33 protein-coding genes and 4 tRNA genes are annotated in these 48579 nt (G+C 42.9%); 16 read left to right on the forward strand and 21 right to left on the reverse strand.

All coding sequences use genetic code 11. The features are described from left to right. The 7 genes from IEY48_RS16125 to IEY48_RS16155 form a co-directional block, all read left to right on the forward strand. The coding region (locus IEY48_RS16125) for a beta strand repeat-containing protein (protein ID WP_188922158.1) at positions 1-5491 on the forward strand (5491 nt) is incomplete at its 5' end. Between the two features lie 85 nt (positions 5492-5576). After that, on the forward strand, positions 5577-7754 hold the full coding sequence (locus IEY48_RS16130) for a type I secretion system permease/ATPase (protein ID WP_188922160.1): 2178 nt from the start codon (positions 5577-5579) through the stop codon (positions 7752-7754). After that, positions 7751-9133, forward strand: coding sequence for an HlyD family type I secretion periplasmic adaptor subunit (locus IEY48_RS16135; protein ID WP_188922162.1), 1383 nt, complete (start codon positions 7751-7753; stop codon positions 9131-9133). Before IEY48_RS16130 ends, IEY48_RS16135 begins: the two co-directional genes overlap by 4 nt. Positions 9134-9211: 78 nt before the next feature. Next, positions 9212-10564, forward strand: coding sequence for a TolC family outer membrane protein (locus IEY48_RS16140; protein WP_373293746.1), 1353 nt, complete (start codon positions 9212-9214; stop codon positions 10562-10564). Continuing rightward, positions 10564-11169 (forward strand): OmpA family protein, encoded by a 606-nt coding sequence (locus tag IEY48_RS16145; RefSeq protein WP_188922166.1) that lies wholly within the window; start codon positions 10564-10566, stop codon positions 11167-11169. The genes IEY48_RS16140 and IEY48_RS16145 overlap by 1 nt, the downstream gene beginning before the upstream one ends. Before the next feature lie 46 nt (positions 11170-11215). Next, positions 11216-11905 carry a transglutaminase-like cysteine peptidase gene (locus IEY48_RS16150; protein WP_229786528.1) on the forward strand — a complete coding sequence of 230 codons (690 nt, stop codon included), beginning with the start codon at positions 11216-11218 and terminating at the stop codon, positions 11903-11905. Between the two features lie 7 nt (positions 11906-11912). Then, on the forward strand, positions 11913-13835 hold the full coding sequence (locus IEY48_RS16155; RefSeq protein ID WP_188922167.1) for a bifunctional diguanylate cyclase/phosphodiesterase: 1923 nt from the start codon (positions 11913-11915) through the stop codon (positions 13833-13835). 219 nt (positions 13836-14054) lie between these two features. On the opposite strand, the gene IEY48_RS16160 is transcribed toward IEY48_RS16155, so the two are convergent. The 4 genes from IEY48_RS16160 to IEY48_RS16175 all read right to left on the reverse strand — a co-directional run bounded on the left by IEY48_RS16160 (position 14055) and on the right by IEY48_RS16175 (position 14491). Continuing rightward, positions 14055-14131: transfer RNA gene (locus tag IEY48_RS16160), tRNA-Pro, on the reverse strand. Between the two features lie 58 nt (positions 14132-14189). Further along, positions 14190-14266: transfer RNA gene (locus IEY48_RS16165), tRNA-Pro, on the reverse strand. Positions 14267-14287: 21 nt separating this feature from the next. Then, a tRNA-His gene (locus tag IEY48_RS16170) sits at positions 14288-14363 on the reverse strand. 51 nt (positions 14364-14414) lie between these two features. Beyond that, a tRNA-Arg gene (locus IEY48_RS16175) sits at positions 14415-14491 on the reverse strand. Between the two features lie 242 nt (positions 14492-14733). On the opposite strand from IEY48_RS16175, the gene IEY48_RS16180 reads away from it, so the two are divergent. Next, on the forward strand, positions 14734-17358 hold the full coding sequence (locus IEY48_RS16180; RefSeq protein WP_188922174.1) for a sensor domain-containing diguanylate cyclase: 2625 nt from the start codon (positions 14734-14736) through the stop codon (positions 17356-17358). Positions 17359-17377: 19 nt separating this feature from the next. Here the strand turns inward: IEY48_RS16180 and rep are convergent, their stop codons facing one another. Further along, the gene (rep, locus tag IEY48_RS16185; RefSeq protein WP_188922176.1) at positions 17378-19390 is read right to left on the reverse strand and encodes a DNA helicase Rep; all 2013 of its coding nucleotides are present in this window, start codon (positions 19388-19390) and stop codon (positions 17378-17380) included. A gap of 139 nt (positions 19391-19529) precedes the next feature. Between rep and ubiK the strand changes: the two genes are divergently transcribed. After that, a complete protein-coding gene (gene ubiK, locus IEY48_RS16190; protein WP_188922230.1) occupies positions 19530-19778 on the forward strand; it encodes a ubiquinone biosynthesis accessory factor UbiK in 249 nt (82 codons plus the stop codon). A gap of 87 nt (positions 19779-19865) precedes the next feature. Here the strand turns inward: ubiK and IEY48_RS16195 are convergent, their stop codons facing one another. The 6 genes from IEY48_RS16195 to ilvC form a co-directional block, all read right to left on the reverse strand. Then, complete coding sequence (locus IEY48_RS16195; RefSeq protein WP_188922178.1) at positions 19866-21002, reverse strand: pyridoxal-phosphate-dependent aminotransferase family protein; 1137 nt, start codon at positions 21000-21002, stop codon at positions 19866-19868. Positions 21003-21275: 273 nt separating this feature from the next. Further along, the gene (gene ilvA / locus IEY48_RS16200; protein WP_188922180.1) at positions 21276-22844 is read right to left on the reverse strand and encodes a threonine ammonia-lyase, biosynthetic; all 1569 of its coding nucleotides are present in this window, start codon (positions 22842-22844) and stop codon (positions 21276-21278) included. A 1-nt stretch (position 22845) separates the two neighbouring features. After that, a complete protein-coding gene (gene ilvD, locus IEY48_RS16205) occupies positions 22846-24705 on the reverse strand; it encodes a dihydroxy-acid dehydratase (RefSeq protein WP_188922182.1) in 1860 nt (619 codons plus the stop codon). 79 nt (positions 24706-24784) lie between these two features. Beyond that, complete coding sequence (gene ilvM / locus IEY48_RS16210) at positions 24785-25042, reverse strand: acetolactate synthase 2 small subunit (RefSeq protein WP_188922183.1); 258 nt, start codon at positions 25040-25042, stop codon at positions 24785-24787. Next, complete coding sequence (ilvG, locus tag IEY48_RS16215; RefSeq protein ID WP_188922185.1) at positions 25039-26724, reverse strand: acetolactate synthase 2 catalytic subunit; 1686 nt, start codon at positions 26722-26724, stop codon at positions 25039-25041. Before ilvG ends, ilvM begins: the two co-directional genes overlap by 4 nt. Positions 26725-27282: 558 nt before the next feature. Further along, complete coding sequence (gene ilvC / locus IEY48_RS16220; RefSeq protein ID WP_188922187.1) at positions 27283-28764, reverse strand: ketol-acid reductoisomerase; 1482 nt, start codon at positions 28762-28764, stop codon at positions 27283-27285. A 188-nt stretch (positions 28765-28952) separates the two neighbouring features. On the opposite strand from ilvC, the gene ilvY reads away from it, so the two are divergent. Beyond that, entirely contained in the window at positions 28953-29825 is an 873-nt protein-coding gene (gene ilvY / locus IEY48_RS16225) for an HTH-type transcriptional activator IlvY (RefSeq protein ID WP_188922189.1), read from the forward strand. A 71-nt stretch (positions 29826-29896) separates the two neighbouring features. On the opposite strand, the gene paeA is transcribed toward ilvY, so the two are convergent. Then, complete coding sequence (gene paeA, locus IEY48_RS16230; RefSeq protein ID WP_188922191.1) at positions 29897-31204, reverse strand: polyamine export protein PaeA; 1308 nt, start codon at positions 31202-31204, stop codon at positions 29897-29899. Between the two features lie 505 nt (positions 31205-31709). Here paeA and IEY48_RS16235 point away from each other — a divergent pair. The 4 genes from IEY48_RS16235 (at position 31710) to IEY48_RS16250 (ending at position 39857) form a co-directional block, all read left to right on the forward strand. Then, the gene (locus tag IEY48_RS16235) at positions 31710-33233 is read left to right on the forward strand and encodes a YifB family Mg chelatase-like AAA ATPase (RefSeq protein ID WP_188922193.1); all 1524 of its coding nucleotides are present in this window, start codon (positions 31710-31712) and stop codon (positions 33231-33233) included. Between the two features lie 79 nt (positions 33234-33312). Beyond that, complete coding sequence (gene yihG / locus IEY48_RS16240; protein WP_188922195.1) at positions 33313-34209, forward strand: 1-acylglycerol-3-phosphate O-acyltransferase, YihG family; 897 nt, start codon at positions 33313-33315, stop codon at positions 34207-34209. A 6-nt stretch (positions 34210-34215) separates the two neighbouring features. Beyond that, positions 34216-35124, forward strand: a complete 909-nt coding sequence (yihG, locus tag IEY48_RS16245; RefSeq protein ID WP_188922197.1) for a 1-acylglycerol-3-phosphate O-acyltransferase, YihG family — start codon at positions 34216-34218, stop codon at positions 35122-35124. Between the two features lie 284 nt (positions 35125-35408). Further along, positions 35409-39857 (forward strand): EAL domain-containing protein, encoded by a 4449-nt coding sequence (locus IEY48_RS16250; protein ID WP_188922232.1) that lies wholly within the window; start codon positions 35409-35411, stop codon positions 39855-39857. A 67-nt stretch (positions 39858-39924) separates the two neighbouring features. Here the strand turns inward: IEY48_RS16250 and IEY48_RS16255 are convergent, their stop codons facing one another. Together IEY48_RS16255 and IEY48_RS16260 are read right to left on the reverse strand one after the other, a co-directional pair. Continuing rightward, positions 39925-41016: a branched-chain amino acid aminotransferase gene (locus IEY48_RS16255; protein ID WP_188922199.1), complete on the reverse strand. Its 1092-nt coding sequence runs from the start codon at positions 41014-41016 to the stop codon at positions 39925-39927. Between the two features lie 178 nt (positions 41017-41194). Continuing rightward, positions 41195-41548, reverse strand: coding sequence for a RidA family protein (locus IEY48_RS16260; protein WP_188922201.1), 354 nt, complete (start codon positions 41546-41548; stop codon positions 41195-41197). Between the two features lie 172 nt (positions 41549-41720). On the opposite strand from IEY48_RS16260, the gene IEY48_RS16265 reads away from it, so the two are divergent. Next, positions 41721-41942 carry a cell division protein ZapB gene (locus tag IEY48_RS16265; RefSeq protein ID WP_188922203.1) on the forward strand — a complete coding sequence of 74 codons (222 nt, stop codon included), beginning with the start codon at positions 41721-41723 and terminating at the stop codon, positions 41940-41942. An 8-nt stretch (positions 41943-41950) separates the two neighbouring features. Here IEY48_RS16265 and IEY48_RS16270 read toward each other — a convergent pair whose 3' ends face one another. The 7 genes from IEY48_RS16270 to IEY48_RS16300 form a co-directional block, all read right to left on the reverse strand. Then, a complete protein-coding gene (locus IEY48_RS16270) occupies positions 41951-42163 on the reverse strand; it encodes a DUF1107 domain-containing protein (RefSeq protein WP_188922205.1) in 213 nt (70 codons plus the stop codon). A gap of 472 nt (positions 42164-42635) precedes the next feature. After that, a complete protein-coding gene (locus IEY48_RS16275) occupies positions 42636-43253 on the reverse strand; it encodes a thiol:disulfide interchange protein DsbA/DsbL (RefSeq protein WP_188922207.1) in 618 nt (205 codons plus the stop codon). Positions 43254-43474: 221 nt separating this feature from the next. After that, on the reverse strand, positions 43475-44482 hold the full coding sequence (locus IEY48_RS16280; protein WP_188922216.1) for a serine/threonine protein kinase: 1008 nt from the start codon (positions 44480-44482) through the stop codon (positions 43475-43477). Beyond that, positions 44475-44795: a DUF3630 family protein gene (locus IEY48_RS16285; protein ID WP_188922218.1), complete on the reverse strand. Its 321-nt coding sequence runs from the start codon at positions 44793-44795 to the stop codon at positions 44475-44477. Before IEY48_RS16285 ends, IEY48_RS16280 begins: the two co-directional genes overlap by 8 nt. A gap of 35 nt (positions 44796-44830) precedes the next feature. Continuing rightward, positions 44831-46300, reverse strand: a complete 1470-nt coding sequence (locus IEY48_RS16290; protein WP_188922220.1) for a protein adenylyltransferase SelO — start codon at positions 46298-46300, stop codon at positions 44831-44833. After that, positions 46290-46631, reverse strand: coding sequence for a hypothetical protein (locus IEY48_RS16295; RefSeq protein ID WP_188922222.1), 342 nt, complete (start codon positions 46629-46631; stop codon positions 46290-46292). The genes IEY48_RS16290 and IEY48_RS16295 overlap by 11 nt, the downstream gene beginning before the upstream one ends. Positions 46632-46768: 137 nt before the next feature. Further along, positions 46769-47599, reverse strand: a complete 831-nt coding sequence (locus IEY48_RS16300) for a hypothetical protein (protein WP_188922224.1) — start codon at positions 47597-47599, stop codon at positions 46769-46771. A gap of 345 nt (positions 47600-47944) precedes the next feature. Here IEY48_RS16300 and IEY48_RS16305 point away from each other — a divergent pair, with 345 nt between their 5' ends. Next, positions 47945-48337 (forward strand): nitrous oxide-stimulated promoter family protein, encoded by a 393-nt coding sequence (locus IEY48_RS16305; protein WP_188922226.1) that lies wholly within the window; start codon positions 47945-47947, stop codon positions 48335-48337. Positions 48338-48579: the final 242 nt, after the last annotated feature.

Genomic DNA, 48579 nt, shown 5'->3' on the forward strand with positions numbered 1-48579 from the left:
GCTCACCAATGGCTTGGATGTCGAAGTCCCTGTGACCGCAGGCGCGACGCAGGTCGATGTCACCGCCCAAGTGATTGATATCGCCGGTAACCCATCTGCCACTGCGATGGATAACCAGCCTGTTGACCGAATAGCACCTTCTGCACTATCAATTATTATTGTTGATGACGGTACACCAGGTGATGGTTGGTTAAACAATGGTGAAATTGCAGCCAACGGTAGCGGAATACAAATTAAAGCAGATGTTGAAAATACAGATTTAGTTGTAGGTGGTTTTGTTTCAATATCAATCACTGTAGATGGAAATGAAGTTTCATTTGATTTAAAACTCGAAAATGGTCAATTGGTTAATCTTGACGGCTCAACGCCTAGCATTGCTTTTGATTATAACAATGGTGAGATCACATGGACTGAAGATGTTCCAGCAGCAGGTGATCAAATCACAGTTGAAATAACACAAACTGATGCAGCAGGTAACGAATCAACAACCGCTACAGATACAGCAACGATAAATAATGTTGATGCTAATGATGATATCCCTGGTTCGTCATATACTGTAACGACAGGTTCTAGCAGTAATTGGGCTATTCCACAGTCAGACGGTGAAGCTCTAATGACCATTTCCGCTCGTAACGGTGATGGATCTATTGGATCAATCAGCTATGACTCAAGTAACAATCTTGGTGTAGCAGGTTCTCCACGCACATCAGGTCAAATTGCTGGGCAGATTGAGTATGATTCAGCTACTGGCACATCGGAGTCCGTTGTTATCGACTTTAATGGCTTAGTGAATCAAGCAACATTTAGTGTTTCTCATTTGTTTACCAATGAAAACAATGGTGAGCAAGGTGTATGGATGGCTTATTACAATGGTCATTTAGTCGCCAGTGAAATATTTACTACAAGTTCTGGAGATGAGGGAACTTTCACTATAAATACTGGTGACATTGTATTTGATCAGTTGGTTTTTCAAGCAACAGAAACAGTTAGTGAAGCAAATGGTGGACCGGCATTAGTTGACTCCTCTGATTACTTCCTAACAAGTGTGACAGCATCTGGACCTGCAATTGTGGGGAGCTATGTTGTGTCTGAAGATAGTATTTTATCAATAACAGACACTAATTCAGGCTTATTGAATAACGATAATGACTTACAAGACCACTCTTACTCTTTAACAGACGTAAATGGAGCAAGCATTACGGATGGGCAAGTTGTAACTCTCCCAAGTGGAGCACTATTAACCATACACAGTGATGGAACATATTCTTATGACACCAATAATGCTTTTGAAGCATTAACTGCAGGCCAGCTATCAACAGATACCTTTACCTATACAGTAACAGATGAATATGGTGCAACAGATACTGCAACAGTTACCATTAATATTGTAGGCGCTAACGATACTGCTATTATCACTGTCGGTAGTGGCGATACCGATGCAGGTACAGTCACTGAAAATGGTGCTACCGATACCGACAACACCACCGTTGAGATTGTCACGGGCAGCTTAACCGTGACCGACGTTGATGCCGGTCAAGCGGTGTTCCAAACACAAACAGATGTCGCTGATGCCAACTACGGTAGCTTCAGTATTGATGCCGATGGTAACTGGACTTACACTTTAAATAATAACCACATTGATGTGCAGTCGCTTGCTGAAGGGGAAACCCTTACCCGAGATATCACGGTAACTTCAGCCGATGGCACTGCGACCCATACGGTCACTATTACCATTGTCGGTACAAACTCTACTCCAGAAGCAGCTCCTGATGCGTTAATCACAGTTGAAGGCGAGACGCTCGTATTCACTACCAATGACTTAGTTAATAACGATAGTGATGCTGAAGGCAATAGCTTATCCGTATTCAAATTCGCACCAGGGAATTCAAATAACAATAGTATTGATGCCACTCAAGCAGGAGAAAGTTTCACAACAACTCTGGGCGGCACTATAACTATCAACGCTGACGGAACATACAGTTACCAAGCTCCTGCAAACCTTGATCACAGTAGTAACGATACATTGATCGATAGTTTTTATTATCAAGCAACTGATGGAACAGGAAATTCAGAGTGGACGCTAGTGTCAATTGATGTCAATGATACCGCTCCAGTTGCTGTTGATGACAATGATAGCATTGGCTTTGGTGGTTTAGCATATGGCAATGTGATAACGGCAGAGGGTACCGATGGTTCTGGAGTCGATACACTAGGGGCCGACTCTACAACGCTGATTAGTGTTACTTATGACAATGTTGTTTATGACAGCTTTGACAGTGATGGTAACCTCACTATAGACACGGGTAAGGGACAATTAGTTATTAATCAAGATGGTAGCTATAGCTATCTATCAACACAAACTGATACCACCGTCAATAGTTATACATCTGATGACTTAAAGAATAATACTGACATCGATTTATATGGATTCAGCGCGACCACAACTTTCGACCTAAGCAACTTAGGTACACCAGGCAGCAATGTTGGCTCTAACAATAGTAATAGCCGTATTGGAGTTGATAATGCTCGAATCAATACCGGAGAAGCGCTTGTTATTGATTTAGGTTCAGCGGCTACAATTAATAATGTGACTTTGAATCTAAGCGACGTAGGCGATTCAGAACAGGTTATTTGGACTACTTATGATGCTAGTGGAAATGTTGTATCTACTGGAACATCAAACAGTAATTCATTAGTTATTGATTCTAGCAGTCCTTTTCAATATATCGTGTTATCTGCTGGTGTGAGTACTAATTATTCTCTTAATTCGTTAACAGCAACATCTATAGGAAACGGAACACCAATAACTGAAGAATTCACTTATCTGCTTGAAGACTCTGATGGAGATCAATCTACGGCTGTTCTAAGTATGTCTCAAGACTCCACACCTATCGCTGCAGATAATACTGCAGAAGTATCAGAGTCCGGTTTAGTTGGCGGTACCCTAGAAGGTACAGGCTCTAATATTGCTACGGGCAATCTATTAGACAATGACTCTGGCATTAGTAGTACTACAGTCATAAGCAGCTTAGATGGTCAATCACCTGTTGATGGTATTATTACCATTACAACCGCTAACGGTATTCTAACCGTATATACCGAGGATACAGCTGACTTCAGAGCGGGTGATTATCAATATGAACTCACAAATTCTAATACTACTAGCGCTGATGTGTTAGAAGAATATAGCTACACCATTGAGAATGACTCTGGGTATAGTAGTGATGCGACATTAACGATATCCATTCATGACGATGTACCTGTAGTTCAAAATATTGAACAAAACCTTCAAGCTAGTGCGGACCCAATCACGACTAACCTAACACTGATTTTAGATGTGTCAGGTAGTATGGATAACAGCGCAGGTAATGGAAAAACCTACTTAGAAACCGCTATTGAATCTCTAACCGCATTAATTAATGAAGTTGATGATGCCGGTAATGTTAACGTTCAAATTGTTACCTACTCTAGCAGTGTTACAAATTCTACTTGGTTAATTGACGACATTGACGCAGCGATAAATTATCTTAATGCACTCCAAGCAAATGGAGGCACGTACTATGATATAGCCTTAGAGACTGTCATGGAGGATATAAACCTACCTGACGCAGATCAAAGCTTTGTGTATTTTATTTCTGATGGTGTTCCAACAAATGGCCATGATGTTGATGCAACGCTTCAAACTCAGTGGCAAACATACCTAGATACTTACTATGACATTGCATTTGGTATTGGTATTGGTAATGCTAGCTTAGATCAGATATTACCTATCTCATATCCTGAAGTTAATAGTGCTGAAGAGTATGCGATTAAAGTTAGTGATGCCGATGATTTAACTAATACTATTCTCGATTATTTTGAGTCTAATGCTATTAGTGGTGGGCTAGGTATTCTAGGAACCAGTTCAACAGGTGTATTAGTAGGTGCCGATGGCGGAAGTGTAGATCAACTCGTGATAGATGGTGTTACTTACAGCTATGATGCAAATAATCCTATACAAATCATCACCACTGCGTTAGGTGCAACATTTACCGTTGACTTTGTCTCTGGTGAATATAATTACTTTATCGATTCAACTGAAAATGTGCTCAATGAGCAAGAGATATTTGAAGTAACCATTATTGATAATGATGGTGATACTGGTACATTTGAGCTGGTGATTAATGTTGATTATCACGCGTCATTAGATGCCAACGTCAATAATGTGATTACCAATCAAACAGCAGGAAGTAACCTCACTATTTCGACTGAATACCTTACCCATGGTGATGCAACGACTAGTGATGCTGAAATCACTAGTGTCACTAATGTCAGCGGCAATAATGCATCGCTAAATAATGGCAATGTTACGGTTACCGCTGCAAATGATGGCGATAGTTTCAATTATACTTTGACCGGTAATGGCACAGAAGACAGCGCTAATGTCACGATTGATTATCAAGACTCAACAAAATTAACCGGAACCCACGAAAACGACATTATTATTGCTAACTCAACCGCTACTAGTGCTGTAATGTTAAGCATAAATGCCACAGTCGCTTCAGGAGATACTTACAATAGCCAAAATCAATTCGGTTTTGAAGCTGCATTATTAACTGCTGGCTTATCGATCACTCAGATACAAATTAACCTTAATGCTGGAAGTGATTCAAACGCTATCTTCGATATCAGTGATTCCAATCTTGTAAAAGGCTCTAATTCACAAGGTATAGAAGATAGTAACGATGACATTTTTGCCAATATGACGGCAGACAGTGGCACATTTACAGCGACATTTACCGAAGGTGACTTTACAAATGGCGACCAATTCTGGTTCTCAATTGATACAGATAGCCTAGGGGCTGATACTGGTAGTGATTTAGCTTCAGCAGGTGTAACTTTCACTATTACCTTAAGTGATGGTAGTACTCAAACAGGAACTTATATCTCAGATGGAGCGGGTGGTTCAACTGGCGGTATTTACTTTGCCGATGCTATTCTTGATGGTGGTGCTGGTGATGATGTGCTGATTGGTGGCGATGGTAACGACCTGCTAATCGGTGGATTAGGCGACGACTTACTCAGCGGCGGTTTGGGAGATGATATATTAAGTGGTGGTGAAGGTAACAATACCTTTGTATGGAATGCTAATGAAAACGGCACTGATACCATGATTGATTTTGACGTCAGTAAAGACAGTCTTGATTTAAGTGACCTATTGGTTAATGAAAACTCGACTAACTTAGACAGTATGCTTAATTTCAGTGAAACTGACGGCACCACTACTATTAATATTGATGCAGATCATGATGGAGTATTTGAGCAACATATCATATTAGATGGTGTAGATTTAACTGATGTATATGGCAGTACTGATAATGGTGTTATTATCAATGGGTTGTTAGATGACGGTGCACTTATTGTTGATACATCAACAGAAACCACAGCACCATCAACAGGAACCACAGATCCTGATCTATATGACCAGTACAGTGGAAATATTATTCCTTAATAGCAACATATTGTATGCGCCACATAGTATTATGTGGCGCATACAACGTTACTTCTAACAATAATAAATTAAGGACTCTGATTAGGTGCCTATAACTGCGTCTAACACAAACGAGCAGTGGACGATTTCTGCCTCACAACGTGTAACGGTTGATCCGCTACTCGACTGCTTAGTACTGCTAACAGAACACTTTGGCAGCCCTTGCTCTATTGATTCTTTGGCGGCAGGTTTGCCACTGTCAGGTTCAGTTATCTCTCCAGAATTAGTGCCACAAGCAGCAGCTAGAGCAGGCTTGTCTGCAAAGCTATCACGTAAAGACTTAAATCAAATTTCAGACATACTTTTACCGTGCATTTTATTATTAAAAGATAAAAAGGCCTGTGTATTAAGAGAGCTTGATTTAGACAATGATAAAGCGGTTATTCAATTACCCGAAACCGGCGGCGAAGAAAGTCTGACAATAGAGGAACTAGAGTCCTTGTATGTTGGCTACCTATTTCTAGTCAAACAAGATTATCGTGGTGATAAAAGCTTCGATGTTCACCTACATGACAACAATACACACTGGTTAATGCAAAGTATTAAAGACTCTGCACCTATTTATCGTGATGCACTTATTGCATCGGTATTGGTTAACCTATTTGCATTGGTTTCTCCACTGTTCATTATGAACGTTTATGACAAAGTGGTGCCCAATTTAGCTTTTGAGTCGCTTTGGGTATTAGCTATTGGCGCAAGCATAGCCTATTTGTTTGATTTTATTATGCGTCAACTGCGGAGTTACTTAATCGATATTGCCGGTAAAAAAGTCGATATTATCGTTTCCTCAAAATTATTTGCCAAAGCGATAGGAATTCCGCTATCAAAACGCTCTCCCAGTGTCGGCGGAATGGCAAGGCAACTCGGTGAGTTTGACAGTATTAGAGAGTTTTTAACCTCAGCAACAATCACAGCACTGGTCGATTTACCTTTTGCCTTGCTCTTTGTCATCATCATTTATATTGTGGCGGGTGATTTAGCACTTATTCCTGTTTTTGGCAGTATCGTCATTATCGCTGTGACCCTCTATCTGCAACCTAAATTAAAGCAAGCCATTGAAGAAAGTAATCGTTATTCGAGCTTAAAACACGGTCATTTAATTGAAAGTTTAACCGCACTCGAATCAATAAAAGCCAATGGAGCGGAAGGTCTCGTACAAAAAAGTTGGCAACAAATGATTGGCCATACAGCGAACTGGCAGCTAAAGAGTAAAAAGCTCTCTAATCATGTTGCCCACGTTGCCAATTTTATGGTGCAAGTTACAGTGGTACTTGTGGTTATTCTCGGCGTTTATCGTCTGGCTGATAATGAAATATCAATGGGCGGAATTATTGCTGCAGTAATGTTATCGAGCAGAGCGATAGCACCAATGGCACAGCTGGCAGGGCTTATCTCTCGTGGTAATCATACCATTAGCTCATTACGTCAACTTGATACCATCATGAAAGAAGAGGATGAGTTCGAGGACAAAGGCCATGTGGTCAGTAAAGAACGTATTATGGGAAAAATCGAAGCTGACAACATTAGTTTCAGTTTCCCTGGTACAGAAAAGCCGAGCTTGCACCCATTATCACTGCGTATTAAACCCGGTGAACGCATTGCAATTATCGGGCGTAATGGTTCTGGCAAAAGTACCTTAGCAAAATTACTACTTGGATTGTACAAGCCTACCCAGGGTAGCCTGCGATACGACGGTTTGGATTCAGGACAAATTCATCCAAGCGATCTTAGACGGAATTTTGGCTACTTACCTCAAGATGTCACCCTATTTCACGGTACGATCCGCGACAATATTTTATTTGGTTCACGTCAAGTCACTGAACACCAATTAATGAGAGCGATTCAGTTATCTGGAGTGAATATGTTCACTAACTTAGAATCTGAAGGACTGGATCAGCAAGTTGGAGAGGGAGGATTATCCTTAAGCCGTGGCCAACGCCAAACTGTTGCTTTAGCCAGAGCAACACTTAACGACCCACCGATATTGCTAATGGATGAACCCACGGCCAGTTTAGATGCGCGCGCCGAGAAGCAGTTTATTAGATCGATGCAACTCGTTAGCCGTGACAGAACATTACTACTCATTACGCACAAAATGCATCTACTCAATTTAGTTGATCGTATTATTGTATTAGATAAAGGTCATATCATGGCCGACGGTCCTAAAGATGAAGTACTTGCCAAGCTTAACTCCGGCGCAATGGCGGGAGATCAAAACTCATGAGCAAACACTTAACCGCCGAAGATTTAGAAATGGTCGATGACGTATACGGGGCTATGATGACAGATGCCCCAACAGGACATCGACTCATTATATGGTCACTCGCTGCCATGATGTTGTGCTTTGTCATTTGGGCTTACTTTTCTGAATTAGATCAGGTCACCACAGGTGAAGGCAAAGTCATTCCATCATCACAATTACAAGTGATTCAAAGCTTGGACGGCGGGATCTTACAAGAGATATTTGTTCAAGAAGGCCTTATGGTCACCAAAGGGCAACCATTAGCGCGTATCGATGACACACGTTTTAGATCTGACTTCGGCCAACAAGAGCAAGAAGTCTACGGCTTACAAACTAACATTATCCGTATGCGTGCAGAGCTCGACAGCATCGTCATTTCAGACATGTCAACGGACTGGCGCGAGCAAGTTAAAATCACTAAGCAAGCGCTAACGTTTCCGGGCGCAACAATTGCAGCGGAACCTGAGTTAGTAAAACGACAACAAGAAGAGTACTCGTTGCGTTTAGATAATCTCAGCAACCAGTTAGAAATTTTAGTTCGTCAAATTCAGCAACGACAACAAGAAATTGAAGAACTAGCCTCGAAGATTAATACACTCACAACCAGTTACCAGTTAGTGACTCGTGAACTCGAATTAACCAAGCCACTCGCCCGCAAAGGTATTGTGCCAGAAGTCGAGCTTTTAAAACTTGAACGAACAGTAAATGATATCCAAGGTGAACTGCAATCTCTGCGGTTGTTACGTCCAAAAGTGAAAGCCACAATGGATGAAGCCATCTTAAAGCGTCGTGATGCTGTATTTGTGTACACCACTGATTTACGTGCACAATTAAACGAGTTACAAACTAAATTATCTCGTATGAATCAGGCACAAATTGGCGCTTTTGACAAAGTCAGTCGAGCGGTGATTACTTCCCCAGTTGTCGGCACGATTAAGAAAATTTACTTTAATACTTTAGGTGGAGTTGTCCAGCCAGGCGAGCAAATCATTGAGATTGTGCCGTCAGAAGATAAACTATTGATAGAAACTAAAATTACCCCTAAAGATATTGCATTTTTACATCCCGGGCTTCCTGCTATAGTTAAAGTCACAGCATATGACTTTACTCGATATGGCGGCCTCAAAGGTACCGTTGAGCATATTAGTGCCGACACCTCACAAGATGAAGAAGGCAATAGTTTTTACATTATCAAAGTAAGAACTGAACAATCGAGTTTATTAAAAGACGATGGCACAGAGATGCCAATAATCCCAGGAATGCTCACTTCGGTGGACGTTATCACAGGGAAAAAATCAATACTTGAGTACATTTTAAATCCAATTTTAAGAGCAAAAGATACCGCTCTTAGAGAGCGCTAAGAAGAACCAGGAGGGTTTTAAATGAGCACTTTTAAAAATCAGCGAACTAAAGTCAGTGCTGCTGCACTTGCTTTGTCTATGCTGATTGCACCAACAGCATCAAGCCAATCGCTTGAACAAGCTGTGGCGCATACTCTAGACACAAATCCAGATTTACGTATTGCTTTTAACCAATTTAAAGCACGCGAAGAACAGGTAAACCAAGCATCTGCAGGCTACTTGCCTACGGTTGATGTATCTGCCGGCTACGGCTGGGAGCAAACCGACAGCCCTTCAACACGCCGCAAGGCGGGCCAAGGCGATGTTGATGACGATGGCGTTATTGACTTAAACCGTGGCGAAGCAGGCTTTAGCATTAAGCAAATGTTATTTGATGGCTTTTATACTAGCAGCGAAGTTGACCGTTATTCATATGAAGCCAGTGCTGATCAATGGGCATTGTTTGCCGCAGCTGAAGACATGGCATTAACGGTTACTGAGGTATATCTTGACTACATACGCACTCAACAAGTGCTAACGCTGTCAGAAAAAAACCTAGAAAGTCATCAAGACATTTACGATCAAATCAAACAACGTACTGATTCTGGTTTAGGCTCAGTGGCAGACTTATCACAAATCACTGGTCGTTTAGCCCGCGCACACGCAAATGTCATTTCAGCAAAAAATAATTTACAAGATGCCAAGGCAGCGTTTGTACGTATTGTTGAATCTGAACCAGAAAATTTAGTATTACCTGTACCAGATGCAGATATGCTACCTGCAGACTTAAACAAAGGTTTGATGAAAGCTAAAAACGATCATCCTATCCTTAAATCTGCTGAAGGTGACATCAATGCCGCTAAATATGAACGAAATTCAGCTCAGGCAAATTATTTTCCACAGCTCAGTTTAGAACTAGATGGCAACTGGAATAATGATGTTGATGGCGAAGATGGTTACAGCTCACTTAGCAGCCAAAACGTCAATGGTCACAGTAACGACTTAGTCGCCATGGTTCGGGTTAAATACAACTTGTTCTCTGGCGGTAAAGATATCGCTCGCGATAGAGAAACGGCCTATAGAATCAACGAAGCGAAAGAAATTCAACAACGCGCATATCGCCAAGTTGTTGAAGGAATGTCGCTGGCTTGGAATGCCTACGAAATGCTTGCGCCACAAAAGCAATTTATTCGTGAGCACGTCATTGCAGCGAAAGAAACCCAGATTGCATATATACAACAATTTAATCTAGGTCAGCGTACATTGCTTGATTTACTCAATACTGAAAACGAGTTATTTGAAGCACGTAAAGATTATTTACAAACTGAATATGATGAAATTGCCGCTCGTTATCGAGTATTAAATGCAGCAGGTAGCTTATTAGATTCTCTAAGAGTCACCCGCCCAGAAGAATGGCGCGGCGAGTATGCCTATGATGGAGGCGTTAAATAATGAAATATTTAGTGATCCTAGTGGCGATGTTCACCACAACAGCATGCTCAATGAATGACATCGTTGAGCTCGACAAGCCAACAAAACAAAACTTTGACCTTACCGACATGGATAGCGATGGTGTTATCACCGCTCGTGAACGCTGTGCCGGTACCATCCTAGGTGCAAGCATAGACAACTATGGTTGTGGCAAAGTGATTGATATTAACCACAGTGAAGAACTCAATATTTTATTTGCTAATAATTCTGATGTTATCGAACCTCAGTATTATGACGAAGTAGAAAAAATTGCCAAGCTGATGAAAAAGTACCCAAATACTAACGTGGTTATTGAAGGTCACTGCAGTGTTAGAGGCAGTTATGAGCTCAACTTAGCACTCTCTCAAAAACGTGCTAAAGCGGTCACAAAGCTGTTAGAAACCAGTTTTGATATCGATGCTAACCGAATGTCTGCTGTAGGTTACAGTTTTGATAGACCTATCGATACTAGTGGCACACCAGAAGCTGAAGAACGTAATCGCCGCGTAATTGCATCTGTAACAGGTGAAAATACAATGTCAGAGATGAAGTGGAATATCTATACTGTTGACGATTTGGAAGAATAATCGTTAACGAGGATATGAGTCATTGAGTCGTAAAGACGCACATGCCATCGCGACATTTTCTAAAAGGGTCTGCCACAGTATTATTGTGACATCGGCCCTTTTAGTTTCGTTGCTATTTGCAGCACCGACTCAAGAGCTAAATCAACAACATATAGTGTCAGCATTAACCAAACGCTACGGCGATAGAGCAGCGCTACGTGCAAATGCTTGGTTTAAAATACTCAATGATTCTCAACAATTGAGCGATATCGATAAATTAGAGAAAGTGAATCATTTCTTTAATCTTTTTAGATTTGTTGATGACAGTATTCTTTGGGGGGACTCAAATTATTGGGCATCACCAATGGAATTTATTGGAGTGAACGGCGGTGATTGCGAAGACTTTTCAATCGCAAAATACTTCACGCTACTGCAGCTGGGTGTCGCAGAAGATAAACTGCGGATCACCATGGTAAAAGCCACAACGCTCAATCAATACCACATGGTATTAGCATACTACGAACAACCAAACTCAATACCTTTGGTACTCGATAATTTAGATAAAGCCATAAAACCAGCAACACAAAGAAGAGACCTTCTACCGGTATACAGTTTTAATGGTAAACAATTATGGTTAAACAAAGAAAAAGGTCGGGGTGTCTTAGCAGGTTCATCTTCACGCCTTGAGAAATGGACAGACCTTAAACTTAGATTAGGTGTAGATCGTTTACGCTTACCCAAACTCAACATGGAGTAGTGACAACATGACCCTGTTCAGGCAGATCTATGCGTTACTTTTTGCGCTTTTCTTATTAACCATAGCAAGCGTGGCCTACGTACAATTTTCAGAAACCCAAGGTTTTCTGACCAAACAAATGGAATCTGATCTTAATAATGCCAGTAACTCATTAGGATTAATGCTCACGCCGGTTCTTGAAGCGGGTGACACTGCTGGCGCAGAAACCCTAGTTAATGTCATTTTTGAAGGTGGATACTACCAACAAATTAAGCTGACTTGGCTTGTAGACGGTAAACAACAAGTTTGGAATAACGCAATTAGAGTCAATAAAGTACCGCAATGGTTTATTGATCTTAATCTATTTACAAGTATCAATAAACAAACCACGATTACCTCAGGTTGGTTACAACTAGCCACCTTAGAGATCACCGCCCACCCAGGCTTTGGTTATCAAGAATTGTGGCGCATTATCAGCGATATTACTATTTTATTTTCTATCCTATTTTTAATCGCTATCGCGTTTGCCCGAATAGGCTTGAGCTGGATATTAAAGCCACTCAATACCCTTTCAGTGCACGCAAAACAAATCGCCGAGCGTCAATTTGGCCCAGATATGCCTGCCCCTAAAACCAAAGAGCTAAAAGAGTTGGTCGACGCATTCAACAGTATGTCAGCCCAATTAAAGCAAGTATTTAGCTCGCTCGACGAAGAAGTATCTGCCTTACGCAAAAAAAATCTAGTCGATCAAGTTTCAGGTCTACCCAACAGACAATATATCGTCAGCCGAATTAATGGGTGGTTAAGCGAACCCAGCACAGGGGCATTATATTTAGTCAAAATGGATTGGTTAGAAGACGTGCACAGCAAGTATGGCTTCCAGGTGCGTGACGAAACCATTCGCATTCTGTCGGAAAAACTACAACAACATCAAGATGAAATAGCCCATTCGGTTATCGCGCGTATTGCAGCATACGAATTTGCATTTTTAGTCGAAGACTGCGAACACGATCAATTAACTAAATACCTCCAAAGCCTCATCCGCACCGTCAATAAAGAAATATCAAAAGCAGGAAGCAAACCTAACGAGCAATTTAATATCGGTGTTGCTGAACGCTTAGGTCAAATGACAGTGTCTGACATGATGGCTCAGGCAGATAATGCGCTACAGCAGTCAATTAAAGAAGCTAAAGTATTTCACTGGTTTGAAAATACTCAGAAGCAACTTTTCACTCGAGAAGAGTGGCGCAATAATTTAGGTAATGCCATTAAACATAAGAAATTCCAATTCCGTTGGCAGCCAATTCAGCTAAGTGCTAAAAATGAAGTCTGCCAACGTGAGCTTTACTGCCAGTTAAAGATTGAAGATACCACCCTACATGCGGGGCAATTTATGCCTTACGTGGAGCTGTTATCACTGGGAACCCTTCTCGACAGATGCCTTATCGAAACGGTTAACCAGCACAAATTACTCGAACGCAACTATGAGCGAGTCGCAATAAACTTAACCAATCAAAGTATCAGTGATACTGAGTTCCATGTTTGGCTTAAACAATTTTTACGTGCAAACAAATACCCAGACCGTATTTGTTTCGAAATACCAGAAGCCAGTGTATACAGTGATTTAGAAGCCTGTGAGAGCTTGTGTAAAGTGATCCGCGATTGTGGTGCACACTTTGGTATAGACCATTTTGGTCGTCAATTTGGCTCTATGGCTTATTTACAAAGCTTAAGACCACACTATGTCAAACTAGATCAATCTTTTGCTTATATTGAAGACAATCAACATAACAGCGAGTTGTGCCGAGCCTTAGTGAACGTAGCTAAAGGCTTAGACATCCAGGTCATTGTGACGGGTATTCAAGAGAAGCAACAGCTAAGCCGCTTTACTGAACTCAGAGTCGATGCCTACCAGGGCTTTATCTCACCGCCAGTTAATGTAAAGTTATAACGACTTAGCGACATACCCAAGATGCAAACCACTCTACGGAGTGGTTTTTTATTGGGTCACAATACTCTTATGGCTTGAGGGCTTACAAACCTAGCAGACTAATCAGGGATAGGTATAAGGGAAGCGTAACTTATTTCAGTACTAGGACATTAATAGGACATAAAATCCCAAAAAGTGAAAACAAAAAAGCCACTCATTTGAGTGGCTTTTTTGTTAAATTGGTCGGTGATAGAGGATTCGAACCTCTGACCCTCTCGTCCCAAACGAGATGCGCTACCGGGCTGCGCTAATCACCGAAATTTATTTCAAACTTTTACTAGAAACCAGTTAACATACTTAACTCATTTCAAAATGTGGTCGGTGATAGAGGATTCGAACCTCTGACCCTCTCGTCCCAAACGAGATGCGCTACCGGGCTGCGCTAATCACCGAAAATAAAACATTGAATTGAATGGGGTGACTGATGGGGCTCGAACCCACGACAACCGGAATCACAATCCGGGACTCTACCAACTGAGCTACAATCACCACTGACTTTCAATTCTACTAACCAATACAACAGAACCACTACTTACCGAATGGTGCGCCCAGAAGGATTCGAACCTTCGGCCTTACCCTCCGGAGGGGTACGCTCTATCCAGCTGAGCTATGGGCGCTCGCCTTGGTTAGCGACGCATATAGTAGGGATAAAACGGCCTCGCGTCTAGCCCTGATTTGCTTTTTTTAACTGACTGATTAAGTTTTGAGTCATTTTAGAAAATAAAATGTGCAACCCAGTCAATTATTAACTTTATACTTACATTTATTTCGCTTGGATCACATTTATATTTATGGTAATTATAATGGTTGTTCAAAAAATATTTATCGCATAATTAATAGGATAGCCACGGTTGGAGATATGAATAAGGAAAATAGCCACTCAAAACCATCTCCAAGAGTCGAGCACTTACAAAAAAGAGTGACTCGCTTAAAACGTTTGGCTAAAAAATACAAACGTTCTGAAACTATTCAAAATGCGCTACTGGGTATTTCAAATATTGCCACCCAAGTAACATCGCTTGAAGACTTTTATCAACGGGTGCACCTACATCTTCAACAACTTATCCCTGCTGAAAACTTCTTTATCGCCGCAAAAGATCTTAAAACTGGCTTAACCAGCCTGCCTTTTTTCGCTGATTTGCAAGACTCCCACCCCACTGATTTGTACCCTGACCAGGAGATTTCTTCATTACTCAATAGTGGTTTAACCGGATACGTATTAAGAAACGGCGAACCATTACTCTGCGATGACAAAAAGTTTAACGAACTCATCGCCAGCGGCGATATTAAAAGTTTGGGGTCTCCTAGTCATCAATGGCTCGGTGTGCCGATTAAGAATCAAGATATGGTCAGTGGCGTATTAGTGGTTCAAAGTTATAACGAAGCCAATACATACGGTGAGTTAGAACTCGAACTAATGGGCTTTATTTGCCACCATATCTCTGGCGTAATGGAACGACTAGAACATCATGAGCAATTAGAACTAGCGATTACTGAGCGAACCAAAGAGCTTAGCCAGGCTTATGACAAAGTCAAAATTGAAGTTCAAGAGCGAGTTAAAGCAGAAAAACTACAAAAAACCTTATTCGAAATTGCCGATTTATCAGCATCCAATGTGTTACAGCAAGACTTCTATCTGCGTATTCACACGATTCTCAGTCAGTTAATCCCAGCGCATAATTGTTTTATCTCATTGATAGACGATCACAATATGTTGTCATTTCCATTTTATGTATCGCAAATGACGACCCAATATCCATCGTCACGCCCAATGCAAGATGGCTTAACCGAGTACATATTACAGCATAAGCAGCCTCGGTTATTGTCTGCAAAAGACATTGCCCAAATGGTGGCCAATGGTGAAATCTACTCAAAGTCGCCAGAGTTAAATAAAACTGAACGTATGCATCAATGGATTGGCATACCGTTAATTATTAATGGCGATGTGGCAGGTGCATTAACCATTTACAGCCTTGATGATGAGCACATATATCAATCAAAAGATTTGGAACTCCTGACTTTTGTTTCACAACATATTGCCAATGCCATCGAACGCAAACAGGCTGTTGAATCATTAAAAAGCAGTCACGAGCTATTGGAAGATAAAGTCGTCGAACGGACTCGAGCATTAGCCGAGCTCAACAACAACTTACAGCAAGAAATTAACCAGCGCCGAAAAATTGAAGACCAGCTAGTACATGATGCGAAGCACGATGGGCTCACAGGTTTACCCAACCGCAGTTTTTTAATGGAGCGCCTATCACAAGCTCTTAAACATTTACGCCGCCATGGTTTAGATCAGTTTGCCCTATTATTTATCGATTTAGACCGTTTTAAGCTTATTAACGACTCTTTTGGGCATTTAGAAGGCGATCGCTTTTTAATAGAAACGGCTCAACGGATTAAATCGTGTATACGCGACAATGACACCCTAGCAAGAATGGGCGGTGATGAGTTTGTGATATTACTCGACTCAATTAGCGCAACAGATGATGCTATTGAAGTCTGCGAACGCATCTTACAAGCGTTATCTATGCCTTATGAACTGGGTAAACAAGAGTTTATCGCCGGTGCCAGTATTGGTGTCGCGTTTAGTGGTCGTACTAAGTTAGTCACTAGCGAGTCTTTGTTGCGTGATGCTGATGCTGCCATGTACCAGGCTAAGGCAAATGGTAAAGGTTGTTATGTGATATTTGACGACAAACTCAGTACCCAGTCTAAGCAGCAGCATGAATTAGAAGCAGACTTTAAGCAGGCACTAGATAAACAAAAATTTGATATTCACTACGTTGAAGTGGTTGATTTTACCAGCGGTGAAATTATCGCTATTGAGCCTCACATTGAATGGCACCATGCTGAGCACGGACTCATCGAACACCCTAAGCTCAAGCATCTCGCGATGCAATATCAACTGACACTTAATTTAGACGGATATATATTTGCTCACATAAGCAAACAGTATCAACAGCTCAAGCAACAATATCACCAAGATGTTATTTTGCATTTGTCGATTAGCAGTCAACACATCAAAAATAAGTTTGTATTGCGTAACTTAAAAAACTCAATCAAAGCCAGCAATATTGAACCTAATAAGCTAATGCTGTTCTTCAACGAGAAAGCCCTAGTGCAAGACACTGAAAACCACATCAATGGTTTCGACATTATTAGTCAATTAGGGGTTCAGATTGGTATTGATGGCTACGGTACAGGTTACAGTTCATTAAGTTGCTTAAGCTTTTTGCCCATATCAGCATTAAAGTTGGATAACGGCATCAGTAAACACTTGCTCAATGATAAGCAACTACAACTGGTTAAAGCCTATCAACTTACTGCAGAAGCCCTTCACTTTGACATGTATGCCACCACGGTTGATACACAACAACAAGTGCGGCAGTTTCTAGAACTCGGCTACATTCGTGGTCAAGGGCGAGCAATCAGCAAGTTATTCAACGAAAAAAAAAAGCCAACTAAGTCCTGCGCATAAAACGTAATAGCTTAAGCGCCTACTTTTTAAACATGTCACGTAAATTGGCAATATGACTCTTACCGGTTTCAACACGTTGCTGTTCAGTTTGTACCGGTTTGCGGTTTTCCCAAATCAAATCATCTTGTGGTAACTCAAGTAAAAAACGGCTTGGTTCACAGCGTATAGTTTCACCAAATTGACGCCGCTCACGGCAAATCACAAACCACAACTCACGTTGTGCTCGGGTAATCCCGACATAAGCTAAACGTCTTTCTTCATCTACGTTATCTTCATCAATGCTCGATTGGTGCGGCAAAATACGTTCTTCTACTCCCACCATAAACACAAACGGATACTCAAGCCCTTTAGATGCGTGCAAGGTCATTAACTGCACCTGGTCGCCGCCTTCATCTTCGCTATTACGTTCCATCATGTCGCGCAGGGTTAAACGCGTCACAACCTCTGGTAATGTCATGGCTTCATCAAGCTCATCGCCTTCAAGCATTTCGGTGACCCAGCGATACAGCTCAGAGATATTCTTCATGCGCATTTCTGCCGCTTTTGCACTGGTGCTGGTTTCGTATAAATAATCTTCATAATTAATTTTACGAATAAGTTGCTTAATGGCTTCGACGGGTTCACCTCGAGTAGCAAGCTCACCAGTATCAACAATAAACTTACCAAATTGATAAAGAGAGCTTACCGCAGCAGGCGCTAAATGATGATTAAGCTCCACATCAAAAATAGCCTCAAACAATGAGATATGCTTTTGGTTGGCAAAATTACCTAATCGCTCCAAAGTGGCAGGGCCAATACCGCGTTTAGGTAAGTTAACCACGCGTAAAAAGGCATTATCGTCGTCTGGATTCACCACCAAACGCAGGTACGCCATAATGTCTTTGATTTCTGCGCGCGCAAAAAACGATGTTCCGCCACTTAATTTATAAGGTATACGGTTAGTCATAAGGGCGCGTTCTAATAAACGCGACTGATGATTACCCCGATACAAAAGCGCATAATCACCAAACTGAGTACGGCCAACAAACTTATGGCGAATAATTTCAGCCACCACTCGTTCAGCCTCTTGCTCCTCGTTAGCGGCAATGAGTACCCTTAGCGGCTCACCATAAGCCAGTTCACTAAACAGCGCCTTGTCGTACACATGAGGGTTGTTGGCAATCAAAATGTTTGCCGCGCGCAAAATACGTTGGCTAGAACGGTAATTCTGTTCCAGTTTAATCAGTTTTAATTTAGGAAAATCTTTACCTAATAACACTAAGTTTTGCGGTTTGGCACCACGCCACGAATAAATTGACTGATCGTCATCGCCCACCACGGTAAACCGAGCGCGCTCACCCACTAACAATTTTACTAATTCATACTGGCTGGTATTGGTGTCTTGATATTCGTCCACAAGCAAATATTGGATGCGGGTTTGCCAACGGGTGCGCACTTCTTCGTTCATGCGTAGCAATAAGGTCGGTATTAAAATAAGGTCGTCAAAATCAAGCGCGTTGTAGGCTTTCATGTGCTGCGCATAACGCTGATATAGCATGGCAAACAATTGCCCTTGCTCATCTTTTGCTAAGCTGCGTGCTTGCTGCGGAATCACCAGGTCGCCTTTCCAATTTGAGATGGCCGAGGCTAGGGCTTTAATGAGATCTTTGTCTTCGTCTAACTCATCTTGAGTCAGCTCTTTTAATAAGGCGAAGGTGTCTTGGTCATCAAATAATGAAAAGCCCGCTTTAAGGCCAAGCACTTTATGCTCGCGTTTGATGATCTCTAGCCCTAAGGTGTGAAAGGTTGAAATCCACAATCCTCGCGCTTCTTTGCGCCCCATAGAATGTGCCACACGCTCTTTCATCTCACGGGCGGCTTTGTTGGTAAACGTCACTGCAGCAATGTTACGTGCTTTATAGCCACACTTTTCGACTAGGTAAGCAATTTTATTAATGATTACACGTGTTTTACCGCTGCCTGCACCCGCAAGCACGAGGCACGGACCCGAGACATAATGTACGGCTTCATTTTGCCCTGGATTGAGTTTCATTAATAACACGACCTTACTAAACTAAACGAAGGCGGATCATAGCAGAATCACTGAAGACAGTTAACGAAAAGCACACTTTGGTTTTGGAAAAACGCTGACCTCGGTTACAATTAGCTCAATATATCAGTAGGGGATCATGATGATTAATCCAAAGAAAATTGAAGAACTGGCGAAACAACTAAGTGACAACTTACCAAGCGGTGTAAAGCAATTTGCGGGTGAGTTTGAAGAGCGCAGTAAACAAGTATTACAAAGCCAACTGATGAAACTGGACGTGGTATCGCGCGAAGAATTTGAAGTGCAGCAACATGTGTTGCTTAAAACCCGTGAAAAGCTTGAAGCATTGCAAGCGCAAGTTAACGAAATTGAAAAAAAACTCGCTGAATAATCGTGTTCAACAAACCCGTTATTCAATAAAAAATGACGCTATTGAGCGTCATTTTTTATATCGGTAAACTGCTATGATTATAAATAGTTAGCTTAGCGACTCTTGTAAAGCCCGTAAGCACAAGGCAACGTTTTCACGCCGGGCACCAAAGCCCATTAAGCCAATACGCCACGCTTTACCTGCTAATGCTCCTAAGCCTGCACCAATCTCAAGGTTGTACTCTTCTAACAGATGTTTACGCACTGCGGCATCATCAACACCTTCTGGAATATACACAGCATTTAATTGTGGCAACCTTGACGCTTCATCTACCACAAACGTAAGCCCTAATTGGGTTAAACCATCACGCAATAACAGGTGCATGTTACGGTGTCTTGCCCAGGCATTTTCTAGCCCTTCATTGGCCAGTAAGCGCAATGATTCATGCAGTGCATAAAGCGCATTAACCGGGGCGGTATGGTGATAACTGCGCTTAGCACCGCTGTCATTGCCCCAATATCCCATCACCAAAGTTTGGTCTAAAAACCAGCTTTGTACTGGCGTAGTTCGCGCTTTAATCTTAGCCACAGCTTTAGGCGAGAAAGACACTGGCGATAAACCCGGGACGCATGACAGACATTTTTGGCTACCAGAATAAATAGCATCAATGCCCCACTCATCGACCAGCAATTCAACACCACCTAATGATGTCACCGCATCAACAATGCTAATACAGTCGTGTAATTGCGCTAACGTGCATAAGGTTTTGGCATCAGATAATGCACCTGTTGAGGTTTCTGCATGCACAAAGGCTAAAAACTTGGCATCTGGGTTTGCCACCAGTGCAGCTTCAACTTTATCAGGGCATACTGGCTCGCCCCATTCGTTATCAACCACAACGGCAACACCGCCTACACGCTCAACATTTTGGCGCATACGTTCACCAAACACGCCATTGCGGCACACGATGACCTTTTCACCTGGCTCAACCAAGTTAACAAAACACGTTTCCATACCGGCGCTGCCAGGAGCCGATACCGCTAAAGTCATTTCGTTTTTGGTTTGAAAAGCATATTGGATCAGGCTTTTGAGCTCATCCATCATACCGACAAACAGCGGATCTAAGTGACCAATGGTAGGACGAGACTGCGCGGCAAGCACTTCTGGGTATACATCAGATGGGCCTGGACCCATTAGAGTTCGGCGCGGTGGCATAAAGGCTGGAATAATTGGCACGGGTAACATCAATGTCTCCTTAAAATGAGGTCGTATATGCATGTGTAAAATTACACGCATATGGAAAAATTTACCCTACATATAAGCAACCCGTCACAATCATATGATGCACTAATGACATCACACTTTGGCGGTGTGGGTTATCACCTACGAATATATTTTCGTTTTTGGTGCACAGACAATATCACATTGGGATGGTAAATCACCCCAATGTGATCATTATTTAAAGTTCAACAATATATTGGCCACTTTAACGTGTTATTGGCATCGAACTTATTGTTCTTACTCCGCTTTAGGGCTATTCAAAAATAACTGGTAAGCAGGGCTGTGCGTTTCTTCTTGATAGACAAATCCTAAATCCGTTAAAAATTGCGCAAAAGCATCGTCATCATTTGCGGGCACTTCGAACCCGGCTAATACACGGCCAAATGCGGCGCCATGATTACGATAATGGAACAAACTAATATTCCATTTACTTTGCAAAGTAGTTAAAAACTTCAGCAAAGCGCCCGGATGCTCAGGAAACTCAAAGCTAAATAAGCGTTCTTCTAACGGCTCAAGAGGATGGCCACCGACCATATAGCGAACATGCAACTTAGCGGTTTCATCTTGAGATAAGTCTTGAACTTCAAAGCCTTCTAACTCGAGATTAGCAATAATCTCTGCCAATTCAGCTTGACCGCCCGTTAAGCGGATCCCAGCAAACACCACCGCTACTTCACGGCTGCTAAAACGGTAGTTAAATTCGGTCATTGGGCGTTTTTCAAGTAGCTCACAAAAGCGTAAAAAGCTGCCTGGTTTTTCAGGTATTTTAACCGCTAACACCGCTTCTTTTTGCTCGCCAAGTTCACAACGCTCAGACACATAGCGAAGGCTATGAAAGTTAACGTTAGCCCCACTTAATATGGCTGCAGCTTTTTTAGGCGCGTCGCTACTGTCGCCCTGCAATGCCATATACTTTTTAAGACCTGCAATTGATAATGCGCCAGCGGGCTCCGCAATGGCGCGAGTGTCTTCAAAAATATCTTTTACTGCTGCGCAAATTTCATCAGAGGTCACTGTGACCACATGGTCAACGTATTCACGTGCTAGCCTGAAAGGCTCAGTGCCGATACGCTTTACCGCTACGCCGTCGGCAAATAAACCGACTTGAGGTAAGGTGACAGGCTCATCCGCTTCTAGCGCCGCTTTTAAGCACGCTGCGTCTTCTGGCTCAACACCAATAATTTTAACTTGTGGCATAACCGCTTTGTAATACGCTGCAATACCCGCAATTAATCCGCCACCGCCCACAGGCACAAATACCACTTCAATATCACGCTGTTGCTGCACCATTTCTTGGGCAATAGTGCCTTGACCAGCAATCACGGCCTCATCATCAAATGGCGCAATATAAACACGCCCTTCGGTTGCAGATAAATTTTTAGCGTAATCATTTGCTTGGTCAAAGGCCTGGCCATGCAACACCACATTACCACCAAGGCGACGCACCGCATCAATTTTAATGTCTGGCGTGGTACTTGGCATCACAATGACGGCATCAATACCGCGGCTTGCCGCCGACATGGCTACGCCCTGAGCATGGTTACCCGCCGAGGCACAGACTACGCCTTTATCGCATTCATCTTGAGTTAGCGCAGCAATACGGTTGTATGCTCCACGTAACTTAAATGAATGCACAGGCTGCATATCTTCACGCTTCAAGTACACCTGACAACCAAAGCGAGCAGATAATTTATTCATGCTCGACAACGGCGTCACTTTAGCGACATCGTATACAGACGACAGCAAAATTTTCTGTAAATAATAATGCGCTAGATCTAATTGAGTTTGAGACGCCAAAGCCAACATATTACCCCTCCAGTTTAGTGCGATCGCGTACTGCACCTTTATCTGCACTGGTCGCTAACAGCGCGTACGCTTTTAACGCTAACGATACATAACGCTCACGCGCTACAGGCTTCCAACCTAATGGACCTTTAGCATCCATTGCGTCACGGCGACGAGCTAATTCATCGTCACTCACATTCAATTGAATGCTACGCTTTGGAATGTCGATCGCAATTTGATCGCCGTTTTCAATAAGTGCAATGGTGCCACCCGATGCGGCTTCTGGTGAAATATGGCCAATTGATAAACCCGATGTACCACCAGAAAAGCGCCCATCGGTAATCAGTGCACATTGAGTGCCTAAGCCGCGCGACTTAAGGTACGTGGTTGGGTATAACATCTCTTGCATACCTGGGCCGCCTTTAGGGCCTTCGTAACGAATCACCACCACGTCTCCGGCAACAACTTCACCACCCAGAATACCAGCTACGGCATCATCTTGGCTTTCATACACGCGGGCACTACCGACAAACATTAAGTTTGATTCGTCCACACCCGCGGTTTTGACAATACAACCATCAGTTGCCACGTTACCCGCAAGTACCGCTAGGCCGCCTTCTTGACTGAACGCAAATTCACGCGCGCGGATACAGCCATTTTCACGGTCATCATCGACGCTGTCCCAACGGCAATCTTGACTAAAGGCTTTTTGAGTTGGAATGCCGGCAGGCCCAGCACTAAAGAAACGAATCACTTCTGGGTCGTTGGTTTGTTTTAGGTCGTACTTAGCTAATACAGATTTCAAGTCGCCGCCGTTATCTGCTGCCACGTGTGGTACGTCGTTATGCAATAAACCTGCTCTGTCTAGCTCGCCTAAAATCCCCATTACGCCACCAGCACGGTGCACATCTTCCATGTGGTATTTAGGAGTAGATGGCGCCACTTTACAAAGGTGTGGCACAAGGCGCGACATACGATCAATATCAGCCATATCAAAGGCTAATTCAGCTTCTTGGGCTGCGGCCAATAAATGCAATACCGTGTTAGACGAACCGCCCATGGCGATGTCTAATGCGGTGGCGTTTTCAAATGCTTTAAACGATGCAATATTGCGTGGCAATGCGTTTTCGTCATCATGCTTGTAATAGCGTTCAGCAAGCTTCATTACGCGGCGGCCTGCTTCTAAAAACAATTCACGGCGATCGGCGTGAGTTGCCAGCATTGAGCCATTACCAGGTAATGACAACCCTAAGGCTTCCGTTAAACAGTTCATTGAGTTCGCAGTAAACATGCCTGAGCAAGAGCCACATGTTGGGCACGCGCTGCGTTCAATTTGTTTACTGTCTTCATCGCTAACATTGGTATCGGCACCTGCCACCATAGCGTCCACTAAATCAAGCTTAATGAGCTGGTCAGACAGTTTGGTTTTACCCGCTTCCATTGGTCCACCAGACACAAAAATGACCGGAATATTTAATCGCAGTGCAGCCATTAACATGCCCGGGGTAATTTTGTCGCAGTTTGAAATACACACTAGCGCATCAGCACAATGTGCATTAACCATGTATTCGACACTGTCAGCAATGAGTTCACGAGATGGTAAGCTATACAACATACCGCCATGCCCCATGGCGATACCGTCGTCTACTGCAATGGTGTTAAATTCTTTGGCAATACCGCCGACTTCTTCAATCGCGCTAGCAACAAGTGCGCCCATGCCTTTTAAATGCACATGCCCTGGTACAAATTGAGTGAATGAATTGGCAATCGCAATAATTGGCTTACCAAAATCGGTTTCTTTTACCCCAGTTGCACGCCATAGTGCGCGGGCACCTGCCATGTTGCGGCCTTCGGTACTGGTTGCTGAACGTAATTTTGGCATTGCAAATATCCTTGTGTAATGTGGTGCGGGTTACCTGTGTTATCACAAATAACCCATTAAAATGGGTAATAATGTGTGTTTAGCTGTTTGCTGCTTGCCCAAGAGATACTGCAGGCATCACTTTGCATTGGGTAACATCAATTAATTTAGTCAGCTGGTTACTTAACAGTTCGATTGCGCGCTCAGCCTCAACCCATAACTCTACAGCCATACTAGCATCGTCATTGATGCGCATCTGCATTTGGGTGACTTTAAATCCACGATGGCGAGTGACACGCAATACACGTTCTAGCACTTCTGGACGTTGTTGAACGGTTATTTCAAGATTATGCATCATGTTTGCTTCTCCATTTGATCCATCATGTCGCTGTTGCTGGCTCCGGGTGGGACTAATGGCCATACATTAAAGGCATCATCAATCGCTACGTGCAGCATGTAAGGGCCACTGCTGTTAAGCATTTCATCTAAGGCTTGCTCTACTTGATCAGCGTGATTAATGGTGCGGCCTGGAATATCAAAAGCCGATGCCATTAATACAAAGTTAGGGTTGTCAGATAAATCGGTCTCGCTATAGCGCTCTTCAAAAAACAGCTGCTGCCACTGCTTGACCATGCCTAATTTTTGATTGTCTATCAGTAAAATTTTAACCGGCAGCTTACGACGTTTAATGGTAGTCAACTCTTGGACATTCATCATAAATGAGCCATCACCGGATACTGTGACCACGGTAGCATCTGGGCGAGCCACCTGAGCACCAATTGCCGCTGGCAAACCAAAGCCCATAGTGCCAAGGCCTGCGCTCGACAAATGATCTTCTGGGCGACGAAACCACATATGCTGAGCAACCCACATTTGGTGCTGGCCAACATCGCACGCCACCACGCTGTCTTCAGGTAATTTATTGGCTAAACGACGCAACATGGCTGGCGCGTATATCAGCTCGCCTGGGTGTTGATAATTCCATTGATGCTGACGCTCTAATGCATCGACTTCTGCTTGCCATTGGCTTATGGCCATTTTACCGCGAACAGCTGTTGTTAATGCCGGTAAGACTTGACGTAAATCAGCGGCTATAGCCACTTCGGCTAGGCGTAACTTACCCAATTCAGCCGCATCAATATCTAAATGAAGCACTTTGGCGTTACTGGCAAAGCTGGCTAATCGCCCAGTGACTCGGTCATCAAAACGGGCACCGACGACGATTAATAAATCACACTCTTGAACGGCTAAATTAGCCCCTTTACCACCGTGCATACCCAGCATGCCTAAATACCCTTTGGTACCATGGGCAACACTACCCAAACCTTTAAGCGTGGCAACCGACGGAATACCAGTGACATCAATAAACTCACGTAAATGAGATACCGCGCCCGCCATACCGACACCACCGCCAACATATAACATAGGCTTAGTGGCTTGAGTCAACAGCTCGATGGCAGCCTCAAGCTCAGTTTGTGTCGCGTGAGGTTCATCTGCGACACTTTGTAATGGGGTTTTGTACTCAAGTTCAGCTATTTGAATATCTTTTGGGATATCAACCAATACAGGGCCGGGTCTTCCCTCTGCGGCAACTTCAAAGGCACGATACAAGGTTGGGATTAAGTCATTGATGTCGGTAACCATAAAGCTGTGTTTGGTACAGGACAGTGACATACCAAGCACATCGATTTCTTGAAAGGCATCGGTGCCTATCACCGCAGTAGAAACCTGGCCGGTGATGGCCACGAGAGGTACAGAATCAAGTAAGGCATCGGCCAACGAGGTGACCAAATTGGTTGCCCCTGGGCCTGAGGTTGCAAAACAAACACCGGTTTTACCACTGGCACGGGCATAACCTACGGCTGCAAATGCGGCGCCTTGTTCGTGGCGGCTGAGTAGATGCTCAACAGGGCTACCATAGAGCGCATCGTAAATGGGCATAATAGCCCCGCCAGGATAACCAAACACTGTGGTAACACCATGTGCTGCTAGTACTTTGATGACTGCATCTGCGCCGCGCATTTTCTGTCCTGCTTCCATATTTTTATCTCTACTTCGTCAATGTTTTGCTTGCTCTACTGATGTGATATCTGGGTATTGATTTTTTCTTAAGCCTAGAAACTAAAAACCCCCGGTCCTTTCGGAGCGGGGGTTTTTGCAATCTTTGTGACTCTTAGGTCAGTCTAGTTGTCAAACGCCACCCCCGCTGTGACTTAATAATCACTACGGTAATAATCACGAGAATGAGCATGGCTGCGCGGTTTAACATGTTTTTAGACTGTATCCTAAGTTTTTAAAATATTTTCGTTCGCTTATGTTCAATAAACGTTACGGTATTACTAACAAGTACCATAAAAGTTTTATCGAGCACAACTAAAAAATCGCCTTTGTAAAAAAAATTCAGCTTCCCTGCCGAGACAATGCAAACAACAACAAAAACTTAACTTATGAGTTCGCTCAAAATAACATTGAACTCAATCTAACAATTTGTTTTTCCACGACCCAATATGGTGTATTGGGTCGCTTCATTGATGCCTGTCCGACTACACATTTTTTACAATCAATCTCTGAACAGGTACTACATCAGTTTTTTAACGATTAGCCCGCTTCAACAATACGCTTCATGTCTGTCATGTAACCGCGTAACTCAGCACCAATAAACTCAACGTCTGTATGACGAATTTGCTCATTGACTTCAATTAAACGTTGGTTATCAACACCGTTTGACGCTTCAACAAGACCAGCGCCTAAAAACTCTGAAGACATAGCGTTCACGTAATCACGTAGCATGGGCACTGCAGCGTGGTTGAATAAATAACAACCGTATTCAGCTGTGTCCGAAATAACCACGTTCATTTCATATAAACGCTTACGAGCAATCGTGTTAGCAATTAATGGCGTTTCATGTAGCGACTCATAATAAGCCGACTCTTCAACAATACCTGCTGCAACCATAGTATCGAATGCGAGTTCAACACCGGCTTTGATCATCGCAACCAAGAAGATGCCTTTGTCGAAATACGTTTGCTCATCGATATGCTCAGACGTAGTAGGTGCATTTTCAAACGCGGTGTCGTTGGTTTCTGCTCTCCAACGTAACAAGTTAGCGTCATCGTTAGCCCAGTCTTCCATCATAGTGCGAGAAAACTCACCGCTGATGATGTCATCCATGTGCTTTTCAAATAGCGGCTTAAGGATTTCTTTTAGCTCTTCAGCCATATCAAACGCTTTAATTTTTGCAGGGTTTGATAAACGGTCCATCATGTTAGTGATGCCGCCGTGCTTAAGTGCTTCAGTAACGGTTTCCCAACCTTGTTGGATAAGTTTACCGGCATAAGCAGGCTCAACACCGTCAGCAACCATTTTCTCATAACCTAAAATGGCACCGGTTTGTAACATACCGCATAAAATTGTTTGCTCGCCCATCAAATCTGACTTAACTTCAGCCACAAAAGATGACATCAACACACCAGCACGGTCACCACCGGTTGCACTTGCATAGGCTTTTGCAATTGCTAAGCCATCACCGTTTGGATCGTTTTCTGGGTGAACAGCAATCAGTGTTGGTACACCAAATCCACGCTTATATTCTTCACGTACTTCTGTCGCAGGGCACTTAGGTGCAACCATGATGACAGTAATGTCTGAACGCACTTGCATGCCTTCTTCAACAATGTTGAAACCGTGCGAATACGCTAGCGTAGAACCTTGCTTCATTAATGGCATAACAGCATTAACAACATTAGTGTGTTGCTTGTCTGGCGTAAGGTTAAGCACTAAGTCAGCGGCTGGTACAAGCTCTTCAAACGTACCCACTTTAAAGCCGTTATCAGTGGCTTTTTGCCAAGATGCACGCTTTTCAGTGATCGCTGCTGGGCGTAACGCAAAAGAAATGTTTAGGCCTGAGTCACGCATGTTCAAACCTTGGTTAAGGCCTTGCGCACCACAACCTAAAATAACAATGTTCCAATCTTTGATGTATTCGCAGCCGTCACTGAATTCAGTACGGTCCATGAAGCGGCATTGTGCTAATTGAGCTAATTGTTGACGTAAATTCAGAGAGTTAAAATAGTTAGCCATCTGATACCACCTTAAAAATATAAAATTTGGGACGCAATTTATGTTTGACACACACTCAAACTTTGCGATTGAGTTGACTATAGCCTATCCATCTTATTGCTTAAAATGATATATTCGGCATGTGACGTTGCATAAAACGCAACGTCGCTGTTTTAATGAATTAAATCCTTTTTATGGAAACGCTAATTATGGATATTCGCTCTCTAAAATTGTATTTGCACTTATGCGACAGCCTACATTTTGCTAAAACAGCTGAGCAATCCCATGTCAGCCCATCAACATTAAGCCGGGCATTACAACGTTTAGAGGATGAGGTCGGCAGTAAGTTGTTTGAACGCGACAACCGCAGCGTTACCATTACCCATGCCGGATTAGAGTTTAAGCGCTTTGCCGAACAAACCCTGGCAGACTGGAGCCAGCTGCGCAGCCGTATTGACCCGAGCCAGCAATATTTACGCGGTAATCTGAATTTATATTGCTCGGTCACCGCGGCATACAGCCATTTACCAGCGTTGCTCGACCGCTTTAGACGCGACCACCCGCATGTCGATATTCATTTAACCACTGGCGATCCTGCTAATGCCGTGAGCCAAATCCAAAAAAATCGCACCGATATCGCCATTATTGCTTTACCAGAGGTGTTCCCAAGCACCCTGCACTTTACGCCCATAGACAAGGTGCCTATTTCGGTCATCGCCCCATTAATGCAATGCCAAGTACAACAATGGGTAAGTCAAAGTCATATTGATTGGGAGAAATTGCCCTACATAGTCCCCGACCATGGGCCGGGTCGAAAACGTATCGACCAATGGTTTAAGCAAATGGGTATTAAGCCCAATATTTATGCTCAAGTGTCTGGTCAAGAAGCTATCGTGTCGATGGTGGCGCTAGGCTGTGGTGTGGGCATAAGCCCAGATGCGGTGATCCATAACAGTCCGGTACGCGAGCGGATCCAGACATTGGTTTCACCGGTTGACATCCCGGCCTTTGAATTAGGCTGCTGTTGCAAAGAAAAACGCGCTAACGATCCAATCATTAGCGCGTTTCTAGAGATTATTTAGTGCAGTAAAAAAGCAGTTAACTCAGAAACACAGCGGCTTAACGCTAATCTCTATTTTCGTTCTTAAGCGCTTTAAGGCAATGGCGGTAAATCAGTATCAATACGCGTTACAAGTAATTGGTCGACTTTATAAGAGTCAATGTCGACCACTTCAAATTTAAACCCTGCATAGTTTACAAAATCGGTACGCTTAGGAATTTTACGCAGCATATACATCATAAAACCGGCAATGGTTTCGTAGTTTTGATTTTGTGGAAACGCTTCAATTTGAAATGCCCGCATCACATCGGTAATCGGTGTTACCCCGTCAACTAACCAAGAGTTGCCATCACGGGCCACAATTTGCTCTTCACTTTCATGCAGTGACCAGGCGCCCATTACTGCACTTTGCAAATCATTGGTGGTTACAATGCCCACCACTAACGCATATTCGTTCATCACCACAGCAAAGTCAGCACGATTATTTTTAAAATACTCCATCGACTCCGACAAGGTTAAGGTGTCGGGAATAATCAAACAGTTGTGCACTAATGTACTGCCTTTAAGCGTAATCTTTTCACCATTAATGACTCGAATAAGCAACTCTTTTGCATCCACAAAACCTTTGATCATATCTAACTGACCATCGCACACCAAAAACTTATTATGGGGATTATTGGCAATCTTTTGTTTAATGTCTTCTTCGGTGTCTTGCAGTAAAAAATACACTAAGCTTTCACGTGCGGTCATGGCCGATGTCACAGACACCGACTGCATTTCAAACACGTTTTCCATCATCTGTTGCTCACCTTTGTCCATGACACCCGCCTCTGTTCCGGCGGTCATCATGGCGTAAATATCATCGTGCGTAACTTGATCATTTCGCGCCGTTGGCACCTGCAATAATTTAAAAATCGCATTAGCCAAACCATTAAAAATCCACACAAAGGGTTTTAATACGGTAATACAAAACGCAATAGGCATCACAAAGGTAACCGCCACTTGCTCAGGGATCACCATCGCAATGCGTTTTGGCATTAAGTCAGCAAACAAAATAAATAACGATGTGACCGTGACAAATGAAAACACAAAGCTCAGTTGTAAGCCCCATTCACTGCCTAATAGCGGCAATAATATGTCTTCAAAGTAAGGCCGAAAAGCCGATTCACCGACAATACCACCCATAATGGCCACTGCATTTAAACCAATTTGCACCACGGTAAAAAAACTGCCTGGATGAGCTTGCAGCTTTAACACTTTAGTGGCGCGTAAATCTCCTTCATCGGCCATGGTTTGCAGGCGGATTTTACGTGATGCCGCCAGGGCAATTTCTGACATCGAAAAAAAACAGCTAATGCCAATGAGGCACAAAATAATTAAAAAACTATCAGTAATAGTCATACATTCTCTTCACCCAAGGCTAAAAGCACTCAGGAATAATGGCTAGCGTTTATCGCTAGTAAAGCAGTTAACTTTGTTTCGCAACAAAGAACAGTAATTCGGTTTAAGGCCATGGTTAACATGATTGCGGTACATTGCAGGTCACTGCTGTAAAAGTCATACAACGCAGGGGGCGCCGTTTAAGCTTAATACAATCATCACAGGCTAATCACGCCAAGGAAAAATAGCGTGTTTAAGTGAAAAGCGAGCGACTATTTGAGCATGTTTGTGACCGCCACTTAATATGTTGGTGGTTTATATACAGCACCTGCGCTGCAGCCACTTCAAATAGCGCGCGTATTCTACTCAAATAGCGGGAAGATAACCAAGGATTAGTTAACAATATTGTTTATATTTTGTCTTATTATACCGACGCTAAAACCATAAAATCTGCAAAAAAAGTCACCACTGCTAGACTGTATGCATCCCTTCATTTGTATATTATTCAAACAAAAGGATTTTGTTAATGGCGATAGCCTGTGTGTTTACTCGAGCAAGTTGTGGTGTAGAAGCCCCTAAAGTGACTGTTGAAGTGCATTTAAGTAATGGTTTACCCGCATTTAATTTAGTGGGGTTACCCGAAGCTTCAGTTAAAGAAGCCAAAGAGCGCGTCAGATCAGCATTAATCAATGCCGGTTTCGAATTTCCTCAGCGGCGCATTACCGTTAACCTTGCGCCAGCCGATTTGCCTAAACAAGGTGGCCGTTACGACTTGCCCATCGCCATTGGTATTTTAGCCGCATCCAATCAAGTGCCAAGCAAAGCCTTACATCAATGTGAATTTGTGGGTGAGTTAGCCTTATCGGGACAAATCAGGCCTTGCACCGGTTTACTACCAGCCATTATTGCGGCGCGTAACGATCAACACCATTTTTTTATGCCTATCGATAACCGTCATGAAGCAGAACTTGTGGGGTATCACCACAGTTACTTTGTGGCGCATTTACAAAATTTGGCCGCATTTTTACATGGTCAAGCGCAACTGCCATTACTCGACACCCAGCCAGAATGGATAGACGAATCGCCAGTCGCTGACAACTTATTATGCATGAGTGATGTGATTGGCCAATATCAAGCAAAACAGGGACTAGAAATTGCCGCAGCAGGTAACCACAACCTACTTTTTCTTGGACCGCCTGGTACCGGAAAAAGCATGTTAGCTAACCGAATTATCCCGCTGCTACCTGCGTTGTCGTACGATGAAGCCATTGAAGTAGCCGCCATTCACTCGGTGGCAGGCTTGCACATTAAGCCTCAAGATTTTTTAAATCGTCCCTTTCGCTCACCACACCATACTTGTTCATCTATTGCCTTAATTGGCGGTGGCAGCCACCCAAAACCTGGGGAGATATCATTGGCTCATCGGGGGATATTATTTTTAGATGAAATCGCTGAGTTTCCTCGTAAAGTACTCGACTGCTTAAGAGAGCCGTTAGAAACTGGCCAGGTCGAAATATCTCGAGCAGCCGCAAAGCTCACTTTTTCAAGCCGTTTTCAACTCATCGCAGCCATGAATCCTAGCCCCTGCGGTGATACTGAGCGTGCCCGTTCAACCCCAGATCAAATTCAGCGTTATTTATCGCGATTGTCGGGGCCATTTTTAGACCGATTTGATTTAACCGTTGATGTGCCCAAATTGCCCTCAGGTACCCTAACCCAAAAACATCAACCCGGAGAAACCAGCGTCGATATCGCCAAGCGCGTAAAACAAGCACGAGAGTACCAATTAGCCCGTGCGGGAGTACTCAATAGCGAATTAACCCCAAAACAGTTAAAACAAGACAGTAATATTAGTCAGCAAGACTTAGAGTTTTTAGAACAAAGTGTGGTGAGTTTAGGTTTGTCGGTACGCAGTTTTCACCGTATTCAACGGGTCGCACGCACCATTGCAGACTTACAACAATCAGTCACTACCGAGCGTGGACATATTGCCCAAGCACTTGGTTATCGGGCAATGGATCGCTTACTGGCTAAACTAAATCAGCAATAAAGTCGATTTTAATTGTTGTATTTATTGAGCAATACCTCGACTACGAGTAACATAGCTCTCCGTTTAATAGGAGAGAAAAATGTCGCTGTTTTCGAAAATCAAAGGCTGTTTAGCTTTCACTTTTTATGTATTGAATACTGTTTTTTGGACTATTCCCATTCTGGTGTTTAGTGTCTTTAAGCTGATCCCAATTAGTATTTTTCAAAAAAGCTGTAGCTACATTCTTGATCACTGTGCAACAGCATGGATCAGCGTCAACAACGTAGTCGAAGCTATTTTCCACCCTATGCGGATTCACATCACAGGCGATCAGCAGTTTTCAGAACAAGAATGGTACATGGTTATCGCGAATCACCAGTCTTGGGTAGACATTCTGATTTTACAGCGGGTGTTTAATCGTAAAATTCCTTTTTTAAAATTTTTCCTTAAGCAAGAATTGATTTATGTGCCTATTTTGGGCTTGGCTTGGTGGGCATTAGACTTTCCATTTATGCGCCGTTATAGCTCAGCACAACTGCGTAAAAACCCCAAGTTAAAAGGAAAAGATATCGAAATTACCCGTAAAGCCTGCGAAAAATTTAAAACCAAGCCTGTCAGTATTATGAATTTTGTTGAAGGTACCCGTTTTACCCAGGCTAAACACGACAAACAACAATCGACATTTAAACACCTATTAAAACCAAAAGCAGGCGGCATGGCATTTGCGCTCTCAGCCATGGGCGAACACATCCATAAATTAGTCGATGTCACTATTTATTACCCCAATGACGTACCCAGTTATTGGCAGTATATTTGTGGTGCGCTCAATGAAGTCCACGTGCATATTAGTGTGAGTGATATTCCGCAAAGTATGCGCGGCGATTACCTTAAAGATCGTGAATTCAAAATTGACTTCCAAGAGCAACTCAATCAAATTTGGGTCAATAAAGACCAGCAACTGCAAAGACTTGCTGACGAATCAAAGCAAAAGGCATAACTATACATGTTAACGTTTTTACCTGGCCCCGTTCTGTATATTATCAGCCTAACGCTGTTAATTATTAACACCAGCTTATGGGGATCACTGTTAACGATTGGCGGTATCATCAAGCTACTGCTGCCTTTTATCGCGGTACGCAGGGTGCTAACAAAAGTCATGAACCGCTTTATGTGGGCATGGGCGACGTGTAATGGCGGGATATTATATTTAATTTCAAATATTGAATGGGATGTCAGCGGTTTAGAAAAGCTCGATCCAAACGGCTGGTACTTATTAATCAGTAACCATGTCAGTGGGTTTGATATTGCCGCGCAAACCTACTTGCTGCGTAACCATATTCCAATGTTGAAGTTTTTTCTGAAAAAAGAGCTGTTATATGTGCCTATTTTAGGCCTAGGTTGTTGGGCATTAGACATGCCATTTATGAACCGCACCAGCCCGGCAAAACTCAAAAAAAATCCAAAACTAAAAGGTAAAGACTTACAAACAACGCGCAAAGCTTGCGAGCGGTTCAAACATACGCCAACGTCGATAATCAACTATGTTGAAGGCAGCCGCTTTACTGAAGAAAAACGCCAACGCCAAAACTCACCTTACCGACATTTATTGCGCCCTAAAGCCAGCGGTATCGCATTTACCCTATCCGCCATGGGTGAGCAATTTACTAATCTACTCAACATCACGTTGGTCTATCCAGAAACGTCTGAGCGTGTGTTAGGTAATGTAATGCATGGTAAAATCAATAAAGTTGTTATACGAGTAGACGTACTACCGGTTCCCCATGTTGATGCCAATACCTACTTTAATGATCCAGAGACACGGGTAGAGTTTCAGCGTTGGCTTAATAAATTGTGGTTAGACAAAGACCAACTCATTGAAGATATTATTCAACAACATCAACAGCAGAAATAATATTGCCATCATAAACGCACAAAATCATGTAAAAATGCATATTTAGATTGCGTATCACATATAAAACTGTCAGCTTTTATGCATAAATATTAACCTAATTAGTCAAAATTACTGGGTAAATTGTGACTAATTGAATTTTGGGACATTATCCAACAGTTTTCCTGTTAAAATGACGTTAATATGTCTGTTGTCTTTCTAATTGAAATATATAAAGGTGAGATTTGAATTTTCGTGCATTTAAGCATTTAACACAGTGGTTAATGTTACTGACATTGATGTTTTCAATGTCGGTTTCAGCGCAAATAGTAAATGCTAACGATAGTCTCGCCGAAGTAAAATTTGAGCACTTTAATACTGAAGGTGGCCTCAACCAAAACTCGATCACCCGCCTATTTATGGACAGTGCTGGTATGTTGTGGATTGGCACTCAAGATGGCCTCCACAGTTATAATGGCGTCGACTTCAATCTGTACTTAAAAAAGTCAAATAACAGCAACAGTATATCGGGCAACTTTATTACCGACATTTTGCAATCTCCCGACGGCGATTTATGGGTCGGCACCTATAACGACGGCCTCAACAAACTCAACCTCACCACCGGACAGTTTACCCAATATAAGCAAGAACAAGGCTTAGCAGACCTGCAAATCACTAATTTATCTGTGATTGGCGATACCTTATGGATAGGAACGCATGCAGGGCTTTACTTATTACCGCTAAAAACCGGAAAAATTACCCCGGTAAATTTAGGCGCCAATATTATTCCGGATATCACCAGCCTTGCCAATGTTGATAATAAATACATCGTTGTGGGCACTGAAACACACGGCACATTCGCTATCGACAGCAACACCATTATCCGGCTCGACATTCCCACCAACATGAGCGTTAACCAAATAAAATCCAGTTCGCTTTACTCAGTATGGCTGGCGATAGACAATCAAATTTGGCGCTATAATCTCGACACCCATGAAAGAGAGCTAATATGGTCACGCGGAAATAACTACACTGAAAATCGTCGCATTACCGACTTTACCGTAGTCAATGCCAACCAGATTTTTGCCATAGGGCAAAATACTGGCTTATTCAAACTCGATAATATTGATGGTCAGTGGGTGAGCTCTGTATACAAACACAACCCACAGACACTGAGCAGCATTAGTGCCAATACCCTGCAAACATTAATGCTTGATCCCAGCGGCACCTTATGGATTGGTACCGGTTATTCAGGCATCGACAAGCTGAATATTAACCAACAATTTTTTAGCCACTATTACGACTATCAAACCGGCTCGCCCGGAATGGCGAACATGATCCGCACGGTATTTCGTGATGATCAGCAGCGCCTGTGGATTGGTACCGATGGTGCGGGTGTAAAATATTTACAGCCGCACGATGCTCATTACTATTACATCAACGCACTCTTTGCCAATAAGCTCTCGCTTCCTATTGAAAACCTTGCATTAACCGTGCACGACATAGCGCAAGACAAACAAGGTTTATTGTGGTTTGCCACCAACCTCGGGTTGTTTACCCTAGATAGCAATAACAATTTAGAACAAGTACAACCGGCCAACGAGAAATTTCGAGCCGACACGCAAATTCGCAGTTTAGTGTTCGATAACAAAGATCGTTTATGGATAGCCACATCGCAAGGCTTGTACTTCATTTCAGAACACACTGACCGCATGATGGCTTATAACTTTGGATTTCAATCTGAGTATTCGCCATATAAACATCAAATTATTACCCTGCATTTTAGTCAAGATTATCTCTGGCTAGGTACCATGGGCGGTGTTGTTAGGCTTGATCCAGAAAAACAGCAACTGAACTTCTTAACCCACGACCCAGACAATGACTTCAGCTTAAGTGATAACCGAGTCAGGGACTTTTTATTAACTGAAAATGGCGATTTTTGGGTTGCGACCCATGGTGGCATCGACAAGCTCACCGTTGAATATGGCAGCTTTAAATTTGAACGCATGGATGTCAATGCCGACAATAGCAGCAACACGATTTATGCCATATTAGAAGATGACCAGCACGACTTATGGTTAAGCACTAACTCGGGTATATCGCGCTTTAACCCCAGTCAAAAAAGCTTTATGGCCTACAACGTGTTTGAAGGACTGCAAGCTAACGAGTTTAATGGTGCTGCAAAATTCAAAGAAAAAGACGGCTCATTATGGTTTGGTGGCATCCGCGGTTTAAATTACTTTGACCCAGAAAAAATCCCAAGCCAGCGCCCAGAAAACAAACTCGCACTGACTAAATACACCATCGGAGAAACCCAATATCCTATTCTCGACCTTAGCCATGCGCCTAATATTGTCATGCCCTTCGAGAAGCAAGTCATCACCTTTGAGATAGGATCGCTCAACTTTAACTACCCAGGTTTAAGTCGATTCAGCTATAAATTAGACGGTCTAGATAATGAGTGGCATAACCTTAACCAAGGTAACCACATTACTTACACAAATTTATCACCTGGTGAATACACTTTAATGGTTCGTCATGCACTGGGCACTAATCAATACAGTCAATACACGCTCAATGTCAAAGTGTCGGTAGTGCCCCCCATTTATATGACCGTTTGGGCTTACATATTATACGGCACTGTAGGATTATTAATTGTATTGTCGCTGTTACTCTCAAGACAAAAGAAACTCGCTAAGCAGCGCGAGTTTGACTCAAGTATTCGCGCCTCAGAAGAACGCCTTAAACTTGCATTATGGGCATCTGGTGATGGCATGTGGGACTGGAATATTAAAGACGATAAAGTGTATCGAACCAATATGGTTGAACCGACCAATGTTTCTTTAAAAGACCAATTGCTAACTAATAATGTTCACCCAGAAGACAAATCCAGAGTTGAACAACTGCTTGACGACCACCTTAATGGTGACACCGAATTTTTTGAAGCAGAGTATCGGGTCGAAACTAAACCCGGGCAATGGTCCTGGCTATTAGACCGTGGCCAAGTAGTTGAGCGTGATAGTCATAACACACCAATACGGATGGCTGGTACCCACAAAGACATTACCAGCCGTAAGCTTACCGAAAACGAACTCAAGTTATCATCGCAAGTGCTATTTAGCATGAATGAAGCTGTTGTCGTAGGTGAGTTAGACTACAAAGTCCGCTCAGTAAATCCTGCATTTAGTCGTATTACCGGCTTTAAGCATCGTGATGTCGTTGGTAAACACTTCTTGTTTTTAACCATGGGTAAACAGTCGCGTGAGTTTTATAACTCAGTAGAAACTCAGCTACTCAGGCATAAGCACTGGGCGGGTGAAATCAACATTAGAACCCGAGATCGTCGGGGCATTCTAGCCTGGCTCGAAATCAACCAAGTTATCGACAACAAAGGCGAAACCAGCCACTTTGTCGCAGTGTTTACTGATATTACTGCACGTAAAAAAGCAGAAGAAGATTTACGGGTATTAGCTAACTTTGATCCCTTAACCGGTCTACCAAACCGCACCCTATTTCAAGACAGACTCAACCATGCATTAACCAAAGCTATCCGAGCAGAAAGCATGGTTGCGTTATTGTTTTTAGACTTAGACCGCTTTAAACATATTAATGACTCTATGGGGCATCACATAGGCGATTTACTGCTTAAAGCCGTTGCCAGCCGTCTACAAAATTCAGTACGTGAGGGAGATACCGTCGCCCGTTTAGGTGGAGACGAATTTACCATTATTTTAGAAGGGGTGGCTAAAACAAAAGCCGCGACCATTATTGCCGAAAAAGTCTTAAAAGCGTTCCAAACGCCGTTCTTGCTCGACGATAAAGTATTAACCATTTCACCGTCGATAGGCATCAGTTTATACCCAGACGATGCTGACGATACGACCTCGTTAATTAAATATGCCGATACTGCCATGTATCATGCCAAATCACTTGGGCGCAATAACTACCAGTTTTACACAGAAAAACTCAATCAATATGCCACTCGCCATGTTCAGCTTGAGGCCGGGCTTAAAAAAGCCCTGCAAGACAATGAGTTTCATTTGGTGTATCAGCCTAAATACAATGTTGAAACACAACAAATCGTCGGCCTAGAAGCGCTGCTTCGCTGGGAAAGCCAAGAACTTGGCATTATTTCCCCGGTAGAATTTATTCCCCTTGCGGAAGAAACCGGGATGATTAATCAAATTGGTAATTGGGCCATTAACCAAGCGTGCTGCCAACTAGCTTTATGGCACGGCCAAGGATTTGAACATATTTCAGTGGCGGTAAACCTCTCTGCCAGACAGCTCAAAGCAGACATTATTTCCACCATCGAAGTGGCTCTTGCCGTGTCAGGTCTGCCAGCTCACGCACTTGAACTTGAGCTAACGGAATCCATGATTATGGGCAATCCGCAAGATTCTGTCGCGGTACTTTCTCAGCTCAAAGCCTTGGGGTTAACGATTGCCATTGATGACTTTGGTACTGGTTATTCCAGCTTAAGTTATTTAAAACGTTTCCCGATCGATACCTTAAAAATTGATCAGGAGTTTGTGCGCGATATTACCGAAGACCCAGATGATGCCGCAATCACCAGCGCAATTATCACCTTAGCCCACAGTTTAGAACTTAATGTGGTTGCCGAAGGGGTTGAAACTCAAGAGCAGCTTAATTTCTTGCGCGACGGTGGATGCGATCAAGTACAAGGATTTTTACTCAGCAAACCGCTCACCGCCATCAATTGTTTAGCGTTACTCAACCAAGAAAAAAACAGTTAACCGCAATATGCCAGACAAAATAAAAGCTCCCTTGGGAGCTTTTATTTTGTCTGTAGCTTAACTTAAACTAAGGCGCTACACGCTCAACACGGTTTACCCAGCCTTGCGGTGCAGCCACATGACCTTTTTGCAACTCAGTAAACAGCTTATAGATGCGCTGAATATTAGGCCCAACCTTACCATCACCCACAGTGATAACACGGCCATCTTCAAAGATGTAAGAGCTTACAGGCGATACCACTGCAGCAGTACCAAAACCGCCCGCTTCAATAATTTCACCTGATTCAATGTCAGCAATAAACTGATCTAGCATCACTGTTTCTTGCCTCACTTCACAGCCCAGCATCTCGCCTAACTCCATGATCGATTGCGAGGTGATCGATTTTAAAATCGTGTCAGTGAATGTTGGGATGATCAAAGTGCCATCTTTCAAAATATGGAAGTGGTTCATCGCACCAGCTTCTTCAATTTGAGTATTGGTAGAGTCTAAATACAACACCTGCGATGCGCCATACTCAACTGCAGCTTTACCCGCACGTAGAGAAGCGGCATAGTTGCCTGCCGCTTTAGAAGCACCAGTACCGCCAGACACAGCACGATGAAATTGAGTGCTAATTAATAACCGAATACCATTATTTACCCCTGAGGCATAATAAGCGCCTGACGGGCTTAACATCACACAAAAAGTATATTGTTGGCTTGGGCTTACCGATAAACGGTCTTCAGTGGCAAAAATAAACGGGCGAATATATAAACATGCGCCTTCTTGCTGTGGAAACCACAAACGGTCGACATCAATAAGGGCATTAATCGCTTTGACTTGCATGGCTTCGTCGATATTTGGAATACACACAATATCGGCAGAACGGTTCATGCGTTCAGCATTTTTATTTAAACGGAAAGTATAAATTTCGCCGTCTTCATGCATAAAGGCTTTCGCGCCTTCAAAAATCGATTGGCCGTAATGCAATGACATTGCACCTGGCGCCATTTCAAATGGACCATAAGGCACGATACGCGGATCGCACCATTGACCATCACGGTAATCCATTAAAAACATGTGGTCAGTTCGAAGCTTACCGAAACCCACGTCGCCTTCTGGCATAAATGGTTCTGTACGGCGCTCTGACGCAGATTTTAAATTATATTTTATGTCCATTGCATACCACCTTAAAAACTGAGCTTGCAGACTATTTAGGCTAGAGAATAATGTCAAGTCGCAGCCGTAGATCCTAAATCAAAATACGTCAATTGAACGTAACAAGCATCAATATATTTATTCATATTGCAACAAACAAACTGTCAGTGCATCACTCTATTTTACTCAGTTGCTGTGCTTAACTTAACTGTGCAGCAATAACCGATATTTCAACTAAGTATTCTGGCTCCGCAATGGCGGCTTGCACGCAGGCTCTTGCCGGAGCATGCCCCTGTGGTAACCATTGGTCCCATACTTGGTTCATAGCATCGTAATCGTCCATGTCTTTCAGGTAAATAGTCGCTGATAAAATATGTTCACGGTTCGAGCCCGCTTGAGCTAATAAGTCATCCACTTCTTCTAACATGGTGATGGTTTGCGTTTCAATATCACTAAACTTGTCTTTAGCAACCTGGCCGCAGAGGTAAATTGTCTTATTGTGGACCACAATACTGCTCATGCGGGTGCTAACATCGAGTCGGGTAATTGTCATAAAAAAGGCTTTTGTTGAGTAGGTTAGCCGATGAAAATAGCGCGATCTCAGATAAAGCACAATAACCAACGATTTATTGAATATATTTTAGCCACTTAGCATTAAAGGCTATTCCTATAGCCCTTGTCACTGCTAGAATCGGGTTTCCATCCAGAAACGTATAGGACTCCCCATGAGCCTTGAATTATTGTCCCAACTGGAAACCAAAATCCAGGCGACTCTTGAAAATATTGAGCTACTAAAAATGGAGCTTGAAGAAGAGAAGCAAAAGAATGAAGAATTAGCAAAACAGCAGCAAGAACTGACACAAAAAAACCAACAATTGCAGCAAGACCTCAACTCATGGAGCGATAAGGTCAATGGCCTTGTTGGCTTATTGAATAGCGAAATGTAAGTTAGTTTTTACGTTGATTGCCGTGGCGCAGATTGCGCCTCAATCAGCGCATTGAGTTCGCTGACAGCCTGCTTTACTTTTGGCAGGCTTTTTTGACTTTGTAAAAAGCGTCCTTTATCAAATTCAAGTAAACCTAAATCCTTTACCCAAATAGCGCCACTTAGAAAGATCCTAACATGCTTAACAATTAACTTGGGCGCATATACAGGGAACGTTCTCATATGGTTTCCTCCTAGAGCGAATACGTGCAATACCATAAACGTGCAATACCATAAACGATGTTGACTATAGTAATGTGACCGAATAAAAAAAGATTCATCGTGCTTCACGTTTCATATTCAACAAGGTTTTTCTCATCTCAAAATTTGACCTCACACAGGAATAAGAGTTTCCCTCTTTACAAAATTTACCTTGGTCTATTCACATAACGTGACCTGGATAGTTTTTATGACAATATAATGTCGCTTGCCAATATTTTGACACCATGCTAATATTCTTTCCGTTACTCAGGGTAAAAAAGAGTCATTTGACTCATCACCGTATCGTCTTTTATAGACATACGGTTTTTTTTTGCCTGCAAATCCATTCTCATAGCAGTAAAACCCTGTCACCAGACAACAAAAAAGGAGCCTAGGCTCCTTTTTTAGTGTTATCCGTTTGCGCAAATTAAGCGCTAAACCGGCAGTAACATCGTTACTTTTTGTTCATTGTTGTTAAGTAAAATGCAATGTCTAGTAACTCGTCATAAGACTTAATCGAGCTAGTTTCAACACGGTATTTACCGTTAACCACTAATGAAGGCACACCTGAAATTTTAGCATTTTCAGTATCACGTTTCATTTTAGACATTTGTGCATTGACCATAAATGAACTTGCTGCCGAGTCATAGTCTTTAGCATCTACGCCATTGGCAATAAAGAGTGCTCTAACATCATCAGCACGAGTAAACTGCTGGCGCTTGTCATGGATAGCACTAAACAATGCTGCTTCGATTTTCTTTTCAACGTTAAGTTGTTTTGCTACCGCAAATGCACGTGACATTTCTACGCCCATTTCACGACCAATAAAATCGACATGCGACTGGCTGAAGCTAACGCCTTCTGGAATATTGGCTTCAATTTTTGGTACAACAGTTTTAGCAAAGTTGTAACAGTGTGGACAATAGAAAGAGAAAAACTCCATAATTTCAGGCTTAGCAGAACCAGGGCCATCATTAATTACAGTGTAATGAACACCTTCTTTGTAATCTGCAGCCATCGTCGTCATTGGCGCGAGTAGTAATGCTACGGCCATCAATAATGCTTTTTTCATCTTACTTCCTTTAATAGGCAAACTAATTATAAAAACGCTGTATCTATCATAGTCTAGCGTCAGCCAGAAACTCAATCGCTAGTTAATTGTATTTGTAACTAAATACATCCCGATAGTGATTATGAAAAAATGTTAATACCCATCACGTTAATAATCAAAAACGTGCAGAGTAGCTCAAACTTTTCAACTCCCATTTAGAGCAGAGTCTATACCATCACTCATTAACCCTGATTAAAGCTTGCCAAACTCAATGGCGCTTCATTCAACGCAGCAAGCTGCTCTTTAAACGCTAAGGTTTGTTGTTCCCAATATTTGATGTCAGCAAACCAGGGAAAGTTCATTGGAAATGCAGGATCTTGCCAACGTTTGGTCAGCCATGCATTGTAATGGATCATCCTAAAGGCTCTTAACGGTTCGATTAATGCTAATTGTCTGGTGTCAAAGTCGCAAAACTCTTGATAGGCATCAATTAAAATATCGAGCTGCAATAATTGCTGCGCCCTATCGCCAGTCAGCATCATCCAAATGTCTTGCACTGCTGGGCCTTGCCTTGCATCATCTAAATCAACAAACCCTGGGCCATCATCTGGAGTCCATAAAATATTACCTGGATGCAAATCGCCGTGCAGACGAATCGTATCAAAGCTGTGTTGCTGCCAAATCTGCTTGGCTTTTGTTAGCACTTGCTCTGCCACAGTAAAAAAGGCACTGCGCATACCTTCGGCGACGATGCCACTGTCTTGTAAATAACGATAAGCGTCATCACCTAAAATTTCAGGCGTTAACGGCTCGCGATACACAAAAGGCTGCTTGCTGGCATATTGATGTATACGGCCAATAAAGCGCCCTACTGACTCTAACTGCTCTAGGTTATCGACTTCAAAAGCGCGGCCACCTATCGATGGAAATAACGCAAATCGGTAGCCTTTAAACTCGAACAAGGTTTTATTTTCAATGATTACGGGCACAGCGATAGGAATGTCTTCAGCGGCTAACGCCAAAGCATAGTCATGCTCTTCTTGTATTTGCGCTTCACTCCAACGTTGTGGTCGATAAAACTTAACCACATAACGTAAGCCTTGGTCGCAGCGGAACTGATAAACCCGGTTTTCATAACTGTTTAAGGCTAATAAACCGGTCTCAGGAAATACGCCAATGCTTTCAATGGCATCTAAAATCAAATCAGGCGTTAGAGCCTGAAAATGAAATTCTGCGCTGCTATTATCCATGTAAGTCTTCTTCTGTTATGTGAATATAGGATTTAAGCAAGCCAGATAAAAAGTGCAACACATCAACATCTTTTGCACTGTCCACTGACAACCAACAAATATCACCATAAAACTCATAATGCAGCCACACAGGGCTACCTTCAAAGTTCAGTAACCATTGATGGCGGTCTGCGCCCCATTGGCGTTCACGGATCTCACAATCCAATGCTGCCGCTAAAGGTTCGGCAAACTGTTCAAATTGCTCAAAATCAACTTCCGCTTGAATAACAATGCTCTTCGCTTCAGGATCAAATTTAGCAGATAATAATTTCATAACATCACTCAATAAAAAATGGCGTTTAAACAGGGTTAACTACTGCAAGACATCACCAGCCCCTGGCCCCAATCCGGTGGCCGCTTGGCATAATGATCCATATCGGGTTGTTCATCATAAGGTCGAGTTAATAACTGCTGTAATTGTATTAGCTTGCTGTTGTCAGCTTTTTCTTCAATGTCGATGATGGCTTCCTGGGCAAGGTAATTACGTAAAATATACTTAGGGTTATGCCGATTACGCTGCTGTTGCCATGCTGCTACATCGGCTACGTCACCCACTCGGGCTTGGTAAGCTTGATACCAGCGATCAAATTCGCTCACATTCAACATATCATCACGTAGTGGACTGTACTGGCTGCTAATGTCTATCTGGCCCATTTTGCGCAAGCTGTTGTTGTAATCAAGCTGGTTGTTTTCAAGCATGACGGTAAATTGGCTAATTAACGCTAAATCTTGTTTTTCTTGCTCTGCTTGCGCGGCGTTATCTAAATCATTGTCGGTACTCAAGCCTAATTTTTCCCGCATTAAGCTAACATAATGGTTAATCAAACTTGGTTGATAGGTATTGAGTGCGGCAATTAAATCGTCTGACGGAATAATCGGAGTGAGCGCTTGCGCGAGGCGTTTTAAATTCCATAGCCCGATACCGGGTTGCTGACCAAAAGCATAACGGCCGTCATGATCAGAATGATTACAAATAAAGCCTTCTTTAAAAGTGTCTAAAAATGCAAACGGCCCAAAATCAAAGGTGTCGCCTAAAATCGACATATTGTCGGTGTTCATCACGCCATGAGCAAAGCCTACTGCTTGCCAGTGGGCAATCATTTTAGCTGTAGACTGCACCACTTCAACAAACCATTGCTTGTAGCCTGCTGCGTCGGCAGTTAAATGTGGAAAATGCTGGGCAAGGGTAAAATTAAGCAATTGGGTTAGCCTGTCTGGCGCGCCTTTTTCGCTATAACAAAAATACTCAAAATGACCAAAGCGAATATGACTTTTCGCTAAACGTACTGTTATGGCTGCGGTTTCCTGGCTTTCACGCAACACGGGCAAGTCTGACCCTATTACCGCTAAAGCACGGCTTGTCGGTACAGATAGTGCCGCCAACGCCTCTGACACTAAAAACTCTCGCACCGCAGAGCGCATTACCGCCCGGCCATCACCATGACGAGAATAAGGTGTTGGGCCACCACCTTTTAAGGCCACATCCCACGCACCATTAGGGCCGATAGCTTCACCCAATATAATTGAGCGGCCATCCCCCAATCTTGGGGTATACCCACCAAACTGATGACCACTGTAAACTTGAGCATAATAGCTTGCACCTGGCGCTGCCGCATTGGCAGACAACTGCATCAATAACGCATCGTTTGGCTTTTCTAAACCAATCAGCTTAGCGGCATCATCACTCCAGCCGAGCCAATGTGGGTTGCTAATCCCTTGCGGGTAAACTTGCGTATAAAAGTCGTCTAATTGCTCAAAAAAATCTTGTTTAAAGCGCATCTAACTCAGCTCCAACAACCTGGTGTTGACAATGTAATTGTTCATTATCATCTACCTGACATTGTTGAGCACACACAAAGGCTTGCGCTGCAGGCATTGATGAACCTTGCAAACGTAACATCCCAGCACCTTTGGCCTGGCATTGGTCGAGCGTATCGTAATAACCTAAAATAAACTCAGTCTGCACCATGTTAGCTGAGGCGATGGCCTTTTCGGCATTCGCTGGATTATCAGCAACGTAAAACAGCGTCCACTCAGGGGTACGCGTGCATCCCATAACAACTGTAAACCCAAGTGCAGCCAGCAATAATTTGCTTATCGTAGAAGTCATCAATGCCACCAAAATCCTTGATTAATCACCAGCATCTATCAGCTCAGCCACAGATGCCAAATACAAAAAAGCGGACCGAGGCCCGCTTTCCTTTAATGGATATCATACCCGATATCCTTCACGCTGTATTAACTGAGTTAGCTTGCTTTGGCTTTCGCTTTTTCAATTCTGCTAATACGGCCTTCAAACCCGGTGACAGTGCCGTCCGTTAATTGATACTCAAGTGCCTGCTGGCAAACACTAATGGCTTGGTCAAACTCGCCTGTATCGTTAAGTAGTGTGGATAACTGCATAAACGCCGGTGCTTTAATCTCATCACTGCCGCTTGCATCGTGCTGTTGATAGACCAGACCGAATAAGTCTAAATAAAGCGTCTTAAGTGCAGCACCATATTGGCAGTAATCGGCTTGTTTACGCATTTTATAACAGTGACTGACCACATCAGCAACAGCATCATGCTGAGCTTGTGGTTCGCCAGCATTATTTGCTGCCTCAACTAATTGCTTAAAACTGTCGCTGGCCCACTCGCCTTTTACAGGTGCTAAACTGTCAGACTTGTCGTCACTCTCGCTTGCTGCTACAGCATGTGGCTCTGCAGGAGTGTCAGTGGCAGATATGACCTCTGGCTTAGGTTCAGACTCTGGTTTTACTTCAGCTTCAGATTCGACTTCTGGTTCTGGTTCTGCAGCAATAATCTCTTCAGGCTTTGGCTCAAGCTCTGGTTCTGCATCCACCGTTGTAACGGCATCTGGGGTCGCATTAGGCTCTGACGACGCGGCGTCCGTTAGCTCAACGACTTGGTCTGCTTCAGTTGCAGTTGATTCGCTGCGATTGTCCACAGGCGGTTGAGTTTGTTCTGGGTTGGGTGCTTTTTTGTCGAGTTCTTGTTTTGCAACAGCCTGAGTACGTCGATATAAGTACAAGGCTATTACAACCAATACGACAAATAAAATGACCTTCATTAGCATTAGGCGTCCACCTTACTGATTATGCGTCTTAACGCATAGATTCGTTATTACTCACGTATCAATTAACAGTGAGTCATTTACGTCATTAATAATAGTGCGCTGTTTTTTTAAGCACTAGTCATTATTATTTCAACGTGCGCTATAAAATCAAGTATTTATCCACTTTAAACTGTAACAAGCTATCGAATAAGGCACTATTGCAGTGGATTTAAGTGATTTTTGCGATCAATGGCACACTCAACCCTAGTTTTGTGTTTGAATTCATAATTAGCGAATGCGAATTTGTCAGCCGTTATTTTGCCACATAAACTCACAATACCAGACTAAATTACTAAGGTATTAATCATGAGCGAAACTGAGTTACTTACAGGTCAGTTACTGTTTGAATTTCGTACCATCAAAGCCATGGTCAATATTTACTGCAAAGCGCACCATCCGATGAAACCGTCACACGATGTATGCGAGCAATGTCGCGAATTTTTAAGCTACGCCAACACCCGCCTCGACCGCTGCCCTTATGGTCAAGAGAAGCCAACCTGCAATAAATGCCCGGTACATTGCTACAAGCCTCATATGAAGCAAAAAGCCCGTGAGATTATGCTATTTGCAGGACCGAGAATGTTATTGCCCCATCCAATTATGGCCATTAAGCATTTACTGGCTGAGCGTAAACCCGCCCCAGGCTTACCACCAGAAGGCGCGTCGAATCGTCATGAGCGCAAGCGGCAAATGTCGTAAACATGTTATTGGGTGCATAAATACCTGACATAGCGTGATCACTCGTGCGGCTATCTATTCAATCATGGCCCATGGTGTTTACACCTTATACCCTAAGTTAACCTCAACTTAAGTATATACCCAAACAACCTGAAGATGCTCGATTTCAGCAAGAATTTACACGCGTTTAGGCAAGGCATTGATTGCGGGTAATGGTCGTTCCCTTTCCAAAATCAATAACGCAGCATAAACACGTGTAAAAC

This window comes from Shewanella saliphila (genome assembly GCF_014648295.1).
GTDB lineage: Bacteria > Pseudomonadota > Gammaproteobacteria > Enterobacterales > Shewanellaceae > Shewanella > Shewanella saliphila.

What these genes read in the sequence shown, in the direction of transcription:
- IEY48_RS16295 (WP_188922222.1), bottom strand. Translation starts at nt 46,631, where the DNA reads ATGACTTCTACGATAAGCAAATTATTGCTGGCTGCACTTGGGTTTACA.
- IEY48_RS16285 (WP_188922218.1), bottom strand. Translation starts at nt 44,795, where the DNA reads ATGAAATTATTATCTGCTAAATTTGATCCTGAAGCGAAGAGCATTGTT.
- yihG (WP_188922197.1), top strand. Translation starts at nt 34,216, where the DNA reads ATGTTAACGTTTTTACCTGGCCCCGTTCTGTATATTATCAGCCTAACG.
- IEY48_RS16290 (WP_188922220.1), bottom strand. Translation starts at nt 46,300, where the DNA reads ATGCGCTTTAAACAAGATTTTTTTGAGCAATTAGACGACTTTTATACG.
- IEY48_RS16180 (WP_188922174.1), top strand. Translation starts at nt 14,734, where the DNA reads ATGAATAAGGAAAATAGCCACTCAAAACCATCTCCAAGAGTCGAGCAC.
- IEY48_RS16255 (WP_188922199.1), bottom strand. Translation starts at nt 41,016, where the DNA reads ATGGACATAAAATATAATTTAAAATCTGCGTCAGAGCGCCGTACAGAA.
- IEY48_RS16270 (WP_188922205.1), bottom strand. Translation starts at nt 42,163, where the DNA reads ATGAGAACGTTCCCTGTATATGCGCCCAAGTTAATTGTTAAGCATGTT.
- IEY48_RS16145 (WP_188922166.1), top strand. Translation starts at nt 10,564, where the DNA reads ATGAAATATTTAGTGATCCTAGTGGCGATGTTCACCACAACAGCATGC.
- paeA (WP_188922191.1), bottom strand. Translation starts at nt 31,204, where the DNA reads ATGACTATTACTGATAGTTTTTTAATTATTTTGTGCCTCATTGGCATT.
- IEY48_RS16140 (WP_373293746.1), top strand. Translation starts at nt 9,212, where the DNA reads ATGCTGATTGCACCAACAGCATCAAGCCAATCGCTTGAACAAGCTGTG.
- IEY48_RS16250 (WP_188922232.1), top strand. Translation starts at nt 35,409, where the DNA reads ATGTCGGTTTCAGCGCAAATAGTAAATGCTAACGATAGTCTCGCCGAA.
- IEY48_RS16280 (WP_188922216.1), bottom strand. Translation starts at nt 44,482, where the DNA reads ATGGATAATAGCAGCGCAGAATTTCATTTTCAGGCTCTAACGCCTGAT.
- ilvM (WP_188922183.1), bottom strand. Translation starts at nt 25,042, where the DNA reads ATGATGCATAATCTTGAAATAACCGTTCAACAACGTCCAGAAGTGCTA.
- IEY48_RS16305 (WP_188922226.1), top strand. Translation starts at nt 47,945, where the DNA reads ATGAGCGAAACTGAGTTACTTACAGGTCAGTTACTGTTTGAATTTCGT.
- ilvA (WP_188922180.1), bottom strand. Translation starts at nt 22,844, where the DNA reads ATGTTGGCTTTGGCGTCTCAAACTCAATTAGATCTAGCGCATTATTAT.
- rep (WP_188922176.1), bottom strand. Translation starts at nt 19,390, where the DNA reads ATGAAACTCAATCCAGGGCAAAATGAAGCCGTACATTATGTCTCGGGT.
- IEY48_RS16135 (WP_188922162.1), top strand. Translation starts at nt 7,751, where the DNA reads ATGAGCAAACACTTAACCGCCGAAGATTTAGAAATGGTCGATGACGTA.
- IEY48_RS16155 (WP_188922167.1), top strand. Translation starts at nt 11,913, where the DNA reads ATGACCCTGTTCAGGCAGATCTATGCGTTACTTTTTGCGCTTTTCTTA.
- ilvY (WP_188922189.1), top strand. Translation starts at nt 28,953, where the DNA reads ATGGATATTCGCTCTCTAAAATTGTATTTGCACTTATGCGACAGCCTA.
- ilvD (WP_188922182.1), bottom strand. Translation starts at nt 24,705, where the DNA reads ATGCCAAAATTACGTTCAGCAACCAGTACCGAAGGCCGCAACATGGCA.
- ilvG (WP_188922185.1), bottom strand. Translation starts at nt 26,724, where the DNA reads ATGGAAGCAGGACAGAAAATGCGCGGCGCAGATGCAGTCATCAAAGTA.
- IEY48_RS16195 (WP_188922178.1), bottom strand. Translation starts at nt 21,002, where the DNA reads ATGTTACCCGTGCCAATTATTCCAGCCTTTATGCCACCGCGCCGAACT.
- IEY48_RS16235 (WP_188922193.1), top strand. Translation starts at nt 31,710, where the DNA reads ATGGCGATAGCCTGTGTGTTTACTCGAGCAAGTTGTGGTGTAGAAGCC.
- IEY48_RS16260 (WP_188922201.1), bottom strand. Translation starts at nt 41,548, where the DNA reads ATGACAATTACCCGACTCGATGTTAGCACCCGCATGAGCAGTATTGTG.
- IEY48_RS16300 (WP_188922224.1), bottom strand. Translation starts at nt 47,599, where the DNA reads ATGCTAATGAAGGTCATTTTATTTGTCGTATTGGTTGTAATAGCCTTG.
- IEY48_RS16275 (WP_188922207.1), bottom strand. Translation starts at nt 43,253, where the DNA reads ATGAAAAAAGCATTATTGATGGCCGTAGCATTACTACTCGCGCCAATG.
- ubiK (WP_188922230.1), top strand. Translation starts at nt 19,530, where the DNA reads ATGATTAATCCAAAGAAAATTGAAGAACTGGCGAAACAACTAAGTGAC.
- ilvC (WP_188922187.1), bottom strand. Translation starts at nt 28,764, where the DNA reads ATGGCTAACTATTTTAACTCTCTGAATTTACGTCAACAATTAGCTCAA.
- yihG (WP_188922195.1), top strand. Translation starts at nt 33,313, where the DNA reads ATGTCGCTGTTTTCGAAAATCAAAGGCTGTTTAGCTTTCACTTTTTAT.
- IEY48_RS16265 (WP_188922203.1), top strand. Translation starts at nt 41,721, where the DNA reads ATGAGCCTTGAATTATTGTCCCAACTGGAAACCAAAATCCAGGCGACT.